Annotated in this window: 54 protein-coding genes (2 of these 54 running past the window's edge); 23 read left to right on the forward strand and 31 right to left on the reverse strand. The window is 68.3% G+C overall.

What is annotated here, in order from left to right; all coding sequences use genetic code 11:
* A protein-coding gene (locus tag G369_RS0130485) for a substrate-binding domain-containing protein (RefSeq protein WP_019657865.1) crosses the window boundary here: on the forward strand, positions 1 to 121 show its final stretch. The gene continues 890 nt to the left of window position 1, outside the view; the window shows 121 of its 1,011 coding nt (coding positions 891–1,011); its start codon lies beyond the left edge, outside the window; the stop codon is at positions 119 to 121.
* A gap of 9 nt (positions 122 to 130) precedes the next feature.
* Here the strand turns inward: G369_RS0130485 and G369_RS0130490 are convergent, their stop codons facing one another.
* Complete coding sequence (locus G369_RS0130490; RefSeq protein WP_051127677.1) at positions 131 to 877, reverse strand: IclR family transcriptional regulator; 747 nt, start codon at positions 875 to 877, stop codon at positions 131 to 133.
* A gap of 169 nt (positions 878 to 1,046) precedes the next feature.
* On the opposite strand from G369_RS0130490, the gene G369_RS0130495 reads away from it, so the two are divergent.
* The 9 genes from G369_RS0130495 (at position 1,047) to G369_RS0130535 (ending at position 9,759) form a co-directional block, all read left to right on the forward strand.
* Positions 1,047 to 2,033 carry a Bug family tripartite tricarboxylate transporter substrate binding protein gene (locus tag G369_RS0130495; protein ID WP_019657867.1) on the forward strand — a complete coding sequence of 329 codons (987 nt, stop codon included), beginning with the start codon at positions 1,047 to 1,049 and terminating at the stop codon, positions 2,031 to 2,033.
* A gap of 5 nt (positions 2,034 to 2,038) precedes the next feature.
* Positions 2,039 to 2,971, forward strand: coding sequence for an amidohydrolase family protein (locus G369_RS0130500; RefSeq protein ID WP_019657868.1), 933 nt, complete (start codon positions 2,039 to 2,041; stop codon positions 2,969 to 2,971).
* Positions 2,968 to 3,954 carry a Bug family tripartite tricarboxylate transporter substrate binding protein gene (locus G369_RS0130505; RefSeq protein ID WP_019657869.1) on the forward strand — a complete coding sequence of 329 codons (987 nt, stop codon included), beginning with the start codon at positions 2,968 to 2,970 and terminating at the stop codon, positions 3,952 to 3,954. The genes G369_RS0130500 and G369_RS0130505 overlap by 4 nt, the downstream gene beginning before the upstream one ends.
* A 50-nt stretch (positions 3,955 to 4,004) precedes the next feature.
* Positions 4,005 to 4,694: an RraA family protein gene (locus G369_RS0130510; RefSeq protein WP_019657870.1), complete on the forward strand. Its 690-nt coding sequence runs from the start codon at positions 4,005 to 4,007 to the stop codon at positions 4,692 to 4,694.
* Complete coding sequence (locus tag G369_RS0130515) at positions 4,691 to 5,620, forward strand: NAD(P)-dependent oxidoreductase (protein WP_019657871.1); 930 nt, start codon at positions 4,691 to 4,693, stop codon at positions 5,618 to 5,620. Before G369_RS0130510 ends, G369_RS0130515 begins: the two co-directional genes overlap by 4 nt.
* A gap of 42 nt (positions 5,621 to 5,662) precedes the next feature.
* Entirely contained in the window at positions 5,663 to 6,655 is a 993-nt protein-coding gene (locus tag G369_RS0130520; RefSeq protein ID WP_019657872.1) for a Bug family tripartite tricarboxylate transporter substrate binding protein, read from the forward strand.
* 20 nt (positions 6,656 to 6,675) lie between these two features.
* Positions 6,676 to 7,638, forward strand: coding sequence for a tripartite tricarboxylate transporter substrate binding protein (locus G369_RS0130525; protein ID WP_026346766.1), 963 nt, complete (start codon positions 6,676 to 6,678; stop codon positions 7,636 to 7,638).
* Between the two features lie 13 nt (positions 7,639 to 7,651).
* Entirely contained in the window at positions 7,652 to 8,539 is an 888-nt protein-coding gene (locus G369_RS0130530) for an amidohydrolase family protein (RefSeq protein WP_019657874.1), read from the forward strand.
* A 290-nt stretch (positions 8,540 to 8,829) separates the two neighbouring features.
* Entirely contained in the window at positions 8,830 to 9,759 is a 930-nt protein-coding gene (locus G369_RS0130535) for an SMP-30/gluconolactonase/LRE family protein (protein WP_019657875.1), read from the forward strand.
* Positions 9,760 to 9,838: 79 nt separating this feature from the next.
* On the opposite strand, the gene ydiJ is transcribed toward G369_RS0130535, so the two are convergent.
* The 3 genes from ydiJ to G369_RS0130550 form a co-directional block, all read right to left on the reverse strand.
* Complete coding sequence (gene ydiJ, locus G369_RS0130540; RefSeq protein ID WP_418151395.1) at positions 9,839 to 12,919, reverse strand: D-2-hydroxyglutarate dehydrogenase YdiJ; 3,081 nt, start codon at positions 12,917 to 12,919, stop codon at positions 9,839 to 9,841.
* Positions 12,920 to 13,088: 169 nt separating this feature from the next.
* Positions 13,089 to 14,078: a Bug family tripartite tricarboxylate transporter substrate binding protein gene (locus G369_RS0130545; protein WP_019657877.1), complete on the reverse strand. Its 990-nt coding sequence runs from the start codon at positions 14,076 to 14,078 to the stop codon at positions 13,089 to 13,091.
* A 21-nt stretch (positions 14,079 to 14,099) separates the two neighbouring features.
* Positions 14,100 to 14,975, reverse strand: coding sequence for an amidohydrolase family protein (locus G369_RS0130550; protein ID WP_019657878.1), 876 nt, complete (start codon positions 14,973 to 14,975; stop codon positions 14,100 to 14,102).
* Between the two features lie 86 nt (positions 14,976 to 15,061).
* On the opposite strand from G369_RS0130550, the gene G369_RS0130555 reads away from it, so the two are divergent.
* Positions 15,062 to 16,027 (forward strand): LysR family transcriptional regulator, encoded by a 966-nt coding sequence (locus tag G369_RS0130555; protein WP_026346768.1) that lies wholly within the window; start codon positions 15,062 to 15,064, stop codon positions 16,025 to 16,027.
* A 65-nt stretch (positions 16,028 to 16,092) separates the two neighbouring features.
* Here G369_RS0130555 and G369_RS0130560 read toward each other — a convergent pair whose 3' ends face one another.
* Both G369_RS0130560 and G369_RS0130565 read right to left on the reverse strand, forming a co-directional pair.
* Complete coding sequence (locus tag G369_RS0130560; protein WP_020723372.1) at positions 16,093 to 17,169, reverse strand: L-idonate 5-dehydrogenase; 1,077 nt, start codon at positions 17,167 to 17,169, stop codon at positions 16,093 to 16,095.
* A gap of 36 nt (positions 17,170 to 17,205) precedes the next feature.
* The gene (locus G369_RS0130565; RefSeq protein WP_019657881.1) at positions 17,206 to 18,159 is read right to left on the reverse strand and encodes a 2-hydroxyacid dehydrogenase; all 954 of its coding nucleotides are present in this window, start codon (positions 18,157 to 18,159) and stop codon (positions 17,206 to 17,208) included.
* A gap of 141 nt (positions 18,160 to 18,300) precedes the next feature.
* Between G369_RS0130565 and G369_RS0130570 the strand changes: the two genes are divergently transcribed.
* Genes G369_RS0130570 through G369_RS0130580 form a run of 3 tightly spaced genes read left to right on the forward strand, consistent with a single transcriptional unit; the run spans position 18,301 to position 20,406 of the window.
* Complete coding sequence (locus G369_RS0130570; protein WP_019657882.1) at positions 18,301 to 19,062, forward strand: SDR family oxidoreductase; 762 nt, start codon at positions 18,301 to 18,303, stop codon at positions 19,060 to 19,062.
* 44 nt (positions 19,063 to 19,106) lie between these two features.
* Complete coding sequence (locus G369_RS0130575; RefSeq protein ID WP_019657883.1) at positions 19,107 to 20,012, forward strand: NAD(P)-dependent oxidoreductase; 906 nt, start codon at positions 19,107 to 19,109, stop codon at positions 20,010 to 20,012.
* A 52-nt stretch (positions 20,013 to 20,064) separates the two neighbouring features.
* Positions 20,065 to 20,406 (forward strand): putative antibiotic biosynthesis monooxygenase, encoded by a 342-nt coding sequence (locus tag G369_RS0130580; protein WP_019657884.1) that lies wholly within the window; start codon positions 20,065 to 20,067, stop codon positions 20,404 to 20,406.
* Here the strand turns inward: G369_RS0130580 and G369_RS0130585 are convergent.
* The 25 genes from G369_RS0130585 to fliE all read right to left on the reverse strand — a co-directional run bounded on the left by G369_RS0130585 (position 20,369) and on the right by fliE (position 47,088).
* The gene (locus G369_RS0130585) at positions 20,369 to 22,351 is read right to left on the reverse strand and encodes a glycoside hydrolase family 15 protein (protein ID WP_019657885.1); all 1,983 of its coding nucleotides are present in this window, start codon (positions 22,349 to 22,351) and stop codon (positions 20,369 to 20,371) included. The two genes, G369_RS0130580 and G369_RS0130585, sit on opposite strands and share 38 nt — an antisense overlap.
* Positions 22,352 to 22,468: 117 nt before the next feature.
* Positions 22,469 to 23,203 carry an RNA polymerase sigma factor FliA gene (locus G369_RS0130590; RefSeq protein ID WP_026346769.1) on the reverse strand — a complete coding sequence of 245 codons (735 nt, stop codon included), beginning with the start codon at positions 23,201 to 23,203 and terminating at the stop codon, positions 22,469 to 22,471.
* 43 nt (positions 23,204 to 23,246) lie between these two features.
* Positions 23,247 to 24,068, reverse strand: coding sequence for a MinD/ParA family ATP-binding protein (locus tag G369_RS0130595; protein ID WP_019657887.1), 822 nt, complete (start codon positions 24,066 to 24,068; stop codon positions 23,247 to 23,249).
* 10 nt (positions 24,069 to 24,078) lie between these two features.
* Entirely contained in the window at positions 24,079 to 26,646 is a 2,568-nt protein-coding gene (flhF, locus tag G369_RS0130600) for a flagellar biosynthesis GTPase FlhF (RefSeq protein WP_019657888.1), read from the reverse strand.
* Entirely contained in the window at positions 26,643 to 28,745 is a 2,103-nt protein-coding gene (gene flhA / locus G369_RS0130605; RefSeq protein ID WP_019657889.1) for a flagellar biosynthesis protein FlhA, read from the reverse strand. Before flhA ends, flhF begins: the two co-directional genes overlap by 4 nt.
* Positions 28,742 to 29,899 (reverse strand): flagellar biosynthesis protein FlhB, encoded by a 1,158-nt coding sequence (flhB, locus tag G369_RS0130610; RefSeq protein WP_019657890.1) that lies wholly within the window; start codon positions 29,897 to 29,899, stop codon positions 28,742 to 28,744. The genes flhA and flhB overlap by 4 nt, the downstream gene beginning before the upstream one ends.
* 198 nt (positions 29,900 to 30,097) lie before the next feature.
* A complete protein-coding gene (cheZ, locus tag G369_RS0130615; RefSeq protein ID WP_019657891.1) occupies positions 30,098 to 30,742 on the reverse strand; it encodes a protein phosphatase CheZ in 645 nt (214 codons plus the stop codon).
* Between the two features lies 1 nt (position 30,743).
* Positions 30,744 to 31,142: a chemotaxis response regulator CheY gene (cheY, locus tag G369_RS0130620; protein WP_019657892.1), complete on the reverse strand. Its 399-nt coding sequence runs from the start codon at positions 31,140 to 31,142 to the stop codon at positions 30,744 to 30,746.
* A 34-nt stretch (positions 31,143 to 31,176) separates the two neighbouring features.
* Complete coding sequence (locus G369_RS0130625) at positions 31,177 to 32,262, reverse strand: protein-glutamate methylesterase/protein-glutamine glutaminase (protein ID WP_019657893.1); 1,086 nt, start codon at positions 32,260 to 32,262, stop codon at positions 31,177 to 31,179.
* The gene (cheD, locus tag G369_RS0130630) at positions 32,259 to 32,909 is read right to left on the reverse strand and encodes a chemoreceptor glutamine deamidase CheD (protein ID WP_019657894.1); all 651 of its coding nucleotides are present in this window, start codon (positions 32,907 to 32,909) and stop codon (positions 32,259 to 32,261) included. Before cheD ends, G369_RS0130625 begins: the two co-directional genes overlap by 4 nt.
* Positions 32,906 to 33,775, reverse strand: a complete 870-nt coding sequence (locus G369_RS0130635) for a CheR family methyltransferase (protein ID WP_019657895.1) — start codon at positions 33,773 to 33,775, stop codon at positions 32,906 to 32,908. The genes cheD and G369_RS0130635 overlap by 4 nt, the downstream gene beginning before the upstream one ends.
* A 66-nt stretch (positions 33,776 to 33,841) precedes the next feature.
* Positions 33,842 to 35,164 (reverse strand): EAL and HDOD domain-containing protein, encoded by a 1,323-nt coding sequence (locus G369_RS0130640; RefSeq protein ID WP_019657896.1) that lies wholly within the window; start codon positions 35,162 to 35,164, stop codon positions 33,842 to 33,844.
* 20 nt (positions 35,165 to 35,184) lie between these two features.
* A complete protein-coding gene (gene cheA, locus G369_RS0130645) occupies positions 35,185 to 37,293 on the reverse strand; it encodes a chemotaxis protein CheA (protein ID WP_019657897.1) in 2,109 nt (702 codons plus the stop codon).
* A gap of 54 nt (positions 37,294 to 37,347) precedes the next feature.
* Complete coding sequence (gene motB / locus G369_RS36570) at positions 37,348 to 38,226, reverse strand: flagellar motor protein MotB (RefSeq protein WP_019657898.1); 879 nt, start codon at positions 38,224 to 38,226, stop codon at positions 37,348 to 37,350.
* 33 nt (positions 38,227 to 38,259) lie between these two features.
* Entirely contained in the window at positions 38,260 to 39,120 is an 861-nt protein-coding gene (gene motA, locus G369_RS0130655; protein ID WP_019657899.1) for a flagellar motor stator protein MotA, read from the reverse strand.
* Positions 39,121 to 39,194: 74 nt separating this feature from the next.
* Positions 39,195 to 39,782 carry a flagellar transcriptional regulator FlhC gene (flhC, locus tag G369_RS0130660; protein WP_019657900.1) on the reverse strand — a complete coding sequence of 196 codons (588 nt, stop codon included), beginning with the start codon at positions 39,780 to 39,782 and terminating at the stop codon, positions 39,195 to 39,197.
* The gene (flhD, locus tag G369_RS0130665; RefSeq protein WP_019657901.1) at positions 39,779 to 40,141 is read right to left on the reverse strand and encodes a flagellar transcriptional regulator FlhD; all 363 of its coding nucleotides are present in this window, start codon (positions 40,139 to 40,141) and stop codon (positions 39,779 to 39,781) included. Before flhD ends, flhC begins: the two co-directional genes overlap by 4 nt.
* Positions 40,142 to 40,478: 337 nt before the next feature.
* Positions 40,479 to 40,754, reverse strand: a complete 276-nt coding sequence (locus tag G369_RS0130670) for an EscU/YscU/HrcU family type III secretion system export apparatus switch protein (RefSeq protein ID WP_019657902.1) — start codon at positions 40,752 to 40,754, stop codon at positions 40,479 to 40,481.
* The gene (gene fliK, locus G369_RS39750; protein ID WP_019657903.1) at positions 40,751 to 42,034 is read right to left on the reverse strand and encodes a flagellar hook-length control protein FliK; all 1,284 of its coding nucleotides are present in this window, start codon (positions 42,032 to 42,034) and stop codon (positions 40,751 to 40,753) included. The genes G369_RS0130670 and fliK overlap by 4 nt, the downstream gene beginning before the upstream one ends.
* A gap of 57 nt (positions 42,035 to 42,091) precedes the next feature.
* Positions 42,092 to 42,424, reverse strand: coding sequence for a flagellar protein FliT (locus G369_RS0130680; RefSeq protein WP_019657904.1), 333 nt, complete (start codon positions 42,422 to 42,424; stop codon positions 42,092 to 42,094).
* Positions 42,425 to 42,452: 28 nt separating this feature from the next.
* A complete protein-coding gene (gene fliS, locus G369_RS0130685) occupies positions 42,453 to 42,872 on the reverse strand; it encodes a flagellar export chaperone FliS (RefSeq protein WP_019657905.1) in 420 nt (139 codons plus the stop codon).
* Positions 42,873 to 42,906: 34 nt separating this feature from the next.
* Positions 42,907 to 44,349, reverse strand: coding sequence for a flagellar filament capping protein FliD (gene fliD / locus G369_RS0130690; RefSeq protein ID WP_019657906.1), 1,443 nt, complete (start codon positions 44,347 to 44,349; stop codon positions 42,907 to 42,909).
* Positions 44,350 to 44,407: 58 nt separating this feature from the next.
* Entirely contained in the window at positions 44,408 to 44,764 is a 357-nt protein-coding gene (locus G369_RS36575; RefSeq protein WP_019657907.1) for a flagellar protein FlaG, read from the reverse strand.
* Between the two features lie 163 nt (positions 44,765 to 44,927).
* Positions 44,928 to 46,592: a flagellin gene (locus G369_RS0130700; RefSeq protein ID WP_019657908.1), complete on the reverse strand. Its 1,665-nt coding sequence runs from the start codon at positions 46,590 to 46,592 to the stop codon at positions 44,928 to 44,930.
* 178 nt (positions 46,593 to 46,770) lie between these two features.
* Positions 46,771 to 47,088, reverse strand: coding sequence for a flagellar hook-basal body complex protein FliE (gene fliE / locus G369_RS0130705; protein ID WP_019657909.1), 318 nt, complete (start codon positions 47,086 to 47,088; stop codon positions 46,771 to 46,773).
* Between the two features lie 299 nt (positions 47,089 to 47,387).
* On the opposite strand from fliE, the gene fliF reads away from it, so the two are divergent.
* The 9 genes from fliF to fliN form a co-directional block, all read left to right on the forward strand.
* On the forward strand, positions 47,388 to 49,133 hold the full coding sequence (gene fliF, locus G369_RS0130710) for a flagellar basal-body MS-ring/collar protein FliF (RefSeq protein WP_019657910.1): 1,746 nt from the start codon (positions 47,388 to 47,390) through the stop codon (positions 49,131 to 49,133).
* Positions 49,126 to 50,124 (forward strand): flagellar motor switch protein FliG, encoded by a 999-nt coding sequence (gene fliG, locus G369_RS0130715; RefSeq protein ID WP_019657911.1) that lies wholly within the window; start codon positions 49,126 to 49,128, stop codon positions 50,122 to 50,124. The genes fliF and fliG overlap by 8 nt, the downstream gene beginning before the upstream one ends.
* Positions 50,111 to 50,956, forward strand: a complete 846-nt coding sequence (fliH, locus tag G369_RS36580; protein ID WP_019657912.1) for a flagellar assembly protein FliH — start codon at positions 50,111 to 50,113, stop codon at positions 50,954 to 50,956. The genes fliG and fliH overlap by 14 nt, the downstream gene beginning before the upstream one ends.
* An 8-nt stretch (positions 50,957 to 50,964) precedes the next feature.
* On the forward strand, positions 50,965 to 52,422 hold the full coding sequence (gene fliI, locus G369_RS0130725; protein ID WP_038116407.1) for a flagellar protein export ATPase FliI: 1,458 nt from the start codon (positions 50,965 to 50,967) through the stop codon (positions 52,420 to 52,422).
* The gene (gene fliJ / locus G369_RS0130730; RefSeq protein ID WP_019657914.1) at positions 52,419 to 52,874 is read left to right on the forward strand and encodes a flagellar export protein FliJ; all 456 of its coding nucleotides are present in this window, start codon (positions 52,419 to 52,421) and stop codon (positions 52,872 to 52,874) included. The genes fliI and fliJ overlap by 4 nt, the downstream gene beginning before the upstream one ends.
* A gap of 28 nt (positions 52,875 to 52,902) precedes the next feature.
* Entirely contained in the window at positions 52,903 to 54,366 is a 1,464-nt protein-coding gene (locus G369_RS0130735) for a flagellar hook-length control protein FliK (RefSeq protein WP_020723374.1), read from the forward strand.
* A gap of 165 nt (positions 54,367 to 54,531) precedes the next feature.
* A complete protein-coding gene (fliL, locus tag G369_RS0130740; RefSeq protein WP_019657916.1) occupies positions 54,532 to 55,044 on the forward strand; it encodes a flagellar basal body-associated protein FliL in 513 nt (170 codons plus the stop codon).
* A gap of 36 nt (positions 55,045 to 55,080) precedes the next feature.
* A complete protein-coding gene (gene fliM, locus G369_RS0130745; protein WP_019657917.1) occupies positions 55,081 to 56,079 on the forward strand; it encodes a flagellar motor switch protein FliM in 999 nt (332 codons plus the stop codon).
* A protein-coding gene (gene fliN, locus G369_RS0130750) for a flagellar motor switch protein FliN (RefSeq protein WP_019657918.1) crosses the window boundary here: on the forward strand, positions 56,072 to 56,231 show its beginning. It continues 287 nt past the right edge of the window; 160 of the gene's 447 nt are visible here — the first part of the coding sequence; its start codon is at positions 56,072 to 56,074; its stop codon lies beyond the right edge, outside the window. The genes fliM and fliN overlap by 8 nt, the downstream gene beginning before the upstream one ends.

A 56,231-nucleotide genomic window follows, 5' to 3' on the forward strand; every position in this document is an offset into this window, starting at 1 on the left:
CATCGGCAAGGCGGCGGGAGAACTGCTGCTGCGCGTGATCGACGGCACGCGCGAAGGGCACCGGCCGCCTGCGGAGACTGTGCTGATTCCGTTCCACATCGAGCAGCGCGAGAGTTCCTGAGCCCTCCCTTCAGGGATGCCAGGTCGACACCACCGCGGGCGTCTGCGCCGTGGGCCGGCCCGCGAGCGCGTAGGAGAGCTCGTTCGCAGCCTTCATGATGGTCTTGGCATGGCCGATCAGCTTGGGCTTGGGCAGCCGGTCCGCCGGTCCCGAGATGCACACCGAGCCCAGCAGCGCCCAGCGCAGCCCGAAGACCGGCGCCGACACCGTCGCAACGTTCTTCTCGCGCTCGCCGATGGAGTAGTGGTAGCCCTTCTTGCGGATGTCCTCGTAGAGCTTTCCGGGCTCGCCCGAGAACGCGAGGATCACGCGCCCCGGTGAGCCCAGATCCAGCGGGAGCATCGCACCCATGCGCGCGTGATGCCTGATGGGCTGCGGCCCTTCGACGCGCGCAAGGCAGGTCCTGGAATTTCCTTCGCGCACGTAGAAGGCGGCGCTCTCGCCCGTTGCCTGCGACAGCGCGAGCAGCATCGGCTCGACCACGCCGTTGGCATCGAAGCTGGCCTGGTAGCGGGCGCCGAGCCAGCCGGCCGCGGGGCCGAGCCGCCAGCCGCCGTCCTCGCGCTGAACCACGTAGCCGGCGAGCGCCAGCGTGCGCAGCAGGCGCAGCGCGGTCGTCTTGTGCATCTGGCTGCGACGCGTGAGTTCCGCGAGCGAGAGGTGCTCGTCCTGCATGCCGAAGGTGTCGAGCAACTGCAGCGCACGGATGACGGCGGTGACTCCGCCCGAGGCCTCGGCATCCGCCTCGCGGGGCATCTCGATCACTTCCTTGCGCACGGATGCGGCTTTCGAATTCTGTTTCACACAGTGGTCCAAGGTCCGTTCAGTGGACCACCATTGTATGGAATGGAACGCAAACCTAAAGTCGCTCCACGCCTCGCAGCACGGCCTGCAGGTGGGCAACGAACGATAAGGAGACACACCCATGCGTACCTCGAGCCTCGGCTCCATTCCCCGCCGCGCGGCCCTCGGCCTCGCCCTTCTTCTCGCCTCGGGCATTGCGGCGGCGCAGGCCTATCCGGCGCGCCCGATCAAGCTCATCGTGCCGTTCCCGCCGGGCGGCGGCACGGACATCATCGCCCGCGAGGTGGCAAACAAGGTCGCGACCTCCGAAGGCTGGACCATCGTGATCGACAACAAGCCCGGCTCGGGCGGGAACATCGGTGTCGACGCGGCAGCCAAGGCCAGCCCCGACGGCTACACGCTGGTGCTGGGCCAGACCAGCAACCTCGCGATCAATCCGTCGCTCTACACCAAGCTGCCCTACGACCCGGTGAAGGATCTCGCGGCAGTCGGCCTGGTCGCATCGGCGCCGCTGGTGGTGGTCGTGTCCTCCGCCTCGCCCTACAAGAAGCTGGCCGACGTGGTCGCCGCAGCGAAGGCCAAGCCCACCGCGCTCAACTACGCGAGCTCGGGCAACGGCACCGTCGCCCATCTCGCGACCGAGCAGTTCCAGAAGATCGCAGGCATCCAGCTCACGCACGTGCCGTACAAGGGCGCGTCGCAGGGCATGACCGACCTGGTCGGCGGGCAGATCCAGCTGTACGTGTCATCGGTGCCGACGCTCATCGCGCAGATCAAGAGCGGACAGCTGCGCGCGCTGGCCGTGACCTCGCTGCAGCGCAACCGCGACCTGCCCGACGTGCCCACCATGGTCGAGGCCGGCTACAAGGACTTCGAGGCCGTCACATGGTTCGGCGTGGCGGGCCCCGCGGCCATGCCGAAGGACGCGATCGCGAAGCTCAACGCGGCCTTCAACAAGGCCCTCGCCACGCCCGACGTGCAGAAGAAGCTCGCGGCGCAGGGCGCGGAGGTGCTGTCCGGCCCGCCGGAGAAGTTCGCCTCGCTGATCCGCACCGACGGCGTGCGCTGGGGCGCGATCGTGAAGGCCTCGGGCGTCCGACTGGACTGATCCCGATGTCCGGCTCCGTCGTCGCGGGCACCGGTTCGCCCGCCATGCCCACCGCGCCCTTCTCTGCCGGGCACGGACGCGCGCCGGTCGAGGTGCCGCCGGGCGCCTGCGACTGCCATGTGCACCTGTACGACTCGCGCTATCCGCCGGCACCGGGCGCGAAGCTGACGCCGCCGGACGCCACCGCGCACGACTACCGCCAACTGCAGCAGCGCACCGGCACCGAGCGCGTGGTGTTCGTGACGCCCTCCACCTACGGCACCGACAACCGCCCCCTGCGCGATGCGCTCGCCGCCTTCGGCGCACGGGCGCGCGGCGTGGCGGTCATCGACGAGAACACCGGCGACGACGAACTGCGCTCGCTGCACGACTGCGGCGTGCGCGGCATCCGGCTCAATCTCTCGCTCGGCGTCGCGAATACCGCCGCGCAGATCGCACCGCTGGCAAGGCGCATCGCGCCGCTGGGCTGGCACCTGCAGCTACTCGCGCCAGCACCCCTGCTGGCGCAGCTCGCCGATGTGCTGAAGGACCTGCCCGTGCCCATCGTGTTCGACCACTTCGGGCGGCTCGCGCCGTCGATGGCCGGCAGGCACGCGGCGCATGCGCTGGTGCTGCGCCTGCTCGCATCGGGCCGCGCGTGGATCAAGCTCTCGGGCGGTTACATCGTGAGCGAGGAAGGCCCGCCGCACTTCGCGGACGTGGCACCGCTGGCAAGGAGCTTCCTGCAGGCCGCGCCGCAGCGCGTGCTGTGGGGCAGCGACTGGCCGCACGCCAGCGCCAGTGCCGGCCACCAGGCCATGCCCGACGACGCGCAGCAGATGGCATTGCTCGCCGGCTGGACCGCAACGGCGGACGCCCTGCGCCGCGTGCTGGTCGACAACCCGGCCGCGCTCTACGGCTTCGACGAACAGAACGATTCTTCCACGGAGACAACATGACCCGCATGCACAGGCGCCGCTTCGGCGCATTGGGCCTGGCCGCGCTCGCCGCGGCGTCGATGCCCGCACTCGCACAGGGCCAGTGGCCCACAGGCAGGCCCATCACCTGGGTCGTGCCCTACCCGCCGGGCGGCACCACCGACATCCTGGGCCGCGCCATCGCGCAGCGCCTGGGCGCATCGCTGGGCACGACGGTGATCGTCGACAACAAGGCCGGCGCTACCGGCACCATCGGCTCCGGGTTCGTCGCACGGTCGGCACCCGACGGCTACACGCTGCTGGGCACCTCGATCGGCCCGCAGGCCATCGTGCCGAACCTGCTGCAGAAGATGCAGTACGACCCCGTCGGCGCCTTCGCACCTGTGACCCTGATCGGGACCATTCCGCATGTGCTGGTCGTCGGCGCCGCGCAGCCGATGCGCACCGTGGCAGACCTCGTCGCGCAGGCGAAGGCGCGGCCCGAGGAGCTGTCGTTCGCGTCCGGCGGCAGCGGCACCATCCTGCAGATGCAGGGCGAATTGCTGCGCCTGCAGACCGGCACGCGCATGACGCACGTGCCGTACAAGGGCGACACGCCGGCCATCCAGGACGTGCTGGCCGGCCACACCAGCTTCATGTTCGCGCCGGTGGCCGCGGCGCTGCCGCACATCCAGGGCGGCCAGCTGAGGGCGCTGGCCGTCACCTCGGCCGCGCGCCTGAAGGCACTGCCCGATGTGCCCACCATGGGCCAGGCCGGCTTCAAGGATTTCGTGGTCGAGCAGTGGCAGGCGCTCTACGCGCCGGCGGGCACGCCCGCCGCCGTGGTCCAGAAGCTCAACGCCGAGGTGGTGCGCCATCTGAAGGACCCCGAGATCGCCGCGATGGCCGACAAGCTCGGCGTCACCCTCGTGGGCAGCACGCCGCAGCAGCTCGCCGACACCCAGAAAGCGGACCTGGCCAAGTGGGCCAAGGTCATCAAGGACGCGGGCATCAAGCCCGAATGAGCCTCGCCTTTTCCATCTACTCCCAATCCACCACCCAAGAAGGTTTCCCCATGTCATCTCCTCTTCCCGACGTCATTCGCGACTTCGAGCGCGTGCCCGCGAACATCGTGGCGCAGGCGGCCGAGTTCCAGCCCGCCATCCTGGCCGACGTGGCCGGCCGCCGCGGCGCGCTGGACGGCCGCATCAAGGCGCTGCGCCCCCGCATGAAGCTCGCGGGCACCGCGATCACCGTGGAAGTGCGCCCTGGCGACAACCTGATGATCCACGCCGCCATCGCCATGGCGAAGCCCGGCGACGTGCTCGTCATCGACGGCAAGGGCGATCTCAGCTCCGCGCTCATGGGCACGATCATGATGACCGCCTGCCGCCAGCTCGGCATCGCCGGCGTGGTGATGGACGGCGCCTGCCGCGACAGCATCGAGATCGACGAGATGGACTTCCCGGTCTTCTGCACGGGCACCAATCCGAACGGCCCGACCAAGAGCGTCGGCGGGCGCATCGGGCATCCGGTGTCGCTCGGCGGCGTGACGGTGCGTCCGGGCGACTTCGTCATCGGCGACGCCGACGGCGTGGTGGTGGTGGAGCGCGAGAAGATCGAGTCGCTGCTGCCGCTGGCCGCGAAGAAGGTGAAGGACGAAGCCGCACGCATCGCCGCCATCAAGCAAGGCGACACGGCCGCCAAGTGGCTCGATTCCGCACTGCGTGCGGCCGGCGTACTGAAGGAAGGCGAAACGCTGTGACGGCCATTCTGGTGACGGGCGCCGACCTGGCGCCGCAGGCGGTGAAGCTGCTCGAAGGCCACGAGCTCGTCTATGCGGGCAAGACGCCGACCGAGGACGACCTCGTCGCGCTGTGCCGCGCGCACGACCCGGTGGCCATCATCGTGCGCTACGGCAAGGTGGGCGCGGCCGTCATGGACGCCGCGCCTTCCCTGAAGGTGATCTCCAAGCACGGCAGCGGCACGGACACCATCGACAAGGTGGCGGCGCAGGCGCGCGGCATCGAGGTGGTGGCGGCCGTGGGCGCGAACGCGGCGGCGGTGGCCGAGCAGGCGCTCGCGCTGCTGCTGGCCTGCGCGAAGTCGGTGGTGCCGCTGGATGCGCGCATGCACGCGGGCCACTGGGACAAGGCGACGCACAAGAGCCTCGAACTCGGCGGCCGCACCATCGGCCTGATCGGGCTCGGCGCCATCGGGCTGCGCTTCGCGCGCATGGTCGACGCGCTGGGCATGCGCGTGCTCGGATTCGACCCGTACGCGAAGAACCTGCCGGCCCATGTACAGGCCGCGGACCTTGCGACCATCTGGGCCGAGTCAGACGTCGTCTCGCTGCACTGCCCGTTGACCGACGAGAACCGGGGATTGCTGAACGCGGACACGCTGGCGCGCTGCAAGCGCGGCGTGATCGTGGTCAACACCGCGCGCGGCGGGCTGATCGACGAAGAGGCCCTGCTGGCGGCCGTGCGCTCGGGCCAGGTCTTCATGGCCGGGCTGGACAGCTTCGCGGTGGAGCCGATGACCGCGGGCCACCCCTTCCAGGGCGAAAAGAACATCGTGCTGAGCCCGCACATCGGCGGCGTGACCAGCGACGCCTACGTCAACATGGGCGTGGGCGCCGCGAAGAACCTGCTGCAGGTGCTCGAGCGACAGACGGCGGCGAGCAGCTGAAGGCATAGCCGCCATCCAGCCCCATAACAAGGAGACAAGACAATGAAGAGCGGCAAGAAGGCCCGCCGGGCCGCGCTCACGCTCGCGCTCGGCCTGCCGGTCGCACTGGCGGTCCACGTGCAGGCGCATGCCCAGGCCTGGCCGGCCAGGCCGGTGCGCGTGCTCGTCGGCTTCTCCGCGGGCGGCCCCACCGACGTGGTGGCGCGCGCATTCGCAGACCACGCATCGCGTGCGCTGGGCCAGCCATTCGTCGTGGACAACAAGCCCGGCGCCAACACGATCCTCGCGGCCGAGGCGGTCGCCGCGGCGCCGGCTGACGGCTACACGCTGCTGCTGGGCGCGACGAACCACACGATGATCCCGGCGCTCTACAGCCAGCGCGTGAAGTTCGATGCGGTGCGCTCCTTCGCGCCGGTGTGCTCGCTGGCCGTGAGCCCTACGGTGCTGGTGGTGGGGCCGTCGATGCCGGTGAAGACCTTCGGCGCCTTCCTGCAGGCCGTGAAGGCCGATCCGGGCAAGCGCACCTATGCCACGCCGGGAGCCGGCAGCTCGGGCCACTTCGCGAGCGCGCAGTTCACGCAGCTCACGGGCACCTCGATGAACCACATCCCCTACAAGGGCGCGGCGCAGGCCGTGACCGATCTCATCGGCGGGCAGGTCGACAGCTCCTTCGCCACGCTGGGCTCGGTGCTCGCGCAGGTGCACAGCGGCAAGCTGACCGCACTGGCGGTGGCCGCGCCGAAGCGCTCGGCGCTGCTGCCCGGCGTGCCGACCTTCGAGGAGGCCGGCGTCAAGGGCTACACGGCCGACGCCTGGTACGGCCTGCTCGCGCCGGCGAAGACACCGCCCGATGTGCTGGCCACGCTGCGCCGCGTGGCGACCGAGTTCTCCCAGGCGCCGGCCACGCAGGAAAAGCTGCGCTCGCTCGGCATGGAGTCCCGCAACACCTGCGGCGATGCATTCGGTGCGCAGCTCGCGGGCGAGGTCAGGCTGTACGGCGATCTGGCCCGATCGCTCGACCTCAAGACGGAATGAACGCATACAGGAGGAACATCATGAAATCCATCCGACGCATGCTCGCCGCATGCATCCTCATCGCTGCAGCAGCGACTTCCGCGCAGGCCGCCTATCCGGAGCGCCCCATCACGCTGGTCGTGCCCTATGCACCCGGCGGCTCGGCGGATGCGCTCGCGCGCGTGCTGGCCGTGCGCGTGGGCGTGAAGCTGGGCACCAGCGTGATCGTCGACAACCGGCCCGGCGCCAGCGGCACCATCGGCGCGGGCTTCGCGGCCAAGGCCGCGCCCGACGGCTACACCGTGCTCTACGACGCCACGCCCTACTCGATCAACCCGCATCTCTTCGCGCGCATGCCCTATGCCGCCAATGCGCTGCAGCCGCTCGCGCTCGTCGCGCTGGCGCCGAACATCGTGATCGTGCGCGCCGAATCGCCATTGAAGGGCATCAAGGATCTCGCGGACAAGGCGAAGGCCGAGCCGGGAAAGATCAACTTCGCATCGGGCGGCAGCGGCACCGTGCAGCGGCTCGCGGCGGAACTGCTGCGCCAGCGGCTCGGGCTCGACATGGTGCATGTGGGCTACAAGAGCGGCGGCCCCGCCATCACCGACGTGATGGGCGGGCAGGTCGACTTCATGTTCAGCACCATCGCCGCCTCGTATCCGCTCGTGTCCTCCGGCAAGCTGCGCGCGCTGGCGGTGTCGTCCCCGCAGCGTTCGCCGCGCCTGCCCGAGGTGCCGACCATCGCCGAGACCGTGGTGCCCGGCTACGAGGCCTACGAATGGAACGGCGTCTTCCTGCCGGCCGGCACGCCGGCACCCATCGCGGAGAAGCTGCACAAGGCCATGGTCGAGGCGCTGAAGGAAGAGGAAGTGAAGAAGCGCTTCGTCGACGTCGGCGTGCAGCCGGTCGGCTCCACCCCTGCGGAGTTCGCCGATTTCCTGAAGAAGGAAGATGCGAAGTGGGCGGACGTGATCCGCAAGGGCAACATCAAGCTCGACTGAAGACATCGCACGAATGAACGCCACCTCCATCGCGCAGCCGGTTCCCCACTCGGTGGGCCTGGACCGCCCCGCGCCCGCACTGCCCGCGGGCGCGTGCGACAGCCACATGCACATCTTCGACCCGCGCTTCCCCGCCTCGCCGCACTGGAAGCGCCAGCCGCCGCACGCCGAGGTGGCGGCCTATCGACTGCTGCAGCAAAGGCTGGGCACCTCGCGCACGGTGGTCGTCAACCCTTCGACCTACGGCACCGACAACGCCTGCACCCTCGATGCGCTCGCGCAGCTGGGCGAACAGGCGCGCGGCGTCGCGGTCGTCGCCGAGGACGTGGCCGACAATGAACTCGACCGCCTCGCGGCGCAGCGCGTGTGCGGCCTGCGCGTGAACTTCGTGACGCCGCAATCCTGGGGCACCACCACGCCGCAGATGCTGACGACGCTGGCGCGCAAGGTGGCGCGGCTGGGCTGGCACATCCAGATATTCGTGCATCCGGAGCAGCTGGTGGAACTCGAGCCGGTGCTCGCCGCGCTGCCGGTGCCGCTGGTCATCGACCACATGGCGCGCATCGATCCGGCCGAAGGTGCAGACGCGGCGGCATTCGCCGTGGCGCGCCGGCTGCTCGACGGCGGCAACACATGGATGAAGCTCTCCGGCGTCTACATGCGCTCGCGCGACGGCGCGCCCGCCTACCGCGATGCCTTCGCGCTGGGCAGGGCACTGGTCGAGGCCGCGCCCGAGCGGCTGGTGTGGGGCAGCGACTGGCCGCACACGACCGAGACGCCGGGAACGGTGGACGACGCCGCGCTCGCCGACGTGCTCGCAGCCTGGTGCGGCGACGAGGCCGTGCGCAGGCGCATCCTCGTCGACAACCCGGCGAAACTCTATGGATTCGCGGCCGCCTGATCCGCGCCGACCAGGGTCTGTCCACACCATTTCCGGGGTCGCGAAGGGCAGCCAGTGCGGGCCAATCAAGGCGCGCGACGACGCGTGTGCATGCGCACACGCTAGAAGTGCAACGCCGAGTGGCCCGCCCTGGCTGCCCTTCCCGCAGGGTTGGTGCTCCAAGGGGCCGTCTGCGGCGTTGCCCGCACTTGCAAGGCGAAAGCCTTGCTGCGCGCGGGCGCCTTGCATCCAGCCCCTTGGAGCACCAACGCGACCCCGAAAATAGTGTGAACAGACCCTAGGACCCCTATATGTACTTCCTGCAAGCGCCCCAGGTGCTGGAGCTCCAGACCTTCACCAGCATGCCCGAGCATTTCCGGCGCCGCGAGCCGAGCGTGTGGGCCGAGGCCAACCGCGGCGGCCAGCCGACCGACTCCTTCCTCGAAGGGCCGGTGTTCGACGACGCCGGCAACCTCTATGTCTCGGACATTCCCTTCGGCCGCATCTTCCGCATCGACGCCTCGGGCGAATGGACGCTGGTCGCCGAGTACGACGGCGAACCGAACGGCATGAAGTTCATCGACGCGAACACGCTGCTCGTCACCGACTACAAGAACGGCCTGATGCGCGTGGACGTGCGCACCGGCAGCGTCGCGCCGCATCTGCGGCGGCGCAACACCGAGAGCTTCAAGGGCGTGAACGACCTGGTGCTGGATGCGCGGGGCAACGTCTACTTCACCGACCAGGGCCAGAGCGGGCTGCACGACCCGTCGGGACGCCTGTATCGCCTGCGGCCCGACGGACAGCTCGAACTGCTGCTGTCGAACGTGCCCAGCCCCAACGGCGTGGCGCTCTCGCCCGACGGCAAGGTGCTCTACCTCGCCGTGACCCGCGGCAACTGCATCTGGCGCGTGCCGCTGCTCGCGGACGGCAGCGTCGCCAAGGTGGGCCAGTTCTTCACCTCCTACGGCCCGAGCGGCCCAGACGGCCTCGCGGTCGACGCGCTGGGGCGTCTGCTGATCGCCAACCCGGGCCTCGGCGTCGTCTGGGTGCTCAATGCGCGCGCGGAACCGGTCGTGGTGGTGCGCGGCCCGGCCGGAGCCTCGACGACCAACATCGCCTTCGGCGGGCCGGACCGCTCCACGCTGTTCGTCACCGATTCGACGCACGGCAACGTGCTGACGGCCGAGCTCGACGCGCCGGGCGTGGAGCTGCATCGATTGAACGACGAGAGTGCATGAGCTTTGCTTGGCGGCTCGAGCATGGCACGAGTACTCGCGAAGGCAGTTGCCGAGTCAGTTCCTCATCGCTTACCACAGGTCATTGCCGCTGCCCTGTCGCAGGTGACGCAGTCTGGGTATAGAACTGGAGCAATACCTCCACAGGATGCCGGAGATGCCGGCCCTCCATTCGCTTGGCTTGGCTGCGGCAGGAGTAGCCCGTCGCGAGGAACTCCGTCTTCTGCGTCTCCCCGTCCTTCAGTATCGGCGCCCAAGACAGCGAATAGATATGGCGGGAAGTCTCGACGTTCACGCTCTCATGGCCATAGGTCCCCGACATGCCGCAACAGCCGCTGGCTTGCTGCTGGAGCTTCAATCCGGCGCGGGCGAATACATCGGGCCACAGGGCTGCGGCCGCAGGCGCGTTCGTCCTTTCGGTGCAGTGGCCCAGAAGCCGGAAGTCCCCCGCTGCGGGTTGCGGCTTTATCGGAGGCAGAGCATCCAGCAGCCACTCCTGCGGAAGCTGCACGGCGGGAGGCATTTCCAGCGAGGCAAGCTTCGCGTATTCCTGTCGATACACGAGTGTCATGGCGGGGTCGAGGCCGACGAGGGGAACGCCGCATGACCCCAGTTCGTCGAGCATTGCCACGTTCTTGAGCGCCGCACGGCCGAACCCCTGCAGAAAGCCGAGCACATGAAGCGGCTTGCCGTTGGGCATGAAAGGCGCCAGCCACACCGTGTAGCCGAGTCGTGAGGCAAGTTCGATGAATGCGGAGAAAACGTGCGTATCGAAATAGCGCGTAAAGGCATCTTGAACGAGAACGACGGACCGGGCCCGCTGCGCATCCGTCAGAGCCATCAGTGAGCGCGTAGTGGCAGTGCGTACGCCCCAGCGACGCAGCGTGGCCTGGAAGTCGAAGCGGCTGAGCAACGGACTATCGACCATGCCCGCATGTCGCTCGAGCATGCGGCGCAAGAGGTTGGAGGACATTGCGGCGTTGTAGAGCCACGGAACTCGCGCGAAGAACGGCACGCTGTATTCGAGCGAGCCGATCAGATAGTCCTTGATGGGCCGCGAGTAGCGGGAGTGATACAGCTCCAGGAAGCGCGAGCGAAAATCCGGGACATTGACCTTGACAGGGCACTGCCCCGCGCACGACTTGCAGGCGAGGCAACCGCTCATCGCTTCGTAGACTTCATGGGAAAAGTCATCGGAACCACCGTTGCCGGCCGCCACGCGACGACGGCCGGTCTTCCAGCGCCTGACGAATCCGACGACGAACGAAGGCTGCTGCGCCGCCACCCCGAGTACGTCGACCCCAGCGTTGCCCTGCAGGCGCAGCCACTCTCGCATCAGAGCGGCGCGGCCCTTAGGGGAATGCCTGCGTTCACGCGTGGCCTTCCATGAGGGGCACATCGCATCGTCAGGGTCGAAGTTGTAGCAGGCGCCGTTGCCGTTGCAGCGAACCGCACTTGCATGGCTTTGCCAGACACGCTCGTCGATCTGGCGATCGGCGTCGGCGCGCAAAGGGACTTCGTCGATACGCAGCAACTCTGCAGGCTGGCCCGCGGGAGTGGCGATCTTTCCCGGATTCAGCTGGTTGTATGGGTCGAACGCAGCCTTGAGTTCCTGCAGTGCCGGAAACAACGGACCGAAGAACTTGGGCGCGTACTCGGATCGAACGCCCTTCCCGTGCTCGCCCCACAGCACGCCGCCGTACTTCAGCGTCAAGCTGGCGACCTCATCGGAGATCGTGCGGATCAAAGCCGCGTGGCCTGCGTTTCTCAGATCCAGCGCCGGCCGGACATGAAGCACGCCCGCATCCACATGGCCGAACATGCCATAGCGCAGCCCGTGGCCATCGAGCAGCGCCCTGAATTCCTCGATGTACTCGGCGAGCTTCTCGGGCGGCACTGCAGTGTCTTCGACGAAAGGCTGGGGCCGGGCCTCGCCCGGCACGTTGCCCAGCAATCCGACAGCGCGCTTGCGCATGGCGTAGACCTTGTCCACGCAAGCCTTCCCCCAGGCGACCGTGTGGCCGATGCGAGCCGCAGTTGCATCGTCATCGAGATGACCGACGAAGGCCGCCAAACGCTCGCGCAGCTCCTCCTGCGAGTCTGCGCAGAATTCGATCAGGTTGATGCCGCGAGTCGGCAGCCTGTCGGCATCGACGGGGAAATACTCGGCCACGTCTTGCCAGACGATGTCGCCCATCGCCAGGTTCAATACCTGCGAATCGACCGTCTCGATCGACAGCGGGCGATGCTGCATCAGGAATCGTGCGTCCCGCAGAGCATCCATGAAGCTGGCGTACCGAACATTGACCAGCACCGAATATCGGGGAATGGGCAGCAGCCCGATCTCGGCCTCGACCACGAATCCCAGCGAACCCTCGGCACCGCACAGGACGCTGTTGAGATTGAAGCGATCGCCGGGTTCCCTGAGGTGCGCCAGGTCGTAGCCGGTGAGGCAGCGATTCAGCGGAGGAAAACGCGCGGCGATCAGGTCGGCGTGCTGGGTGGCGATCCGGTGTGCGCAGCGCCACACGGCGCCCACCGGCCCGTCTTCCTGCAGCAGCACCCGTAGTTCATCGGCATCGACAGACCTGCTCGAGAAGCGATTGCCGCCCAGCATGACCATGTCCAGTTCCAGCACATGGTCGCGCGTCTTGCCGTAGGTGCAGCTTCCCTGGCCGCTCGCGTCCGTGTTGATCATCCCGCCGATCGTGGCGCGGTTGGAGGTCGACAGCTCCGGGGCGAAGAAGAGTCCGTGCTCTTGCAGCGCAGTGTTCAGTTGGTCCTTGACCACGCCCGCCTGCACCCTGGCCACCCGCCGGATCGGATCGATCCAGAGGATCCGATTGAGATGCCGGGACAGGTCGACCGCGATGCCGTCCGTCAGCGACTGCCCGTTGGTGCCCGTCCCCCCGCCTCGCGCAGAGACAACCACTTGCCGATGCTCCGGCGCCCCGAGCAGCCCTGCGAGTATCTCGACGTCGGCCGCATCCAGCGGAAAGACCACGGCCTGGGGCAGGCGCTGATAGATCGAATTGTCCGTGGAGAGGACGGTGCGGTCGGCGTATCGCGGCGAGATCTCGCCCCGAAAGCCGGCGGCGGCCAATGCATGTAGAAAACGCCGGTAGCCGCTTTGCAGCGCGACAGGGGCTGGAATGATCTCGATCAATTTCGGGGTTCCACTATTGCAAGGAGCAGTCGACCTGCCTGCCGTGGCTGCAAGCGCGTGGGCGGGAGAGCCTGTAGCGCTTCCCCCAACAGACAGCGCCTGCACAGCCGCGCCTTCAGAGAAGCCACGCGCATCGCGATCCTCTCGCCACGCGTTTCGAATCCGATCAATCGGACTTCAGACGCCCCTGCTTGACCATCTGCGCAGCCAACGCTGCCTCGGCGTTGACCAGCTTCTGGAGCGCGGCGCCGGTGCCTCCCACGGGCTCGCTGCCCAAATCTCTTATCACGTTGGAAAACTCCGGCTGGGCCACGGCCTTGGTGGCCCAATCCTGCAGGCTGGCAACGCTGGCAGCAGGCGCGCCCCGGGGCACGAACAATCCGACGAAGGTGGTCGCATCGAACGAAGGCAAGCCCAGTTGAGCAAGTGTCGGCACGTTCGCAAGAAGCCCGCCGGCCTGAGGGCCCAGCACGACGAGAGCACGCAACGCGCCACTCTTGATGTGCGGGGTGGAGCTCGTGATCTGGTCGACCACGGCGTCGATCTGGCCGCCCATCAGATCGACCAGGGCGGGACCCGATCCCTTGTAGGGCACGGCATTGACCTGGGCCTTGGCGGAGTCCTCAAACTGGAGCAGCGCCAGGTGGTTGGGAGACCCGGGTCCTGCATGGCCGACCGTCACGCTCTGGCTGGCAGCCTTGGCGGCCTTGAGGAAGTCCGCCGCGGTCTTGAATCGCGCGTCGTTGGCGCGCACGACCACGACGACCGGCGTACGGCTGAGCACTGCAACGGGCGTCAGGCTGTCGGCCTTGTAGGGCAGTTTGATGATCTCCGGGAGGGTTCCCAATTGTCCGGGGGTCGCTACCAACAAGGTATGCCCGTCGGGCTCGGCCCTCGCAACCGTGCCTGTTCCTACGGCGCCGCCGCCGCCAGCTCGGTTGTCGATGACCACGGACTGCCCCACCAGCTTGGTCAGCGGCACGCTCAGCGAGCGCGCGACGATGTCCACGTTCCCTCCCGGTGCGAAAGGAACCACCAGGGTGATCGGCTTCGAAGGAAAGCGGCCCTGCGCATTGGCGGGCTGAAATGCGGCGCAGGCAGCGAGCGATGCGGCACCTTGCAGGAAAATTCTGCGGCTGCTTTTATGAGTGAACATGAACGTCCCTTTTTGAAAAATTCAGTCGTTCCAATAAAGCCGGGTCGGGTTGTCTACCAGGGCCTTGCGCCTGATTTCCTCGGGAAACCAGTGGGTGATGAGGTTTGCCAACTCGATGCTGGCGGTCGACGTCGCTTCGATGCCGGGATGGGGCCAGTCCGAGCCCCAGACGATGCGATCAGGATTCGCTCGCGCCAGGCTGTGCGCGAGCGGCAGCACGGAGGGATCGACCCCCGAGCCAGTCGCGGATATCCGGTACGCGCCCGAGAACTTGACCCAGGCGCATCCCTCTTGAAGCAGGCTTCGAAGGCCCCCGACGCCCCTGCTGTCGAGGTCACCGCAGTTCGATGGATGGCCGAAGTGGTCCACCACGACGCTCATGCCCTTTTCGGTCATGCGCTGGACGAGGTCGAAATCAGAATCGATGTTCACGAGCAGTTGGATATGCCATCCAAGGCCCTTCACTCGATCCGCAATGGATTGCAGGCCGGCGGCGGAAACACCTCCGCTGAACAGCGCATTGCATCTGGCGCCCCTGACTCCGATTCGATGGAGTTCCTCTATCTCAGCATCCGGCGTGTCTTCGAAGATCACGGCCACGCCGCGCATGCTGCCGGGAACAGCCTCGACCAGTGTGCGTTTCAGCAGCGAGTGATCGCGGCCATACACGCTCGGCTGGACGAGAACGCAGCGATCCATGCCCAAGGGCGCATAGGCAGACCAATACTGTTCGATGGTGGCCGGCGGCGGGGTATACGAGCGCTCCGCGATGAACGGGAATTCCTCCGAAGATCCGAAAACATGCAGGTGCGTGTCGCATGCGCCCTCGGGAAAGATTCTTTGCTTTTCACCAGGAAGCGCTTGGGGGGCTGCGCCTTGGCGGCCTGTGATTGCCATGGATTCCGTACTGTCTGGTTGAGATGCAGGCCAGATTGTTTTGGCTCGACTCGCTGTCAGTCAAATTCATTACAATCAACATTGAGATGAATGAAATTCAGCCATCCGCCAACCAGGATCGCGCAGCAATCAACCTCCGCCGAGTCGACCTCAACCTTCTGGTGATGTTCGAAGCGCTCGTCGAAGAGCGAAGCGTCAGCAAGGCGGCAGCCAGGCTTAACCTGACTTCTTCGGCAGTGAGCCACGCATTGCGCCGTCTCAGGGAGCAATTCAAGGATCCCCTGATGCTGCGAACCGCGGAAGGCATGGTTCCGACCCCAGAGGCCGTTCGCCTGGCGAAGAGTTTCCGAAAGGCCTTCAGCGAAATCGAGAACGCCATAGGGGTTGCAGGTGAGTTCGACCCTGCCACCGCGAGAAGAACTTTTCTTCTGCGCGTGTCCGACTATGTCGGCATCCTCTTGCTGCCGCGCCTTTGCGTCGAACTTCGGACCGTGGCGCCGGGTGTCAGCCTCCTGGTCCAGTCTTTCGAGATGCGCCAGCCCTCAGACCGCGTCGAATACGAAGGAGTGGAGATCAGGCTCTCCGTCTCCAGGGGGCACTCCGTTCTTTCCGCCTCCAGGCGCATACTGGACGACCGATGGATGGTGTTGATGAGAAGGGGCCACCCTGCGGCATCCTCTCCACTAACCCTGGACAGGTACCTCGAACTCGGTCACCTGAAGGTCTCGGGCGTGGGCAGCAGCATCCTCGATGAACTGCTGGCCGAGCGTGGGCTGGCCCGCCAGGTCATGATCCAGGTGCCTACCTGGCAAGGCATGATGCCGGTGATCGAATCCACGGATCTGGTTGCCGCAATGCCGGCTCACTGGATGGGAAGCGTGCTCTCAGGCTCGAACTGCGTCGCCTTTCCGCTCCCGCTGCCCGAGCTGGCTCTATCCATCGATGCCGTCTGGCATCCTCGCAACGACCACGACCCCGGCCACAAATGGTTCAGGGAGCTGATCCATCAGATCTTCGAGGAAGCGCACAACCGGTCGCACGTGCAAGGCTGAGGGCGATTCGATGAGCCGGGCGGGGTCGCTCTGCCCAGCATGATCGAGGCCTTTCTCTCGACGAATCAGGCAACGGCTTCCGCCTGCGCCGCATCTCCCGCGAAGTCGATCAGCACCTTCATCGCCTTGCGCCTGTCGCTCGCCAGCTCGAAGGCCTGGCGCGCCTGCAGCATCGGGAAGGTGTGCGACACCACCGGGGAAAGGTCGACGCGCCCTTCGTTGATGAGCGTCACCGCCAGCGCGAACTCGGCATGGAAGCGGAACGACCCGCAGATGCTGAGCTCCTTCGCCACCACCATGTTCTGCGGAATGCTCACGTCGCCGCCCAGGCCGAGCTGCACGACCACGCCGCGCGGGCGCATCACCTCCAGGCCGTCGCGCAGCGCGCGTTCGTTGCCGGAGCATTCGAGCATCACGTCGAAGGTTCCCTTGTCGGCCGAGTAGCGCGAGACCCAGCCCTTGTCCTGCGCGACGTTGATCGCGTTGTCGGCGCCCATCGCGCGGGCGATGGCCAGCGGCTCGTCGACCACGTCGGTGGCCGTGATCTCGGCCGCGCCGTGCGCGCGCGCCGCCGCGATGGCAAGCACGCCGATCGGCCCGCAGCCCGACACCAGCACGCGCCTGCCCAGCAGCGGCCCCGCGCGAGACACGCCGTGCAGCCCCACCGAGAACGGCTCGGCCAGCGCGGCCAGCCGCAGCGGCACGTGGTCGGCCACCTTCACGCATTGCGTGGCCTCGCACAGCAGCATGTTGCGGAACGCGCCCTGCACGTGCGGCGTGCGCATCGCGCTGCCGTAGAAGCGCATGTCCAGGCACTGGTTGGGCAGGCCCTCCAGGCAGTACTTGCAGGCGCCGCAGGGGCGGCTCGGGTTGACGGCCACCTTGTCGCCGATGCGCACGCTCTCCACGCCGGGCGCCACCGCCACCACGGTGCCGGCCACCTCGTGGCCCAGCACCATCGGCTCCTTGATGCGCACGGTGCCGAAGCCGCCGTTGTGGAAGTAGTGCAGGTCGGAGCCGCAGATGCCGCCCATTGCGACCTTCACCAGCACCTGGCCGGGGCCGATCTCGCCGGCGTCCTGCTCGTCCAGGCGCAGGTCGTCGGGGGCGTGGATCACGAGGCACATGCAACGCAGGCGCATGGTTCTTCTTCCTTCTCTCTCTGTCAGTGTCAGGTGTCAGGCGACGGGGGTGATCAGGGGACGGCCCGCGAAGTGGGCCTCGAGGTTGCGGCGCACCAGTTCGCCCATGGCGCGGCGCGTCTGCTCGGTGCCGCTGCCATGGTGCGGCGTGAGCACCACGTTGTCGAGCGCCGCGAAGCGCGGGTCGATGCGCGGCTCGTTGAGGAACACGTCGAGCCCGGCGCCCGCGATGGCGCGCGTCTGCAGCGCCTGCAGCAGCGCGGCTTCGTCGACGGTGGTGCCGCGCGACACGTTCACCAGCCAGCCCCTGGGCCCCAGCGCGCGCAGCACCCCGGCATCGACGATGCCGCGCGTCGCCTCGCCGCCGGGCAGGATGACGACGAGCACGTCGCACCATTCGGCCATCGCGGCCAGGCTGGCGAAGTGGCGGTGCGGGCTATCCGCCTTCGGCGTGCGGCTGAAGTAGCCCACTTCGACGTCGAAGCCCGAGAGCCGCCGCGCGATGGCGCTGCCGATGCGGCCGAAACCCGCGATGCCGATGCGCTGGCCGAAGACGCGCGTGGCCAGGGGCATGGCGGCATCGGCCCATGCGCCGCTTCGCACGAAGCGGTCGCCTTCCGATATGCGCCGCTGCACCGCGAGCATCAGGCCCACCGCGAGATCGGCCACGTCGCCGTTGAGCACGTCGGGCGTGTTGGTCACGCGGATGCCGCGCGCGCGGCAGGCGGCGAGGTCGATGGCGTCTGTGCCCACCCCATAGCAGGCGACCAGCTCCAGCTTCGGCAGGGCCGCGATGAGCTCGGCGCCCGCGCCCAGTTCGCCGCGTGTGGCGATCGCGCGGATGTCGGCCGCGTGTTCGGCGATGAAGGCCTGCCGGTCGGCCGCCTCCCAGAGCCGATGGATCGTGTAGGCCTCGCGCATGGGCGCCATGTCCCATTCAGGGTAGGTGCCCGGCATCAGGACGTGCGGGGATGCGGGGGTGGTGGTCAATCGCGGTCCTTCACGGTCTTCGAAGATACCGGTAACTTTAACCATGACAGAGAGCTGGGAGAACTCAGGTTTTACCCGTTGACGCAAGCAAAAGATACCGGTAACTTATCCGTGAAGTCTGTCACGCACCAGGAAACTGCCTTGAAACTGTTCGACCTCTCCGGGCGCACCGCCCTCGTCACCGGCTCCAGCAAGGGCATCGGCTTCGCGCTGGCCGGCGCGCTCGGCAATGCGGGCGCCCGCGTCGTGCTCAATGCGCGTGACGCCGCCTCGCTCGCCGCAGCGCGGGATGCGCTGCGCGCCAGGGGCATCGCGGCCGAGGCCAGGGCCTTCGACGTGACCGACGCCGAGGCCGTGGAAGCCGGCGTGGCCGGCATCGAGGCCGAGGTCGGGCCGATCGACATCCTCGTCAACAACGCCGGCATGCAGCATCGCGGGCCCTTCGCCGAGTTTCCGGTGGATGCATGGCACAAGATCACCACCACCAACATCGACAGCGTGTTCCTGGTAGGACGCGCGGTCGCGCAGCGCATGATCGAACGCAGGCGCGGCAAGATCATCAACGTGTGCTCGGTGCAGAGCGAGCTGGGCCGCCCGGGCATCGCGCCCTACGCCGCCACCAAGGGCGCGGTGAAGATGCTCACCAAGGGCATGGCGATCGACCTCGGCAAGCACGGCATCCAGGTCAACGGCCTGGGACCGGGCTACTTCAAGACCGAACTCACGCAGGCGCTGGTGGCCGACGAGGCATTCACCGCATGGCTCTCGGGCCGCACGCCCGCAGGCCGCTGGGGCGACGTGGAAGAGCTGGGCGGAGCGGCCATCTTCCTCGCCTCCGACGCATCGAGCTTCGTCAACGGCCACATCCTGTACGTGGATGGCGGCATCACCGCGAGCCTGTAGCACCGTGCCGCGTACGCGCACCGGCCAGCCATGAAAGCCTTCGCATGACGAAGACCTCCGCCCCGGCGACGCGCGTGGCCGTGATCGGCGTCGGCATCATGGGCTCGGCCATCTCGCGCCGGCTCCTCGAATGCGGTCATCGCGTGAGCGTGTTCGACCTCGAAGCCGCCAAGGTCGCGGCGCTCGCCGAGCACGGCGCGGCGGCGGCGGCCACGGCACGCGAGGCAGCGGCCGCGAGCGACTTCGTCATCACCAGCCTCAACTCGGCCGCGGTGGTGGAGCGCGCCATCTTCGGCGACGACGGCATCGCCGCCGCCACGCCTGCGGACCCGCAGCGGCTGCTGATCGACATGTCGTCCATCGACCCGACTTCCACGCGACGGCTCGCGCAGTCGCTGCGCGAGCGCACGGGCATGGGCTTCGTCGATGCGCCGCTTTCCGGCGGCGCGCCCAAGGCGCTGCTCGGCCAGCTCACGGTGATGGCCGGCGGCAGCGCCGAAGACGTGCAGCGCGCACGCGCGGTGATGGACAGCCTGTGCGCCAACTACACGCACATGGGCGCGAGCGGCGCAGGCCAGACGACCAAGCTGGTCAACCAGCTGCTGTGCGCCATCGGCTTCCAGGCCGTGGCGGAAGCGGTGCGGCTGGCCGAGGCTGGCGGCGTCGATGCGTCGAAGCTGCCCGCCGCGCTGGCCGGCGGGCGCGCCGACAGCCAGATCCTGCGCGAGTTCGGTCCAAGGATGGCCGCGCGCGACTACACGCCCACCGGCCGCATCGACAACATGCTCAAGGATCTGGAGGCGGTGCAGGCCTTCTCGCAGGGCCAGCGCCTGCCGCTGCCGCTGGCGGGCGCCGTCTCGGAACTGCACCGCACCTTCGTCGCGGCCGGACTCGGCGCGCGGGACACGGCCGAGATGATGCGGCAGTTCAGCGGCTACGAGCGCGGCTGAATCGCCGTCGCCTCGCCATCACACCGACACGACACAGGAAGGAAGAGAAGCCATGTTCATCCGCTGCGCGTTCTTCAGGGGCCGGGTCAAGGCCGGCATGGAAGAAGCCTTCGACCGCCACGTGCACGACATGCTGGTGCCGCTGTGGACCCGCTTTCCCGGCGCGCTCGAAGTGCGCGTGCTTCGTCAGCTCGAAAGCGACGTGAGCGACCCCGAGCTCGCGATGGTGCTGTCGATCCGCTACGCAAGCCGCGAGGACATCGCCCGCGCGCTCGAATCGCCGGTGCGCCACGAAAGCCGCGAGGTCTCGAAGAAGCTCTTCGAGATGTTCGACGGCACGGTCTTCCACACCGTGTTCAGCGCGCAGGAGTTCGCGCTCGCGAACGCTTCCTGACGGGGGCCTTCTCTTCGGGCTCAGGTCCGGGCCCGCCTTCGGCCTTCCCTGCGCGCTTCGGCGCCGTCTTCCTTTTCTTCTTCACCACTGACGCCTTGCCGTCGAGGTCCGCCAGCTCCCACACGCCGCCGGCGGCCGACGCCAGCGCGTGCGCGCTGTTGATCAGCCCGATGTGCGAGAAGGCCTGCGGAAAGTTGCCCAGCTGCCGCTGCGCGACCGGGTCGTATTCCTCGGCGAAGAGGCCCAGGTCGTTGCCCAGCGCGAGCAGGCGCCGAAAGAGCGCGCGCGCCTTGCGCACCTTGCCCATGGCCACGTAGACGTTCGCCAGCCAGAAGCTGCACGCCAGGAACGCGCCCTCGCCGCCGCCGAGGCCATCGACGCCCGTCTCGGTGCGATAGCGGTACACCAGCCCGTGGAAGACAAGCTCCTTCTCCACGCGCGCGACCGTACCCTGCACGCGCTCGTCGTGGATCGGCAGGAAGCCGATCAGCGGCATCCACAGAAGCGCTGCGTCCACGGTGTCGGCGCCGTAGAACTGCACGAAGGAATTGCTCGCCGCGTCGTAGCCGCGCGCGCAGACCTCGGCATGGATCTCGTCGCGCGCCGCGCGCCAGAGGTCGATGGGGCCTTCGAGCCCGAACTCCGTCGCGCTCGCGATCACGCGGTCGAAGGCCAGCCAGCACATGATCTTGGAATGCACGAAGTGCCGCGGCTCGCCGCGCACCTCCCACAGGCTGCAGTCGGGCTCGCGCCAGAGCTCCAGCAGCTGCTTCGCGATCGCACGTTCCAGTGGCCAGAGCTTGTCCATGTCGGCCAGCCCCGCCTTGCGCGCCGCGTGGAAGGCCGCGATGACCGATCCGTAGACGTCGAGCTGGCGCTGGTCGTGCGCGCCGTTGCCGATGCGCACCGGGCGGCTGTCCTCGTAGCCGCGCAGCCAGCCCAGCTCCAGCTCTGTGAGCGAGCGTTCGCCGTGCAGGCCGTACATCACCTGCAGTTCCTCGGGCGAGCCGCCCACCGCGCGCATCAGCCACCAGCGCCATGCGCTGGCCTCCTCCACGTAGCCGGAGCCGATCAGCGCGTACAGCGTGAGCGCCGCATCGCGCAGCCAGCAGAAGCGGTAGTCCCAGTTGCGCTCGCCGCCGGGCAGCTCGGGCAGCGACGTGGTCGGCGCCGCGACGATGCCGCCGGTGGGTTCGTAGGTCAGCGCCTTGAGGGTGAGCAGCGAGCGCATCACCGGTTCGCGGAACTCGCCGAAGTAGCCGCAGCGCTCGGTCCAGGCGCTCCATTCGGCGACCGTGCGCGCCAGCAGCGCATTGGCGTCGCGCGTCACAGGCGGCTTCAGGTGCGAGGGAAACCAGTCGAGGCTGAACGCGATGGACTGTCCCGCCGACACATCGAAGTCGGCGAAGCTCGCGAAGTTCTCGTTGACCAGCGGCACGCCGGAACTGATGCGCACCGAGTCCGGGCCGGCAGTGGCGAACACCGCGCCGTCGCGCCGCTCCATCCACGGGCACCATTCGCCGTAGTTGAAACGGATGCGGAACTCGGTATGCATGCCGACCGTGCCGCGCAGGCCGCGCACGATGCGCACCACCTCGTGGGTGCCGTCGATCGCAGGCCTGGGCATGAAGTCGGTGACGAGCGCAACGCCGGTGGCGGTGCGTATCGTGGTCTCCAGCACCACGGTGCCGGGCAGATAGCGCCGCGAGATCCGCGCCTTGCGGTCGCGTGCGCGCATGCTCCAGTGGCCGTTGCGCTCATCGCCCAGCAGGCTGGCGAACATCGCTGCCGAGTCGAAGCGCGGCAGGCACAGCCATTCGATGTCGCCGCCGCGGTGCACCAGCGCGGAACTGTGGGTCGAGCCGATGAGCGCGTACTCGCCGATGGGGCGGCTCGCCTGCAGCCTGGAGGTGGATCGAGAGTGTTGCTTGCGGTTCTTTGCCAAGCCTGCGAGAGTGCCCGCCCGCGCGAGCGGCTCCCGCCAGATGATGGCGCGCCTTGCTGACGGACAAAACCTGATCGCGGGCGCCGACGCCCCGGCACGGGGTGGGTGCGGCAGGCCCTAGAGCACGTCCTTGAGCTTCGCGCGCAGCCTGCTGATCGCCTGGCTGTGCAGTTGGCACACGCGGGACTGGCTCACCTCGAGAATGGCGCCGATCTCGCGCAGGTTCAGCTCCTCCTCGTAGTAGAGGTTCAGCAGCAGCTGGTCGCGCTCGGGCAGCGCCGCGATGGCGTCCACCAGCTGGTGGCGAAAGCCGCTTTCGAGCAGCTGCTCCAGCGGGTCGTCGCTGCTGCGGCGGTCCTTGCGCGCGTCCTGCGAGTGGCTGTCGAGGAAGCCGTTGTCGGCGTCGTCCTTGGAGAAGTCCTCGACGTACAGCAGCTGGCAGCCCTGGATCTCCTGCAGCAGCGACTGGTAGGCCTCGATGTCCATCTTCAGCTCCTTGGCGATCTCCCCCTCGGTGGGAGCTCGCCCGAGCTTGTGGCCCAGCGCCTGCATCGCCTTCTCGATGCCGCGCGCCGACTGGCGCAGGCCGCGCGAGCCCCAGTCGGCGGCGCGCAGCTCGTCGAGCATGGCGCCGCGTATGCGCTGGCTGACGAAAGTCTCGAACTGCGCGCCCCGGTTGTCCTGGTAGCGCGCCGATGCGTCCAGCAGGCCGAGCATGCCGGCCTGGATCAGGTCGTCCAGCTCCACGCTGGCCGGCAGCTTCGCCATCATCTGCAGCGCGATGCGGCGCACCAGCGGCTGGTGCTGCGCGAGCAGGTGCGATTTCTCGATGGTTCCTTGTGCGGTGTACATGGCCGTGCGTGCGTCCTTCATTCCTCGGTGGGGCGCGGGCGGCTCATGCCGCGGCCTGCAGCGGTGCCGGCTCGGGCCACGGCCACCGGTCCATCTCGCCGGCGGCGCGGCGGAAGTCGACCGCCGCATCGCTCGCGGGAAAGGCCTCGGCGATGGTCTTCTTCAGCCGCCATGCGTCCGCCACGAGCGGGTCGAAACGCACCGAGCCCGCAGGCTGCAGCGACAACGCCAGGTAACGGCTGCCCGCCTGGGCGAGGTTGTTCATGATCTGGCGAGCGGCCTGCGCGTCCACCACGTTGTTGAGCAGGAAGCGCATCTGTTGCAGGCCGTGGGTGTGGTGCAGGCGCTTGATGCCTGCGTAGGCCGAGGTGACCGAGGCGGGGTGCGGCTGCAGCACCAGCAGCAGGTCGTCGGCGCCGAGCGCGAGCGGCGACAGCCGGCCTTCGGCATCGAAGGCGGCGTCGATGACGACCACGCCGTCGTGCCAGAACCTGCGCGGATCGATCGCGCTGCCGCCGGCCTCATTCGCCGCTTCATGCGACGCGCTGCGCACCGCCGTCAGCACGTGCACGCCGCAGGCCACGCGCACCTCGGCGCCGTCCAGCGCCAGACGCCCGCGCGCCACGTCGGCCAGGCTGCCGGGCGGATCGATGTCCCACACCTCGCAGGCCGAACCGTCGGCGCGGCGATGCTCGTCCAGCAGCAGGACGTTGCGGCCCTGCCCTGCGAGCGCCACCGCGAAGTTCATCGCAGCGGTGGTGCCGCCGGCACCGGGGCCCATGCCGGCCACCGCGACCACGCGCGCCTGCGTCGGCGCAAGCAGGCGCCGGAGGCCGTCCGCCTGATCCGCAACCAGCTTGTTCATCGCTGCACCCTCAATCCTGCCGCTCCAGCTTCTGCGGCTGCTCCAGCGCGCGGGGCGGCTGCACCGGCGCGGTCGATTCGGTGCCGAGCGCGTCCAGCAGCAGGAAGAGCTTGCCCATGCCCGCGCTGAGCGCACTGCCGCTCATGGCGCGGCCGTTGCGCGCCGGGCGGCCGGTGAGCTGGCCCATGAGCGCGCGCGCACGCTCGGCCCATTCGCCTTCGGCCTGGAGCAGGCGCCACACGGTGGTGGTCATCTGGCCGGCGATCAGCAGCCGCTTCATGATGTCGGGGTCGCCGAGCTCGCCGATGCCGCCCACCAGCTGCACGCCGTCGCGCAGCAGGCGGAAGCAGGGCTCGGCGTCCAGCGCCCAGCCCATCCATCGGGCCAGCTGCTGCGCGGGGACCTCCGTGCCGATGTTCGAGAGCGCATGGCTCAGCGCCAGCAGGTTGCCGCTGCGCGCATCGACGATCCGCGTGGCGACGCAGCGCAGCGCCGGCATCTCGTCGCGCGCGATGCCCGCGGCCATGGCCGCGGCGTTGAAGCGCAGCACCACGTCGGCCTGCGCTTCTGCGAGCAGTGCGGCCTTGCCGCGGAAGTGCACGGGCCGGCCCTCGCCGAACTCGAAGTCCATGCGCGCGAGCGTGTCGGGCGAGCCGGTGCGCGAGTCGATCACGGCCGTGGAGCCCGGCGCGCGCGCCAGCCAGCGCTGGCCCGCGGCCTGCCACTGCACCATGGCCTCGATGCCGGGCAGCCGCGTCAGCAGATGGACCATCGGGCGATGGCCCAAGTCCTGCTGGCGCAGCCAGGGCACCTGGCGTGCGCCGGGCTTGCGCGCGGCATCCTTCGCGCCGCGCGTGGCCGCCGTCGAGAGCCACTGGTTGGGCGCCGCCATCGGCAGACCGGTGCGGTCCGACAGCAGCAGGCTGCCGTGGCATTCGTAGGCATCTCCGCCTTCATTCGAGCGCAGGCCCACCTGCCCGCACAGCGCGAGCACGTAGTTCTCGCAGCCGGCGGCCACCTCGCTGCGCGCGTGTACCAGCAGGTCTTGCAGCACCACCTTCTGGCCCGCCTCCTCGTCGGTGGCCTGGCGCCACAGGGAACGCGCGCGCTCGAAGCCGATCTGCGCGCCGGCAAGGGCACTCGCGGTGGTGGCGAGCTCCTGCGCGTCGTGCGCCATCGCGCGGATCAGGTTCTGGTACTTCAGGCGCAGCAGGTCGGTCTCTCCCTGGGCCTTCTGCACCGCGTGCTGCGAGGCGGCGCCCGAGGCGGCTTCTTCCTGCAGGTCGCTCTCGGCGGGCACGAAAAGCGGGCTGTGCTGGCGCGGCTGGAAGACGCTGTCCACCAGCTGCGCGCGGTCGGCCTGCATCAGGTTCTCGGGCACCTTCTGGCCGCTGGAGATGTAGTGCACCGGCAGGCGGTGGCGGATCACGGTGTCGATCAGCGCGCCCGGGTGCGTGGCCTCGTCCACCTTGGTGAAGATGCAGCCGGCGAGTTCGTTGCCGTGGCGGTAGGCGTGCACCACCTCGTTGAGCGTGTCGCCGTGGCTGGTGGCATTGAGCAGCAGCAGCTTCTTCACCGGCCGCGGGCTCTGGCCCAGCATGGCGATCTGCTCGGGCACGGCGCGGTCGCGCTGGCTCATGCCGACGGTGTCGATCAGCACCATGTGCTTCTCGCGCAGGTCGCGCAGCACGAGGTGCAGGTCCGCGGCGTCCTTCACCGCGTACACCGGCACATTGAGGATCTGGCCGTAGATGCGCAGCTGCTCGTAGGCGCCGATCCGGTAGCTGTCGGTGGTCACCAGCGCGAGCTTGTCGGCACCGAAGCGCATCACGCAGCGCGCGGCCAGCTTGGCGGTGGTGGTGGTCTTGCCCACGCCGGTGGGGCCCATCAGCGCATAGACGCCGCCCTCGGCGAACAGGGCGTCCTCGTCCTCATGCACGGGCACCGCGCGGATGAGTTCCGATCGCACGTAGGCCATGCCTTCGGCATAGGTGCGGCCGGTGGGCAGCTTCTCGAGCATGGCCTTCGACAGGCGCGCGCTGAAGCCCGCGCCCAGCAGCGTGCGCAGCAGGCGGCCGCGCACCGGGTCGCGGCGCTGCCTGTCGTTCCACACCACGCTGGCGAGCTGCTCCTCGATCATGCCGCGCATGGAGTGCAGCTCTTCGAGCACCGTGTCGGCAGGTGCCGCAGCGGGTGCTGCGGCTGCCGTGATGGGAGGGACCGGTGCGACCGGAACGGCGGATGCAACGGGTGCCGGCGCCGAAGGCATCGGCATCGCACGCGCGACCGGTGTCAGCGCCGGTGGCTGTACCGAGACTGGTGCAGCAACCGGTGCCACAGGCGCCGCGGCGACCGGCGCCGCCACGGGCTGCGCAGGCGCACTGCCCTGCTGCACCACGCCCTGCACCTCGCCCTCGACCATCGCGACGATCTCCACGCCTTGCGCCGTGACGCGGTGAGAGAGCACGATGGCGTCGGCGCCCAGCGCCTCCCTCACCAGTCGCAGGGTTTCGCGGCTGGTGGCCGCGACGAATTTGCGCGCAGTGGTGCGCACGTCTGTCTGTTGGTGGGAATTCAACCTCGTCCTCCGATGGCGGTGGTGACCTTGATGGTTCGGGAATCAGGGATCTCTGCGTGCGAAAGCACCTTGAGCTGCGGCAGGCTGCGCCGCAGGAAGCGCGACAGCAGCACCCGCAGCGAGTGCTGCACGACCAGCACGGGCGCGAGGCCCATCTGCTCCTGGCGGGTGATGGCGGCCTGTGCCTGGCGCAGCAGGTTGTCGGCGATGCCGGGCTCGATGCCGCTGCTGTTGGTCAGTGCCTGCTGGAGCACGGCGTCGAGCGAGCCGTCCAGGCCGATGACCTGCATCTCGCTGTCGCCGGGGAAGAGCTGCTGCGTGATCGCACGGCCCAGCGCCAGGCGCGTGAGCGTGGTGAGTTCGGTGGGGTCCTTGACGGTCGGCGCGTGCTCGGCCATCACGTCGAGGATGGTGCGCATGTCGCGGATCGGCACTTCCTCGTCGAGCAGGTTCTGCAGCACCTTGTGCAGCGTGCTGAGCGACAGCACCTTCGGCACCAGGTCTTCGGTGAGCTTGGGCGCGGTCTTGGCGATCTGGTCGAGCAGCTGCTGCACCTCCTGGCGGCCCAGCAGCTCCGCGGCGTGGGTCTGGATGAGGTGGTTCAGGTGCGTGGCCATCACGGTGCAGGCATCGACCACCGTGTAGCCGTAAACCTGCGCCTGCTGCCGCAGGCTCGCGTCGATCCAGGTCGCGGGAAGGCCGAAGGCCGGATCGCGCGTGGGCGTGCCGGGCAGCGTGCCGCTGACCTGCCCCGGGTTGATGGCCATCCACTGGTTGGGGTAGGCCTCGCCGCGGCCGATCTCCACGTCCTTCAGCGTGATGACGTAGGTGTTGGGCTTGATCTCCAGGTTGTCGCGGATGTGCACCACCGGCACCAGGAAGCCCACTTCCTGCGCGATCTTCTTGCGGATGCTCTTGATGCGGCCCAGCAGCTCGCCCTGCTGCGACTGGTCCACCAGCGGGATGAGCCGGTAGCCGACCTGCATGCCCAGCGGGTCGACCATTGCCACGTCGTCCCACGTCGCCTCGGCCGTCTCGGCGGAAGACGCGGCGATGTTCGCGGCCTGAGCGGCTGCGGCTTCCTGCGCGGCCTGCTGCTTCGGCTTGCGCTGCAGCAGCCCGCGGCCCAGCCACACCAGGCCGCCCGCGATCAGCAGGAAGGCCAGGTTCGGCATGCCAGGGATCATGCCCAGCAGGCCGACGATGCCGGCCGTGAGGAACAGCACCTGCGGGTTGGAGAAGAGCTGGCCCGTGAGCTGGCTGCCCACGTCCTCGTCGGTGGTCACGCGCGAGACGATCACGCCGGCTGCGGTGGAGATCACCAGCGCCGGGATCTGCGCGACCAGGCCGTCGCCGATGGCCAGCAGCGTGTAGGTCTTGCCCGCGGTGGAGAAGTCCAGCCCGTGCTGCACCATGCCCACCACCAGGCCGCCGATGATGTTGATCACCATGATCAGCAGGCCCGCGATGGCGTCGCCGCGCACGAACTTGCTGGCACCGTCCATCGAGCCGTAGAAGTCGGCCTCCTGCGCCACTTCCTGGCGGCGCTTGCGGGCGACGTCCTCGCCGATCAGGCCTGCGTTGAGGTCGGCGTCGATGGCCATCTGCTTGCCCGGCATCGCGTCGAGCATGAAGCGCGCGCCCACCTCGGCGATGCGCCCCGCGCCCTTGGTGATCACCATGAAGTTGATGAGCACGAGGATGATGAACACCATCACGCCGACCGCGAAGTTGCCGCCCACGAGGAAGTGCCCGAAGGCCTCGATCACCTTGCCCGCCGCGTCGGCGCCGGTGTGGCCGTTCATCAGCACCACGCGCGTGGAGGCCACGTTCAGCGACAGGCGCAGCAGCGTGGAGAACAGCAGCACCGCCGGGAAGGCCGCGAAGTCCAGCGCCTTCATCGTGTACATGCTCACCAGCAGAACCATCACCGACATGGCGATGTTGAAGGTGAACAGCAGGTCGAGCAGGAATGGCGGCAGCGGCAGCACCATCATGCTCAGGATCATGATGATGAGGATCGGCCCGGCCAGCCCCTTGAGCTGCGAGCCCGGGAAGAAGCGCGCGGGCAAGCGCATCAGGTTTGTCATCGCGTTCATGCGGCTTGCTCAGCCGCATCGGCGGCGCTGTATTGAAGGTCTGCGGGAACCGGGAGATCGGTGGGCGTGCGCGGCGCTTCGCCGCCTTCGGCCTTCCAGCGCCGAAGCTGGTAGACCCAGGCCAGCACTTCGGCCACGGCGGTGTAGAGGCCGGCGGGAATCTCGTCGCCCAGCTTCGTGTGCCTGTAGAGCGAGCGAGCGAGCGGCGGCGCCTCGAGGATCGCCACCTTGTGCTCCTTGGCCAGCTCGCGGATGCGTGCGGCCACGAGTTCCGTGCCCTTGGCCACCACGCGCGGCGCGCGCATGCCGCCTTCCTGGTACTTGAGTGCGACGGCGAAGTGCGTCGGATTGGTCAGCACGATGTCCGCCTTGGGCACCTCGGACATCATCCGGCGGCGCGCCATCTGCTGCTGCTGGCGGCGGATCGCGGCCTTGATGTGCGGATCGCCTTCGCTTTCCTTGTGCTCCTGGCGCACGTCCTCGCGCGACATCCGCAGCTTGCGGTAGTAGCTCCAGAGCTGGAAGGGCACGTCGATCAGCGCCACCAGGAAGAGCGTGGCCGCGATCAGCACGCAGTGCTTGGCCACCAGCACCAGCGCATGCGGCAGCGCGTACTCGGCGGGTTGCGCCATCAGGGCCATCAGCGTGCCGATGTCGCGCGACACCACCCACCAGGCCACGCCGCCGATGAGCGTCGACTTGGCCAGCGCCTTGAGCAGCTCGGCGAGCGACTGCGAGGAGAACATGCGGCCGATACCGGCCAGCGGATTGAGCTTGCCGAAGTTCGGCGCCACCGACTTGGTGGAGAAGAGCCAGCCGCCGAGCATCATCGGCGCGACCACGGCGGCGACGATCATCATCGCGAACATCGGGCCGATGGCGCCCAGCGCCTGCATGGACATCAGCCCGGTGCGGGCCAGCATGTAGTGGGGATCGAAGGCGCTGGCGCGATCGAACTGCAGGCCCATTCGCAGCGCGCCGTTCATGCTCGTGCCGAGCGACTCCGACGCGAGCCACAGGCCGGCGCAGGCCGTGCCCAGCATCACGAAGGTGGTGAGTTCGCGCGAACGGGCTACGTTGCCTTCCTCGCGGGCCTTTTCGAGGCGCCGCTCGGAGGCGGGTTCCGTTTTTTCGAGATCGCTTTCCTCAGCCATTCATGCTCCGAACCAGCACTGGCGAAGTACGCCTTGCTCATGGCCAAATTATTGGATTCGGCCCCCCGGAACAATCTGTCGATCAGGACCCTGATAGCCCTGCAGTTCGGACAATAGAACTAAGGAGGAAAGGAAAGGAGGAAGGGAGAGGGATGGGAACGAGGCAGAGGGCCCGACGGGCCCTCCCCGGTCGCGGGATCAGAAGCCGAGGCTCTCCAGCAGGTCGTCGACCTGTGCCTGGTTGGTCACGGCATCGGGGTTGCCGGGCTTGATCTGCGGGCCGTTCTGCAGGCTCTGCGTGGCCTCGTGGCGCTTCTCGGGCGCGGAGTTGTCGATCAGCACCTGCAGCAGCTGCGTCTCGACGTCGTTGACCACTTCCATCATCTTCTTGATGACCTGGCCGGTGAGGTCCTGGAAGTCCTGCGCCATCAGGATCTCCATGAGCTGCGTGTTGATCGCGCTCGCGCGCTCGGGCACGCCGTCGAGGTAGCCGCGGGTGTCGAGCACGAGCTCACGCGCATGGTCGAGCTCGATGGGGTTCTTGAACCACTCGTCCCAGCGCTTGCTCAGGCCCTTGGCGTCGGTGGCCAGCGCCTCCTGCAGCGGCTGCGCCACGTCGATCGCGTTGAGCGCGCGGTGCGCCGCGCGCTCGGTGGTCTCGGCCACGTAGCTCAGGCGGTCGCGCGCATCCGGAATGGCCTGCGCGGCCCTGGCCACCTGCTTGTCGAGGCCCAGCTCGCGCAGGCCTTCGCGCAGCTGGCGCGTGAGCTGGCCGATGCGGCCCAGGATCTCTTCGGTGGTGTTGTTGACCGGCTCTGCGGCCAAAGAAGTGTTCTGGCTCATGTCACGCCGCTTCCTTTGCGAGCTTTTCGAAGATCTTGGTGATCTTTTCCTCGAGCGTGGCGGCGGTGAAGGGCTTGACCACGTAGCCGTTTGCGCCGGCCTGCGCCGCCGCGACGATGTTCTCCTTCTTGGCCTCGGCCGTGACCATCAGCACCGGCAGCTTCTTGAGCTCGGGGTCGGCGCGGATGGTCTGCAGCATGGTCAGGCCGTCCATGTTGGGCATGTTCCAGTCCGAAACCACGAAGCCGAAGTTGCCTCCGCGCAGCTTCTCGATGCCGGCGGCGCCGTCCTCGGCCTCGTCCACGTTGTGGAACTCCAGCTCCTTCAGCAGGTTGCGCACGATGCGGCGCATGGTCGGGAAGTCGTCCACAACCAGGATTTTGATGCTCTTGTCGATCACGATATTTCCAACTCCAAGGTCGTTTTCTTTTCTCTCAAACTCGGTTCGTACGTTCACCGAACGTGCGAAGGTGCGCCAGCACGCGGCGGCTGACTTCCGGCAGGGGCGACACGTCGTCCACCGCGCCCAGCGCGATGGCCTCGCGCGGCATGCCGAAGACCACGCAGCTGGCTTCGTCCTGCGCCAGCGTGTGGGCGCCGGCGCGACGCATGCGAAGCAGGCCCTCGGCGCCGTCCTTGCCCATGCCGGTGAGGATGATCCCGATGGCGTTCTTGCCCGCGTGCTTCGCGGCCGAATCGAACAGCACGTCGATGGACGGACGGTGGCGGTTCACCGGCGGCTCCTGGTCGAGGTGCGCCACGTAGTTGGCACCGCTGCGCGCGAGCGACAGGTGGAAGCCGCCCGGCGCGATGTAGGCATAGCCCGGCAGCACGCGTTCGCCGTGCTCGGCTTCCTTCACGTTGATGCGGCACAGGCCGTCCAGGCGCTGCGCGAACGAGCGCGTGAAGCCCGCGGGCATGTGCTGCGCGATCATCACGGCGGGCGAATCGGGCGGCAGCGGCTGCAGCACCTCGCGGATGGCCTCGGTGCCGCCGGTGGAGGCGCCGATGATGATGAGCTTCTCGGTACTCAGCAGCGGGCTGCGCAGCAGCGACTCCTGCGGCGCCTCGCCGCCCGGCCGCGCCGCGGCGGCGCTCCTCGCGGGCAGCAGGCGCGCGCTGGCGGCGGTGCGGATCTTGCCGGTGATCAGCTCGGTGTAGTTGAGCAGGCCGTCGCGCACGCCCAGGCGCGGCTTGGTCACGAAGTCGATGGCGCCCAGCTCGAGCGCACGCAGCGCGATCTCGGAGCCGCGCTCGGTCAGGGACGACACCATGACCACCGGCATGGGCCGAAGCCGCATGAGTTTTTCGAGGAACTCCAGCCCGTCCATGCGCGGCATTTCCACGTCGAGCGTGAGCACGTCGGGGTTGGTGACCTTGATGAGGTCGCGCGCCACCAGCGGATCGGCGGCCGTGCCCACCACCGTCATGTCGGACTGGCTGTTGATGATCTCCGTCATCACGCTGCGAATGAGCGCCGAGTCGTCGACGCACAGCACCTTGATTTTCTTGCTGCTCACTGTTTGCCCTTGTTGTTGTATTCGGGGGCGTGCACGGTGCGCTGGCCGGAGAGCCTGCGCAGCAGCTCGCCCTCCTCGCGCTGCACCTGACTGACCTCGGTCTGCGCGCGCAGCTTGCGCACGATGGCCTTTCCTGTCGCCGGCACGAAGCAAACGCGGCGCGCATGCGGCCCGCGCAGGTCCTGCGCGGCGACCTCGATGCGCTCGTTGCCCAGGTAGCGCAGCACGAAGTCGGCATTGCGGTCGCCGATGTTGAGCGTGGTCATGTTGGCCAGCACCGCGCCGCCGCCGAACACCTTGGCCTTGAGCCGGTCGCGGCGCGCGCCGGCGCGCACCAGCTCCCGGATCAGCACGTCCATGGCGTAGGTGCCGTAGCGCATCGACTCGGTCACATCGCGCGTGCCGGCGGCAGCGCCCGCCTCGCCATCGTCAGGCAGCATGAAGTGGTTCATGCCGGCCACGCCGGCCTCGCGGTCGTGCAGGCATGCGGCCACGCACGAGCCCAGGACCGTGCTGAGCGCGGTGTTGCTCGAAGTCACGTAGTACTCCGAGGGCAGCAGCTTCACGGCCATCATCCCGACGTCGCGGTCGAAGTAGTGATGGCTGGCCACCGAACCCGGGGCCGCCGCGCTGGAGGCCGCGCTCATGAGGAAGCACCCGCCGCGCGCGGGCGCGCCAGTTCGTACACGGTCTGCCCCAGCGGCCGGAAGGCCTGGTTGACGAGCGAAGCGTTCTCCGAATGTCCGGCGAACAGCAGCCCGTCGGGCTTGAGCAGCGGCGCGAAGCGGTCGAGCACCTTCTTCTGCGTCGGCTTGTCGAAATAGATCATCACGTTGCGGCAGAAGATCGCGTCCACAGGCTCCTTCACCGACCAGGCGCTGTCGAGCAGGTTCAGCCGCGAGAACTTCACGATCGCCGCCACTTCGGGGCGCACGCGCACCTTGCCCGCGTTCGAGCCGGTGCCCTTGTTGAAGAAGCGCCGCAGCCGCTCGGGCGCAAGCCTTCGCACCTGCTCGGTGGTGAAGACGCCGGTGGCGGCCTTGGCCAGCACCGCGGTGTCGATGTCGGTGGCGATCACGCGCGAGGCGGCCGCCTTGTCGCCCAGGGCCTCCATCAGCGTGATGGCGATCGAATAGGGCTCCTCGCCCGTCGATGCCGCCGCGCACCACACGGTGACGGGCTGCTTCGCCTTGCGCACGTGCTCGGCCAGCGTCGGGAAGTGGTGCGCCTCGCGGAAGAACGAGGTGAGGTTGGTCGTCAGCGAATTGATGAAGAGCTGCCACTCGTCGCCGTCCTGGCGCTGTTCGAGCCAGTCGAGGTACGAGGCGAAGTCGGTCACCTGCAGTTCCCTCAGCCGGCGCGAGAGCCGGCTGTAGACCATCTGCCGCTTCTGTTCGCCCAGCGCGATGCCCGCGCGACGGTGGATCAGCGTCCGTATGCGCGAGAAATCGTGGTCGGTGAAATGGAACTCGGTCGTCACGGCCAGCCTGGAAGCTTGGCTTTCAATGTACATAGCGCCCACCGTTTCCAATGGGTCGATCAGACGCGCGAATGCCCCGCACTTCGGGCCGCCTTTGCGTCATGGTCCAGCCGCGGCCGGGCTCGCCTCCTGCGCCCACACGAGCGCGGAGAGCTGGGCGGCATTGACCTGCGCCGGGCTCAGGAACAACGCCTCCGACAGGCGCGCAGCCTGCCCGTCGTCGAGCTCGCAGCTCTCGGCCAGCGCCACGAAGGGGCCGTACAGCCCCCCACGCGACAGAATGGCCTGCTGCACCGCCTCGGTGAGCTGCACCTTGCGCAGCACGCCTTCCATAGAGACGCCCAGCAACTGGTCGAGCAGCGAGAACATGCCGGCCACGAACAGGTTATCGGCCTCGCTGGCCGGCAGCATGCCCTGCCCCACCAGTTCGACGAAGCGGCCGCGCAGGATCGCCTTCTTCATCATGTAGGGCGAACCTGCCTTGTTGCTGGTGGCCAGCAGCAGCGAGAGCCATCGGTACAGCGGCGAGTAGCCGAGCATGGCCACCGCGTGGCGCAGGGAATGGATCTCCACCGCCATGCCCACCGCGGGCGAGTTGATGTAGCGCAGCAGCCGGTAGGTGAGCGCGGCGTCGTGCTTGAGGGCGGCCTCGATGACGCGCAGGTCTTCGTTGCGCTGGAGCATCTGCATCAGCTGCACGATCAGCAGCGATTCGGGCTGCAGCGCGTCTTCGGTCTCGAGCACCGGCGGGTTGCGGAAGGCGCCGTCGACGAACACGTTCACGCGCAGCGCGGCGCAGGCGTCGAACTGCTTCCAGTCCTCGACGCGCGAGGCGACGAGCTCGACCGGCCGATGGCCCAGCTGCTCGTCGCGGCGCAGCCGCGCGACGGTGTCGGCGGCGTTGGCGCCGACCTCGAGGTGCGTGACGATGGAGCGCAACTCCGGGTCCTCGGGCAGCTCGGTGCCGCCGCACTGCATGAATCCGAAGCCCTGCTCGCGCAGGAACAGCAGGATGGAGCGCAGATCGGCATCCATCAGCTCTTCGGCGCGCATGCACAGCACGACCTGCTGCGGCGGTAGCGACTGCAGCTCGCCCTGGAAGAGCGCATCGACCGTCACGTCGACGAAGAGCAGCTGCGAACCCAGCAGCCAGCCTTCTCCCTCGGGATTGAGGTGCATGGCGAGCGTGTCCATGAGCGCCTTGACGCCCGCGGCACCGGACGCGCCGGACACAGCCGATTCGGCAGGCGCAGCGCCCGCGGCGCGCCAGGCCATGCGATAGCCGATCACGCGACGCTGCGCGTCGAGCAGCATCGAATAGGTCAGGTGGCCTTCGCAGCCGGCTTCCGGCTGCGCGGAAGCGCCCGCATCGGCGCCGGCTCCTTCCCCTTCGGAAGAACGACGGAAGAAATCAAAGCGCATTCAGCTGTCTCCCTCGGGTGTCACAGCGCAATGGCGTCCGTCCTTCGGGCCGCGCCCGCGAGCGCGGCCGCGCTCGCGGCCTGCGCGCGCTGGATGCGCGGCATGGCGCCCACGTCGATGATGAAGGCCACGCTGCCGTCGCCGAGGATGGTCGCGGCGGAGATGCCGGGTACCTTGCGATAGTTGGTCTCGAGGTTCTTCACCACCACCTGGTGCTGGCCGAGCAGCTCGTCCACCAGCAGCGCGAAGCGGCTGTCGTCGGCCTGCACGATCACCAGGATGCCCTGCGTGGGATGCGTCTGCGCACCCGCCACGTCGAACACGCGGTGCAGCTCGATCAGCGGCAGGTATTCGCCGCGCACGCGGATCACGTGGCCGTCGGCGGTGATGGAATGCAGGTGCTCGGGCAGCGGCTGCAGCGACTCGATGACATAGCTCAGCGGCAGGATGTAGGCCTCGCTGCCCACCTTGACCGACATGCCGTTCAGGATGGCCAGCGTCAGCGGCAGCACGATGCGGGTGGTGGTGCCCTGCCCGCCGCGCGAGTGGATCTCCACGTGGCCGCCCATCTCCTGGATGTTGCGCTTGACCACGTCCATGCCCACGCCGCGGCCCGAGATGTCGGTGACCTGCTCCGCGGTGGAGAAACCCGGCGCGAAGATGAGCTGCCACACCTCCTCGTCGGGCATCGATTCGCTCACCGGCAGCCCCTGCTGCATGGCCTTGGCCAGGATGCGCTCGCGGTTGAGGCCCGCGCCGTCGTCGCTCACCTCGATCACGATGTTGCCGCCGTGGTGCTGCGCCGACAGCAGCAGCTGGCCGGTGGCGTCCTTGCCCTTGGCGGTGCGCACGTCGGGCGTCTCGATGCCATGGTCCAGGCTATTGCGCACCAGGTGCGTGAGCGGATCGACGATGCGCTCGATCAGGCCCTTGTCGAGTTCGGTTTCCTTGCCGTAGGTGTCCAGGCGCACCTGCTTGCCCAGCTTGGCGCTCACGTCGCGGATGACGCGCGGGAAGCGGCTGAACACGTAGTCCATCGGCATCATGCGGATGGACATGACCGACTCCTGCAGGTCGCGCGCATTGCGTTCAAGGTGGCCCAGGCCGCTGAGAAAGCGCTCGTAGGCCACCGGGTCGAGCATGGTCGCGGCCTGCGTGAGCATCGACTGGGTGATGACGAGCTCGCCCACGAGGTTGATGAGCTGGTCGACCTTCTCGACGTCGACGCGGATGGAGCTCGATTCCTTGCCCGCGGCAGAGGAAGCGGCGGCCGCGGAAGGTGCAGCGGGCGCGGCGGGTGCCGCGGCGGGAGAAGGCGCGGCCTGCGGCCTGGAGGCTTCGGCGGTCGGGGCGGCAACGGCTGCGGGTGCAGCAGCCGGCGCCGGAGCGTCGACGGCAGCCGCGGAGACGGCTTCCTGCGTGATGTCGATCTGCGATTCGTCGATGACGAAGCAGCAGACCGCCACGATGTCGTCGGGCGCGCATGTGGTTTCGAGCAGCACGGTGAGCTGGTCGTTGCTGCGGGTGCGCGACAGCACCTTGCCGAGGTTGGCCAGCTCGCCTGTCAGGAGTTCGCATTCGCTCTCCGACAGCCGGGCGAAGCGTACGCGCAGCGCACCGCTGCCGGCTGCGGCATCGGCTGGGGCCGCTGCCGGCTCGGGAGCGGCCACCGGTGCGGGCGCAGGGGCCACGGCAACAGGGGCCGGGGCCGGCGCAGGGGTCGGGGCCGCGGCGCTTGCGTCACCGCTTTCGAGCGCGAGTTGCTGAAGCACGCCGCAGATGTGCGCGACCATGTCGGGATCAGGCTCATTGCCGGCCTGGTAGGCGGTGAGTTGTTCTTGCAAGGCGTCCTTCGTTTCCAGGAATGCATCGATCATCCGGCCCGTCAGACGCAGCTGCCCATGGCGGGCGCGGTCCAGCAGCGACTCGAGTACGTGCGTGGTGTTGGTCAGGGCGGTGAAACCGAAAGTCGCTGCGCCGCCCTTGATGGAATGCGCCGCGCGGAATATGGCGTTGAGCTGCTCGCTGTCGGGTGTGTCGACGTCGAGCTCGAGCAGCAGCTGCTCCATCTCGGCAAGCAGTTCGATGGCTTCGACGAAGAAGGCTTGGGTGAATTGACTGAGGTCCATCGCTTGTCTTGAGGGTGTTTCTTGTTGTTGTGCGGTCCGCCGCCGTGCGCGCGCTCAGCCCGCCTTCGCGGTCGGCTTGCCGATGCGCAGCCCGCCGACGGGCTCCGCGCTGTTCTCGCGCTCGATGCGTTCCTGGGTGCGGTGGTTCAGCAGGATGATGCTGATGCGCCGGTTGATCGGGTTGCGCGGATCGGCCTTGTCCAGGTGCATGCTGTCGGCCAGGCCGATCACGCGCAGCACCTTGCCCTCGGTCATGCCGCCGGCCACGAGCTCGCGCCGCGATGCGTTGGCGCGGTCGGAAGACAGCTCCCAGTTGCCGTAGGAGCGGTCGTTGGTGTAGACGATCGCGTCGGTGTGGCCAGACAGCGTGATCTTGTTGGGCAGGCCGTTCAGCGCGGGAGCGAGCTCGCGCAGGATGGCGCGCATGTGCGGCACCACGCGCGCGCTGGCCAGCTCGAACATGGGGCGGTTCTCGGTGTCGACGATCTGCAGCCGCAGGCCCTCGGTGGTGATGTCGATGAGGATCTGCGAGCGGAACTGCTGGAAGACCGGACTCTTCTCGAGCAGCGCATCGAGCTTCTTCTTCATCTCGACCAGGCGGCTCGCATCGGCCTCGTCCTCGCTCGATGTCTCGGTGAGCCTGACCTCGCCCTCGGCGTGGACCGGATCGGCGCCCCCGCCGGGGATCATGCTGGTGCTGAGGCTGGACTTGTCGCCGCCGGTCAGCGCCACGCGCAGCGGCATGCGGAAGTGCTCGGCGATGCCTTCGCGCTGCTTGGTGCTGGAGATCGAGAGCAGCCACATCACGAGGAAGAAAGCCATCATGGCCGTCATGAAGTCGGCGTAGGCGATCTTCCAGCCGCCGCCATGGGCACCGCCGTGCTTGCCCTTGTGGACGTGCTTGAAGATGACCCTGGGCTTGTCGTCGCTCATGATGATCGATCGCTGCTTCCTGCGGCGCCCGCCTCAGCGGGCCTTGACCTCGCGGACGTGGTCGTCCAGCTCGGTGAAGGAGGGGCGCTCGGTCGAGAACAGCACCTTGCGGCCGAACTCGACCGCGAGCTGCGGCGCGTAGCCGTTGAGGTTGGCCAGCAGCGTGACCTTGGCGCACTGGTAGATCTTCATGCCCTCTTCCACCTTCTGCTCGATCAGCGAGGCCAGCGGCGAGACGAAGCCGTAGGCCAGCAGCACGCCGAGGAAGGTGCCCACCATCGCGTGCGCGATCAGCGCGCCCATCTCCGAGGGCGGCAGGTCGGCAGAGCCGAGGGCGTGCACCACGCCCATCACGGCGGCGACGATGCCCAGCGCGGGCAGCGCATCGCTCACGCGCGAGAGGCTGTGGCCGGGCACTTCGGCCTCGTGGCGGATGGTCTCGATCTCGTGGTCCATCAGCGCCTCGATCTCGTGGGCGTCGGTGTTGCCGCTGATGACCAGGCGCAGGTAGTCGCAGAGGAAGACGGTGATGCCCTCGTGCGCCAGGATGCCCGGATAGCGCATGAAGACCTCGCTCTGGGACGGGTCCTCGACGTCGGTCTCCAGCTTCATCATGCCTTCCTTGCGGGCCTTGGCGAGCAGCTCGTAAAGCAGCGCGAGCAGGTCCATGTAGAGCTGGCGGTTGTGCTTGGAGGTGCGCAGCAGGAGGGGCAGTTCCTTGATGGTGGCCCGGATGGTCTTGCCGTTGTTGCCGGCGATGAAGGCGCCCAGGGCGGAGCCGCCGATCATGAGCAGTTCGACCGGCTGGAACAGGACGCCGAAGTGCCCGCCCATGAGGCCGTAGCCACCGAAGACGGCACCGATCACCACGATGTATCCAACCAGAACCAGCACGCGCTTCCCCTCTCGCCCTCGGGCGTCGAATCAACAAAGCCCCCGGCGGCCGTGGCCGCGCGCGGGCACTTTTCCTAGACGGCGCCGCCGATGTCCATCACGGGCCCCACCGCGACCAGGCCGCCGCGCCGGCGCTCCGTCGCCTTGGGCTTGCGTGCCTTGCCCGCCCGCGAAGGCGGCCTGCACAGCACGCACACGTACCCGTTCTTGTTGTCGTGCGCATGGGCCACGAAATGCCCTCCGCAGCGGCAGCAGGTGCTCAGCTGCAGCATGTCGCTGTCGAAGAAGCGCACCATGGTCTCGGCGCGGGTGAAGTCGAGCACCACCTCGCCACCGTTGGCCTCGACCTGCTGCGCATAGAGGCGATACGCCTTGATGAGCGCGGGCAGTTCGTTCTCGTCCGCCTCGTCGAGCATGAAGCGGTAGATGTTGTAGAACATCGACGAGTGGATGTTGGCCAGCCACGTCATGTACCAGTCGGTGGAGAACGGCAGCAGGCCCTTGGGCGGAGACACGCCCTTGAGCTCCTTGTAGAGGCGGATCAGCCGCTCGCGGCTGAGCGTGACCGCGGCCTCCAGGAACTGCAGGCGCGCACCGAGGCCGATCAGCTCGATCGCGAGCTGGACCTGCCGGACCTCGCCGAGGACGCTCTTGCTGGTCACGCTGCGCCCGCTCCGCGCATCGGCGCTTCGGACTGGCCCTGCGCCTGGCGCGCGGCCATCAGTATCGACATGTGCGCCTGCTGCAGCGCGGGCTCCTTGCCCTCGCCGACCACCGCGAACATCGGGCGGTCATCCAGCCGGAAGCTGCACAGCAGGAAGTTGGACGCGGCCAGCTTCACGATCTGGCTGAGCGACATGTTCGCCAGCAGATCGGCCAGTTCACGGCCCACGCCGAGGCGGAACATGGCCTCGGCCCGGTCCTGCTTCACCAGCTTCTGCGCCAGCAGCATGTAGGCCAGATTTATCTCGCCGATTTCCCTCGAAATCACGCCGTTGGCGGTGATGTTGACGTTTTCCATGTCTGATCCCATTTCCGATTCAAAGCTCACTTCGTGCTCCTAACAATCGTGTATACATTATATACACAAAGTTTTACATGTTGAAGTGTTTTGTATGACAGCAGGACAAAAAAGGTAGGAAGGGTCTGACAAGAACGCCCTCGCTCTCCAATGGAGGTGGCAGGTTTACAAGTGTCAAACCTTTCGGTAACAAATGTTGCAAGAAGAACGAAAAAATGCCCGAAGTTATTCTTGAACAAGAATGAATTGATAAATCCTATGGATTTATTTCGAGCCGACGGAAGGGTTTTTTCCTGAATTCCGAGGCTCATGATTTCACATTGGTCCATCTGGTCAATTAGTCGCCTGCGCGACCCTCCAGCTGGTGGATCCAGGCCATCACCTCGGCCACCGCGAGGTACAGCTGCGGCGGGATCTGCCGGTCCAGGTCGACCTGCATCAGCAACTTCACCAGGTCGGCAGACGAGTGCACGTAGAGGCCGTGCTCGCGCGCCTCGCGCATGATCGATTCGGCGACCACGCCGTACCCCTTGGCGACGACCACCGGCGCACGCGTCTTGTCGGCGTAAGACAGCGCGACCGCGCTGCTGCGGTTGTCGAGCACTTCGCTCATGCGGCCTCCTTCTCGGCGACCAGCACCTGCTGCAGCTGCAGCCCCGCAGCGTCGAAGCGCTTCGCGAGCCGGGCGGTGTCTCCGCGCAGGCGCGCCACGGTGGACGCCTCGCGCGCGAAAAGTTGCGCCTGCACCGCCGGGCCGTCGAGGCTCAGCCTCAGGTCGACTTCGCCGAGCTTCGGAAATGCGAGCGACACGGTTGTCGACCAGCGGCGCGCGCCCTCTTCTTCTGCCGCCGAGCCCTCGCGTGCGTCGGACCGTGCCTGCTGTTCTTCCTCGACGCTCCAGCTCATCGGCACGTCGGGCCAGGCATGGCCATTCCAGCGGAAGACGGAACTGGCCAGCAGGTCGAGCTGCTGGTGCACCAGTGAGACGGCCTGCGGATGGATCACTTCGGCTGCGCGCGATGCGGGCTGCACCGCGGTGGCGTCGGCATGCCGTGCGGATTCGCTCGCGCGGTGCGCGGGCATCGAATCGAGCACGCCGCCGGTCGTGGCGCTCTCGAGTTGGCGGTACGCCGCCTGCACCCGCGCCGCGTCGCTCGCGGCAGGCTGCCATTCCAGAGCCTGCGGTTTGCCTTGATGGCTGGCGCCATCGGCGTGCTGTTGCTGCGCTTCGACGGACGACGCCTGAGGCGCGGTCACCTGCGCCGTGGGAGCTTCGTCGCCCTGCGGCACAGGCACCTGCACCTGCACCTGCGCAACGAGGGAAGGCAGCGCGTCAGGCAGATCCGCGATCGCCGCCGGCAGCGACACCGCCGCATTCGCCGGTGCCTTCACCGCAACGGGCGTCGCCCACTGGGCCTGCGGCTCCTGCTTCATCTGCGCGAGCGTGCGCGTTCCCGCCGCGAACGAAGCCAAGTGCGATTCATAGAAGAGGCCGCTGTCCGACACCGTCTGCGCCAGCGTGCCTGCCAGCGCGGCGGCGTTCACCGGCTGCGCGCGCGCGGGCAGCAGGGGCGCGGCACCGCGCACCGGTCCCGGCTGCGCCTGCAGATCGGCCAGCACGGCGCCGATGACCCGCGCGGCCACCGACAGCCGCGTCGCCATCGAGGGCTGCGCACCCGTTCCTGCGTGCAGGGTGCCGCCTGCTGCCGCACCCGGGATCTGCCTGTCGAGCGCCGCATTGGAAGGCAGCCGGACGTCGTTCTCGACCTTGCCCACCGCCACCGCCGGCCCGGGCGCACCGATGGTGGCCTCGGGCTTGATGCCGAGCACGTCCAGCCGCGGCGCGAGCCTTGCGGCGAGCAGCGCGTCGAGCAGTCCGGCGAGTGCAGTCATGGTCGGGCTTGTTCAGCGGGTGGAGTTCGATCGATCGGTCGGTGGCCGGCGACGCGCTCAGTGCGGCGGTCCGTAGGCCCTGCCGAGGTTCTTCTGCTGCGTGAGGTGCCCCATGCGGCTCATCAGCTCTTCGAGCTGCGGCTTGATGAGGCCCGACACCTCCGCCTGGTCGCTGCGGATGCGCTCCAGCAGGCGCAGAACGTGCTCCACCTGCGTCGCATCGAGCAGCTCGTGCGGCTCGATGGCCCGCAGGCGCTCCACCATCGCCGAGCAGCGCTCTTCGAGCGCCGGGAGCTGGCCCCACTCCTTGGCTCGCGCCAGCACCAGCATCGAGGCGATGCCGTTGGCCAGCTCTTCGTAGCAATGAACGACCTCACTCCGGAATGCCATGTTGTCCTGTTTCTCTTGTGGTTGCATTTCAGCCACGAGCCCGGTCGTCGATCTCCCGCCAGGCGGAAGCGATGTTCTCGAGGAGCCGGTCGGCCTCGTCCAGGGCCCGCACGTCGTTGTGCAGGTTGGCGCGGAACAGCTGCTGCACGACGTAGTCGTACAGCGCCGACAGGTTGCCCACCAGCTCGGCCCCGGCCTCGCCGGCCGCATCGGCGTCGAGCGCGGCCTTCAGGCCGTTGTCCACGATGCCGATGGCCTTGGAGATCGCATTGCCCTTGGCTTGCGTCTCGCCGGCTGCCATGTGGTGGCGCGCCATGCCGATCGCCGTCTTCGCGCCGTCGAACAGCATCGTGATGAGCTGGTGCGGCGACGCGCTCATCACGCTGGTTTCCACGCCGAGGCGTGCATAGGCGCCGGCACCGGTGCGCATGTTGTGAGGGGTGTACATCGGCTGCTACTCCAGGTTCTGCGTGTCGTGCGTCCTACTTGGACTGCTTCGACATCGCGTCGAACTGCTGCGTGAGGTATGTCTTGGTGTTGTTCAGTGTGTTGATCAGCACGTCGAGCTGGTTGAACTGCTTGCGATAGCGGTCGACCGTGGCGTCCACGCGCACCTGCATCGCGTCGTACTGCGTGTCGAGCTCCTTGATGGTGGCGGTCACGCCGTCGCTGGCCACCTTCAGGGCGCCCTTGGTCACGTCGTCCACCAACGCGTCGATCTGCTTGCCGTAGCCGGCCGTGCTGCCGGTGGCGCTGGAGAAGAGGTTCGCCACGCCCTTCAGGTTGTTGGCGAGCGCCTTGTCGAGCTTGTCGGAATCCACGGCCAGGGTGCCGTCCCTCTGGAAGGACACGCCGATCTCGGTGAGCACCTTCATGTCGTTCGCTCCGCCGGCCTGCGGCGTGATGATCGCCTGGCGGATGCGCGTCTGCACGGTACGCAGCGTGTTGTCCCCCACCAGCGCGGCGGCGGTCTTGGTGTCGGCGTCGTAGGCAGTCAGCGTCTTGGCGGTGCTCTGCAGGCTGTTGTAGGCCTTCACGAAATCGTTGATCGCCGTCTTCGCGCTGGCCGTGTTCTCCTTCATCGACAGGCCCGTCTTGCCGGTACTCACCAGCGTCAGCGTGGCGCCCTGGATGGCTTCCTTCACGGTGTTGGTGGCGCTCGTGATGTCGATGCCGTTCACGTTGAGCTTCGCGTTCTGCGCCGCCGCCGTCTGCTTCAGGTTCTGCGTGCCCGCCGGATCGTTGTTCAACAGGTTCTGCAGCGACGCGTCGCCATCGACCGAGATCCGCATGCTCGACTTCTCGCCGGTCTGCGTGGAAGTCAGCACCAGGCGATTGGGCGTGCCGCTGCCGTCGTTCACGATGCTGGCCGTGACGCCCGCGTTCGCTCCATTGATCGCGTTGCGGATGCCTTCCAGCGTATTGTTGGTCGGGTCGATGGTGATCGACTTGGTGGGCTGGCTCGCATCCGCGGTGAAGGTGGAGCCGCTGTACTTGCCCGTCGCGGCGTCGAAGGTTCCGCCCGTGACGGCGCCGAAGTCGATGGTGATCTTGCCGTTGCCGATAGCCGTCTTTGAATCGACCTGGCCTGCGCTGACAACCGTCTGCGCCTGCGCGAGCTGCGACACGTCGATGGTGTAGTTGCCGGCCGCGCTGGCGTCGGTGGCGGACGCGGAAAGTATGCCGCTGACCGTGGGCGTGCCGGTCACGCTCTGGAACAGCGTCGGGTCGCCCAGCTTCTTGGCGGCGGCCTGCAGCGTCGCGAGCGCGCTCTGGATCGTGCCGTACGCCGACAGTTTGCTCGTGTAGCTCTTGGCCTTGTTCTGCAGCGCCACCAGGGGCTGGCTCTCGGCGTCCTGGAGCTTCGAGAGCAGGTCCGCGAGGTTCAGGTTGGAGCCGACGCCCAGGCTGCTGATCGTTGCCATTTCTATGCCTTCTTGAATTCGTATCGATGTGGTTGCTGGATTCGAGCCCGATGCGGCCTCAGGCCGCGTGGTCCACGAGCAGTCCGTGGCCGCCGTTCATCAGCTTCGCGATGCGAACGACTTCCTCGTTGGGAATCTGGCGGATGACCTCGCCGCTGGCGCGGTCCACCACCTTGACGATGACCATGTCGGTCTCCTTGTCGACCTCGAACTGCAGGCCCACCTCGCGCAGCGCGAGCGACTCGTTCACCTGGCGCACCGCCTGCTCGACCTGAACCGGCGTCGCGGCCTCCTTCGCGTCGTCCTTCTCGGCCGTGGCGGCGACGGCAGAGGCCGCGCCCGCGGCGCCGCCGACGAGAAGCTGCGTCCACTGGTTGTCCTTCACGGGGTTCGCCGACACGGGGTTCAACATCATTTCCACCTTGCTGTGCTGGTTTCGCTGTTCTCTGCGGCCTCGCCCGCACGGGCATGGCCGCAGGGAGCAGCGCAGGCTCCCGGCTCGCGCCGGGGCCTGCGTTGGCCGGACCCCGCCCCAGGGGAGGGGCCCGGCTTTTCTCCGTCTGCTCAGTTCCTTTCGATCAACGCAGGAGCGACAGAACGCCTTGCGTGGTCTGGTTGGCCTGCGACAGCACCGAGGTACCGGCTTGCTGCAGGATCTGGGCGCGCGTCATGTTCGACACTTCGACCGCGTAGTCGGCGTCCTGGATGCGCGAGCGCGACGAGGACAGGTTGGTCACCGTGGTGCCGAGGTTGGCGATCACCGAGTCGAAACGGTTCTGCACCGCACCCAGCGAGCTGCGCAGCTTGTCGACCTTCGACAGTGCGGCGTCCAGCGCCTTCAGGGGATCGACCGTCGACTTGGCGTCGCTCACGGCGTTGGTCGTCAGCTTGCCGGGCTTGGTGGAGTCGGCGTAGACGGTGCTGCCTTGCGAATCGGTCACGACGCCGTTGGAGTTCAGTCGCACCGTTTCCAGAGCCGTGGTCGTCAGGCCGCTCGCACCCATGTATGCGCCGGTCACGGCACCGCCGGCGGCTGCCACTGCGTAGGCAACGGTCGCGCCAGCGCCGTCGATGTCGATGGAACCCGCACCCGCGTTGATCTTGGCGGCAACGGCGTCGGCCGAAGCTGCTTCGTTGGCCACCGTGAAGGCGTTGGCACCAGCAGCAGCGCCGGTGGCGTTGACGGTGTACTTGGCACCGGTCGAGGCGATCGTGATCGAGTCGCCGGCGGTCGTCATGCCGTTCGTCGAGTCGAGCAGGTTCGTCAGCGTGGCGGCGACCGTCGTGCCCGAGCCGGTCTTGGTCAGGTTGTTGCTGCTGTCCAGGAACAGCGCCGAGCCGTCAGCAGCGTCGGTCAGGGTGCCGTTGCTGTCGATCTTGACGGTCGTCGAACGCGAACCCAGCTGAACCGTGGCGGTCACGCTGGTGCCGGCGGCCGGGGTCAGCGAGGCGAGCGTGTTGGCTTGCGTGCGGGCGGCTTCGGCAGCGGTGTAGCTCTTCGTCGCGGCGCTGTACGTGTAGGTCGCGGCGCCGGTGATGGAGACGGTGCCGCCATCCTGCATCTTGGCCAGCACGTCGTTGGCCGTTGCGCCGTTGGCGGCAGCGGTCAGCGTGCGGGTGTAGGTCGTGCTGCCGTTGGTGGTCGCGCCTGCGGCGAAACCGGCGATCAGCAGGTCGGAAGCCGTGGCGGTCTTGTTCTTGGAGCCGGCGTTGTTGATGTTGAAGCCGTCCAGACCCAGGGTCTTGGCGCTGATTTCCTGCAGGTCGATGTCGATGGTTTCGCCATCGTTCGCGCCGACTTGCACGGTCAGCTTGCCGGCATCGGCCGACAGGACCTTCACGCCGTTGAACTGGGTCTGCTCCGACACGCGGTTGATTTCGTCCAGGCGCTGGCCGATTTCAGCCTGGATCGAGTCCAGGTCGCTGGCCGAGTTCGTGCCCGTGGCGGCCTGCACCGACAGTTCGCGGATGCGCTGCAGGTTGTTGTTGACTTCGGTCAGGGCGCCTTCCGTCGTCTGGGCGATCGAGATGCCGTCGTTGGCGTTGCGGGTGGCTTGCGTCAGGCCCTTGATGTTGGCCGTGAAGCGGTTGGCGATGGCCTGGCCGGCGGCATCGTCCTTGGCGCTGTTGATGCGCATGCCCGAAGACAGTCGCTCGATGGCGCTGTTCAGCGCCGACTGCGACTTGTTCAGGTTGTTCTGCGTGAGCAGGGAGAGGCTGTTCGTATTGATGACTTGCGCCATGTTCGACTCCTGATTGATGAAAAAAGGTTGTGGACTCCGGCTTTCGGCCGTAACGCTGGACCCGCTTCCACTTAGAGACTCAAGCCATCGTTGACTTGGTTATCGGCGGACCCCCGAGAACCTTTAGGGGCATGCACGAAAAAGTTGCATGGCCCCCGCCACATCACCCTTTCATCGATCAAGCCTGCAGGTTCATCACTTCCTGGTAGGCGGTCACGAGCCGGTTGCGCACCTGCAGACCGGTCTGGAAAGCGACGTTCGCCTTCTGCATGTCGACCATCACGTCGTTCAGCGCGACGCCGGGCTTGCCGAGCTCGAACGACTCGGCCTGGGCATAGGCCTGCTGCTGGGCGCCGCTGATGTTCGCGAGCGAGCGCTTGAGTTCGGCGGCGAAGCCGCCGGCCTCGGCTGGGGCGCTCGCGGCCGGCGCGATGCCGGTCTGGATCGCGGTCGCGCGCATCTGCTGCAGGACGGACTCGATGGCACTGATAGACATGGGATTCCCTCTTCCTGGATCTGTCTCTGCCCGGGCTTGGCCCGAACACTTACGGTTGACTTGACATGGAGGGTGCAAGGCCCTCCGGCTGGCTCGCAGCGTATCAAGGGAAGACCCCGATTCAAGCGCGCAACTGAGGGCAAAAACCCCGGCTGTTCGGCCATTCGAATTCCGGGTGACTGCTGACAATCGTCCGCGAAACGAACAGGCCGCGGACGACATCACCGGCCACCCGGAATGAAATCTCTAAACCGAAATTCCTCTCTCACCATGGCGATGGCCGCGACGAGGGTGCATCCATGAGCACGGCTGCGCCCGCGGGTGCGCTGCCCCAGGCCGGCGACGGCCAGCCGCCCCTGCTCGAACGCCTTCGCGCACAGCCGAGGCTGCCGCTGATCATCGGCGGCGCGGCCCTGGTGGCCGCCGCGGCGGCCTTCATGCTGTGGAGCCGCGGCCCCGAATACAAGGTGCTCTACACCAACGTGTCGGACCGCGACGGCGGCGCGATCATCGCGTCGCTGCAGCAGATGAACGTGCCCTACAAGTTCGCAGACGGCGGCGGCGCGATCCTGATCGCGGGGGACAAGGTGGCCGAGACGCGCCTGAAGCTCGCGGCCCAGGGCCTGCCCAAGGCCGGCGGCGTGGGCTTCGAACTGATGGATAACCAGAAGTTCGGCACCAGCCAGTTCGCCGAGCAGGTCAACTACCAGCGCGGGCTCGAGGGCGAGCTGGCGCGCTCCATCGAATCCATCGGCGCCATCGAGTCGGCCCGGGTTCACCTGGCGCTGCCCAAGCCCTCTCTCTTCGTGCGCGACCAGAAGAAGCCCTCGGCCTCGGTGGTGCTCGCGCTGGCGCGCGGGCGCAGCATCGACGAAGGCCAGGTCAGCGCCATCGTCCACATGGTCTCCAGCAGCGTGCCCGACCTCGACGCCAAGAGCGTGACCGTGGTCGACCAGCGCGGCAACCTGCTTTCCTCCGCGCGCGGCACCGACCGCGGGCTGGACGTGAGCCAGCTCAAGTACGCGCAGGAGATCGAACAGGGCTACATCCGCCGCATCGAGGCGATCCTGCAGCCGATCGTGGGCGCGAACAACGTGCGCGCGCAGGTGGCGGCGGACATCGACTTCTCGGTGGTCGAGCACACCGACGAGAAATTCAAGCCCAACCAGGACCCCTCGCAGGCCGCCGTGCGCAGCCAGCAGAGCAGCGAGTCGGCCCAGAACGGCGGCGGGCAGCCCGGCGGCGTGCCCGGCGCGCTGTCGAACCAGCCGCCGGTGAACCCGACCGCGCCGATCACCGGCCCCAGGGCGCCCAACGCCCCCGGCACGCCGCCGGCGCCGGGAACGCCCGGCGCACCGGGAGCCCCAGGCACGTCCACCGCCTCGACCGCCTCGACGGCCTCCACCGGCCCGAGCAGCACGCGCAAGGACACCACCACCAACTACGAGCTCGACCGCACCATCCGCCACGTGCAGCAGGCTGCCGGCGGCGTGAAGCGGCTGTCGGTCGCCGTCGTGGTGAACAACCGCGACGCCGTCGACGCGGGCGGCAAGGCGACGAGCCGCGCACTGACGCCGGCCGAGCTGGAGCAGATCCGCAACCTCGCGAAGGAAGCGATGGGCTTCAGCCAGGACCGCGGCGACTCGCTCAACGTGGTGAACAGCGCCTTCGCCCGCGACGCCGACAGCGCCCCCGCGCCCGAGGTGCCGTACTGGCGCGACCGCGAGAACATCGAGCTCGCCAAGACCGCCGGCCAGTACCTGCTGTACGCGCTGCTCGCACTCTTCGCCTGGTTCGCGGTGCTGCGTCCGCTGATGCGCAAGCACCTGGCGCCTGCGCCGGCACCCATCCCCGTCGCGCCGCTGGCCGATGCCCCGGTGGCCGCGGCAGAGCCGAACGAGAGCGCCGCGGCCGCCGAGGAGAGCCTGCGCGAACGCGAGGCCAACCGCCGCAAGGCCGACATGGAATACGCCCACCAGATCGCCGACAAGGACCCGAAGGTGGTCGCGGCGCTGATCCAGCACTGGATGAACAACGATGAGTAGCGAACAGGGAATCCGCAAGAGCGCCATCCTGCTGATGGCGCTGGGCGAGGACCGCGCCGCGGCCGCGCTGCACCAGCTGCCCACCTCCGAGGTGCAGGCGCTCGGCCTCGCGATGTCGAAGCTCACCTCCGTCTCCAAGGAGGAGCTGGCCGAGGTGCTGTCCGAGTTCCGCCAGGAGACCGAGCAGCTCTCGGCGCTGCACCTGGGCTCGACCAGCTACATCCGCGCGGTGCTGCGCAAGGCGCTGGGCGAGGACCGTGCCAGCAACCTGCTCGAGGACATCCTGCAGCCCGACGAGCCGCGCGGCGGCATCGAGCGCCTCAACGAGCTCGAGGCCGGCGAGGTGGCCGAGCTCATCCGCGACGAGCACCCGCAGATCCTCGCGACGCTGCTGGTGCACCTGGACCGCATGAAGGCCTCCGAGGTGCTCGAGAAGCTGCCCGCGCGCCTGCGCCACGACGTGATCATGCGCGTGGCCACCTTCGGCGGCGTGCAGCCCTCGGCGCTCAACGAGCTGACCGACGTGCTCACCGAGATGCTCGCCGGCCAGGGCCTGCGCCGCAGCCGCCTGGGCGGCGTGCGCACCGCGGCCGAGATCGTCAACCTCATGAGTACCAGCGTGGAGGAAGAAGCCATCGCCCACGTGCGAGAGCAGGACGAGGCGCTGGCGCAGCGCATCGTCGACGAGATGTTCGTGTTCGAGAACCTGCTGGGCCTGGAAGACCGCAGCATCCAGCGCCTGCTCAAGGACATCGAGAGCGACTCGCTCATCATCGCGCTCAAGGGCGCGCCGATGGAGCTGCGCGACAAGTTCCTCAACAACATGTCGCAGCGCGCCGCCGAGACGCTGCGCGAGGACATGGAGCTGCGCGGACCTGTGCGCGTGTCGCAGGTCGAGACCGAGCAGAAGGCCATCCTGCAGGTCGCCCGCCGCCTGGCGGAGGCCGGCGAAATCGTGATCGCGACGCCTGGCACCGATGAGTTCGTCTGATTCCAACGGCAATTTCGGCGGCTCCGGCGAGTTCGGCGACTCGCGCGAGCGGCTCGCCGCCATCCACGCCGCCGCGCGCCAGGCAGCCGGCGGGCCGCGCACCGGGCGCACGCCTGCGGCTCCGCCCGCGCTGTCGGCGTGGGAGCGCTGGGAGATGGGCACCATCGACGGCAGCCCGCGTGCCTCCATGTCGACGCCCGCGGCCCGCAGGAACGCCGAGCGCCGCAACACCGCGCCGCCACCGTCGCCGCCGCCCGCCCCCAAGGTCGACCTGGCCGACCTCGCGCGCATCCGCAGGGAAGCGCGCATGGACGGCGAGGCCGAGGGCCGCGCCGCTGGTCTTGCCGAAGGCCGCAAGGTGGGCCACACCGAAGGCCTGGCCACGGGTCTCGCGGCTGCGACTGCACATGCCGAGCGCCTGCGCGCGCTGGCCCGGTCGCTGCCCGATGCGCTGCGCCGCGCGGAAGAGGAGCTTTCGCAGACGGTGCTCGCGCTTGCGCTCGACGTGGCGCGCCAAGTGGTACACCGCACCCTCAAGGCCGAGCCCGAATGGGTGCTGCCCGTTGTGCGCGACCTGCTCAACACCGAGCCGGCCCTGCGCGGCGAGCCACGCCTTCTGCTGCACCCCGACGACGTGGCGCTGGTCAGAAGCAGCCTCGGCGAAGAGATCGAGGCCGCCGGCTGGCAGATGCGCGCGGACGACACCATCACCCGCGGCGGCTGCCGTGTGCAATCGGCCACCGGTGAGCTCGACGGCACGCTCGAGACGCGCTGGAAGCGCGTAGCGGCAGCCCTCGACGGCGAAGCCGACGGCAGGCCCGAAGTCCGGTGAACGCCGCCATGCAGGCCGCCGCCCCCAACCCCCACCTGCAGTCGGTGCGCGCCGCGCTCGAGAAGGCGCGCGCCAAGGTCGCCGGCTGCGAGACCACCATCGCCTCGGGCCGGCTCACGCGCGCCGTGGGCCTGGTGCTCGAGGCCGTGGGCCTGCAGCTGCCCGTGGGCAGCGACTGCCTGATCGAGCTGCCGCCGGGCCATCCGCAGCGCCATGCCGAAGCCGAAGTGGTCGGCTTCGCGGGCGACCGGCTCTTCCTCATGTCCCAGACCGAAGTGGCGGGCCTGCTGCCCGGTGCGCGCGTCTACGCGCGGCCCGGCGCGCCCGAGCCCGATGCGGCCGGAACCGTCGGCGGCGGCAACGTCCACACCAAGCGCCTGCCCGTCGGCGAGGGCATGCTCGGCCGCGTGGTCGATGCAGCCGGCCGGCCGCTCGACGGGCTGGGCCCGCTCGACATGGCCCGCAAGGTGCCGCTGAGCTCGCCGCCCGTGAACCCGCTGACGCGCGCGCCCATCGACTCGGTGCTCGACGTGGGCGTGCGCGCCATCAACGGCATGCTCACCGTGGGCCGCGGCCAGCGCATGGGCCTGTTCGCCGGATCGGGCGTGGGCAAGAGCGTGCTGCTGGGCATGATGGCGCGCTACACGAGCGCGGAGGTCATCGTGGTCGGCCTGATCGGCGAGCGCGGCCGCGAGGTGAAGGACTTCATCGAGAACACGCTGGGCGAAGAGGGCCTGGCTCGTGCGGTGGTGGTGGCGGCGCCGGCCGACAACTCGCCGCTGCTGCGCCTGCAGGGCGCGGCCTACGCGACCTGCCTGGCCGAGTACTTCCGCGACCGCGGCAAGGACGTGCTGCTCATCATGGACTCGCTCACCCGCTACGCGATGGCGCAGCGCGAGATCGCGCTGGCCGTGGGCGAGCCGCCCGCCACCAAAGGCTATCCGCCCTCGGTGTTCGCCAAGCTGCCGGCGCTGGTGGAGCGCGCGGGCAACGGCGCGCGCGACGCGAACGGGCGCGGCGGCTCCATCACCGCCTTCTACACCGTGCTCTCCGAGGGCGACGACCAGCAGGACCCGATCGCCGACTCGGCGCGCGCGATCCTCGACGGCCACGTGGTGCTCTCGCGCACGCTGGCCGAGGCCGGGCACTACCCCGCCATCGACATCGAGGCCTCGATCAGCCGAGCGATGACGGCGCTGATCCCCTCGTCGCAGTTCGACACCGTGCGCCGCTTCAAGCAGATGCTCTCGCGCTACCAGCGCAACCGCGACCTCATCAGCGTGGGCGCCTACGCGCCGGGCCACGACCTGCAGCTGGATCAGGCGATCGCGATGTACCCGCGCATCGAAGGCTTCCTGCAGCAGTCGATGGACGAGCGCACGGACTACGCCGAATCCATCGCCCGCCTGGAAAGCCTCTTCGAGGGCGAGCCGCGCACAACCACTCCGCAAAGAAGCACAAGATGACACGCAAGCTCCCTCTCGGCATGCTGATCGACCTGGCGCACACGCAGACCGACGACGCCGCGCGGCGCCTCGGCGCGCTGCAGAACGCGCACCTCGACGCCAGCCAGAAGCTCGACCTGCTGCTGCAGTACCGGCAGGACTACCACGAGCAGCTCGACGCCCTGATGCGCGACGGCCTGCCCTCCTCGCAGTGGCGCAACTACCGCAACTTCCTCGGCACGCTGGACAACGCCATCGAGCAGCAGCGCGCCATCGCCGCCCAGACCGGCACCCGGCTGGACCACGGCCGCGACGACTGGCAGCAGCAGCGCCGCCGCCTGAGCTCCTTCGACACGCTGGCCGAGCGCGTGCGCATGCAGGAAATGATGGCGGAGGCCAAGCGCGAGCAGCGCGACAGCGACGAACGCGCGGCGCGCAAGTTCTTCGACCGCGCCTCGCACCCGACCCTTTGAGAAAAACAGCCCGCACGCAGGAACCGACATGCCTTCCATGATCATGCCCCCCGTCACGACGAATGCCGCCGCACAGCCGGCAGCCGCGCCGGCCGCCTCGCGCGGTCGCGGCACCGACGATGCGCAGGGACTCAGCTTCGGCGCGGCGCTGGAGCGCTCGCGCTCGAACGGCGAAACCCGTGCCGACGCGGCCGCGAAGGACGGCTCCACGGCCGTGGCCGCCGCCGATCGCAAGGCGGGGCGCAAACCCGGCGCGGACGACGACACGAAGAAGGAAGACGCCACGCTCGCCGACCCGAACCTTGCCTTCCTCGGCCAGCCGAATTCGCCGCTGCACGCGCTGACGCTGGCGGGCCGCTCGGCGGCGCAGGCTGCAGGCGACGGTCCGGCGGACGGGCTCGCGAAGACAGCTGCAGCCGACGCCGCCGCGGTCGATGTCGCGCTGGACCCGGCCTTGCAGGCGCTTTCGGCCAAGGCCGGAGCGACCACGGCCGCCACCGCCACTGCCGCCGATGCACAGGACCCCGCCGACGCAGCTGCGGCAGCGGCATCCAAGGCCGCGAAGGAAGCCGCGGCACAGAAGCCTTCCGCAGCTGCCGCGCAGGCTGCTGCGCCGATGCCGGCGGACGCCGAGCCCGCCGCATCCCTGCACGAGACCGCCCGCGCCGCCATCGCCGCGCAGACGATGTCGGTCGGGTTCGCGAAGCCGGTTTCCGCTCCCGCGGGACCGCCGGTGGGCACCGCCGCGGCCGGCCGCGCCGCCGCATCGCGCGCCCCGGCGGGTTCCGCCACCGCCGAGCAGTTGGCCGCAGCGGCCCAGCCCTCGGCAGCAGCCGGTGCGCAGGCCGCCCAGTCCGCCGTCGCCGCAAGCCCGTCGGCCGCGCCGGTCGATGGCGTGGACACCCAGGCTGCCGTCGATCCGGTCGCGTTGCAGCAGCCGGTTGCGCAGGCAGCCGCCTACTCATCGGAGCGCGCGGGCGACGCCGCGGCAGCCGCACGCCCCCCGACCCACACCATCGCACCCGAAGTCGGCAGCGACAAATGGGCGCCGGCCCTGGGCCAGCAGCTGCTGCGCATGAGCGCCAGCGGGCACCACACGGCCGAGCTCAACCTGAACCCGGCCGGCCTCGGCCCGCTGAAGGTCACGCTGTCGATGGGCGACAACCAGGCGCAGGCGATGTTCGTCTCGGCGCATGAAAGCGTGCGCAAGGCCGTGGAGGCCGCGCTGCCGCAGCTGCGCAATTCGCTGTCGGAGCAGGGCATCACGCTCGGCCAGGCTTCGGTGGGTGCGGAGGCGCGCCAGCCCAACGGCAACGACGCCGCCTTCGCGCAGCAGCAGCAAGGCCAGCAGCAGAACGCGGCGCGGCAGCAGGCCGGCTCCACCTACCCCGGCGCCGGCCGCCCTGCAGCCGATGCGCAGGCCGCCCCCATCGCCGCCGCGCGCGCCACCGCCGCTGCCGCCTCACGCTCCGGCGTGGACACCTTCGCCTGAGGCAGCAAGGCACGCAGCAACACATCTACGCCCCGCCCGGCGATGCCGCCGCCTCGAACGGCACATCGCAATGAACGGATATGAAACGCCTTTGTGCGCTTGTTCGGCCGTTCGTCAGCGAGGGACTTCGAAAAGAATAGACCGGACAAGAAAAACCGTTTCACCATGGCTCCCCCAACATCTGTCGCAAATGCCGCACCGGCCACCGCCACGCTGCCGGCGCCGCGCCGCTCGTCGAAGCTGCTGATCGGACTCGTGCTGGCCGTCGGCGTTCTCGCAGCGGCCGGCGCCGCCGCGTATTTCCTGCTGCCACGCTTCACCGGCGCCGCCGCCACGGAAACGGCCAAGCCGCCGGTTCCCGAGAAACCCATCTTCGTCATGCTGGACCCGCTGACGGTGAACCTGCAGTCCGAGGGCCGCAGCCGCTTCCTGCAGATCGGGATGGCGCTGCGCGTGCGCGACGAGCAGGCGAAGGCGCGGATCGTCGAGTTCATGCCCGAGCTGCGCAGCCGGCTGCTGGTGCAGCTGTCGAACCGCGCGCCCGAGTCGCTGGTCACCCCGGAGCAGAAAGCCAAGCTGGCGGAGGAGATCCGCAGCGCGCTGAACGCCCCGCTGACGCCCCAGACGCCCGAGCTGGGCGTCTCCAGCGTCTCGTTCAACATCTTCGTCGTGCAGTGAGCACCACGACACCATCCTCCGGACGGCAAGCGATCCATGGCGTATGAACAGGTGCTCTCGCAGGACGAGGTCGATGCGCTTCTGCAAGGCGTCACCGGTGACGTCGACCAGGCGCCCCCTCCTCCACCGCCGAAGGACGGGCTGCCCGCCTACGACCTCGGCGCGCCCGACCGCGTGGTGCGCAACCGCATGCACACGCTGGAGGTCATCAACGACCGCTTCGCGCGCGGCCTGCGCAGCGCGCTGCTGAACTTCATGCGGCGCAGCCCCGACATCTCGGTGGGGCCGGTGCAGATCCAGCAGTTCGGCGAGTTCGTGCGGCACCTGCCGGTGCCGGCGAACATCAACATGATCCACATGAAGCCGCTGCGCGGCACGGCCCTCTTCGTGTTCGACCCGAAGCTGGTGTTCCTCGTGGTGGACAACCTCTTCGGCAGCGACGGGCGCTACCACGTGCGCGTGGAAGGCCGCGACTTCACCCGCACCGAGCAGCGCATCATCAAGCGGCTGCTCGACCTGTCGCTGCAGTGCTACGGCGACGCCTGGCAGCCGGTGTTCCCGCTGAACTTCGACTACGTGCGCGCCGAGATGCACGGCAAGCTCGCCAACATCGTCGCGCCCAACGAGGTGGTGATCAACACCACGCTGCAGATCGAGTTCGGCCCCGTGGGTGGATTCCTGCACGTGTGCCTGCCCTACTCGATGATCGAGCCGATCCGCGACCTGCTGTCCAACCCGATCCAGGACGAAGTCGAGGTCGACAAGCGCTGGGTCACGCAGATGTCGCGCCAGATGCAGGCGGCCGACGTGGAGCTGGTGGCCGACTTCGTGAGCATGCCCTCGACCATCGGCGAGGTGATGAAGCTGCGCGCCGGCGACGTGATCCCCATCGAGCTGCCGGAGACGGTCGTCGCCAAGGTGGGCGGCGTGCCGGTGATGGAGTGCGGCTACGGCATCTCCAACGAACGCTATGCACTGCGCGTGCAGAACATGATCACCCATCAAGACAGCGACCTGAAGAACGAACATGACTGACAACACCTCCTCCGCCGGCAGCGACGCGGACGACTGGGCCAGCGCGCTGGCCGAGCAGACGGCCGCCACCGCCGCAGCAGCCCCTGCCGTGGCACCCGCCGCCGCGCAGGTCTTCCAGCCGATCCAGGACGCGCCCGCCGCGGCGCCTCTCG

Origin of the sequence: Variovorax atrisoli 110B (genome assembly GCF_000382045.1) — a bacterium.
Lineage (GTDB): Bacteria > Pseudomonadota > Gammaproteobacteria > Burkholderiales > Burkholderiaceae_C > Variovorax > Variovorax atrisoli.

Coding starts and splice junctions, on each gene's coding strand:
- fliM (WP_019657917.1), top strand. CDS start 55,081: ATGGCGTATGAACAGGTGCTCTCGCAGGACGAGGTCGATGCGCTTCTG.
- G369_RS0130525 (WP_026346766.1), top strand. CDS start 6,676: ATGAAATCCATCCGACGCATGCTCGCCGCATGCATCCTCATCGCTGCA.
- G369_RS0130700 (WP_019657908.1), bottom strand. CDS start 46,592: ATGGCGCAAGTCATCAATACGAACAGCCTCTCCCTGCTCACGCAGAAC.
- flhD (WP_019657901.1), bottom strand. CDS start 40,141: ATGGAAAACGTCAACATCACCGCCAACGGCGTGATTTCGAGGGAAATC.
- G369_RS0130555 (WP_026346768.1), top strand. CDS start 15,062: ATGAATGAAATTCAGCCATCCGCCAACCAGGATCGCGCAGCAATCAAC.
- G369_RS0130490 (WP_051127677.1), bottom strand. CDS start 877: ATGCCCCGCGAGGCGGATGCCGAGGCCTCGGGCGGAGTCACCGCCGTC.
- G369_RS0130510 (WP_019657870.1), top strand. CDS start 4,005: ATGTCATCTCCTCTTCCCGACGTCATTCGCGACTTCGAGCGCGTGCCC.
- G369_RS0130640 (WP_019657896.1), bottom strand. CDS start 35,164: ATGCGCTTTGATTTCTTCCGTCGTTCTTCCGAAGGGGAAGGAGCCGGC.
- fliK (WP_019657903.1), bottom strand. CDS start 42,034: ATGACTGCACTCGCCGGACTGCTCGACGCGCTGCTCGCCGCAAGGCTC.
- G369_RS0130530 (WP_019657874.1), top strand. CDS start 7,652: ATGAACGCCACCTCCATCGCGCAGCCGGTTCCCCACTCGGTGGGCCTG.
- G369_RS0130505 (WP_019657869.1), top strand. CDS start 2,968: ATGACCCGCATGCACAGGCGCCGCTTCGGCGCATTGGGCCTGGCCGCG.
- G369_RS0130595 (WP_019657887.1), bottom strand. CDS start 24,068: ATGAACAAGCTGGTTGCGGATCAGGCGGACGGCCTCCGGCGCCTGCTT.
- motB (WP_019657898.1), bottom strand. CDS start 38,226: ATGAGCGACGACAAGCCCAGGGTCATCTTCAAGCACGTCCACAAGGGC.
- fliD (WP_019657906.1), bottom strand. CDS start 44,349: ATGGCAACGATCAGCAGCCTGGGCGTCGGCTCCAACCTGAACCTCGCG.
- fliJ (WP_019657914.1), top strand. CDS start 52,419: ATGACACGCAAGCTCCCTCTCGGCATGCTGATCGACCTGGCGCACACG.
- G369_RS0130520 (WP_019657872.1), top strand. CDS start 5,663: ATGAAGAGCGGCAAGAAGGCCCGCCGGGCCGCGCTCACGCTCGCGCTC.
- G369_RS36575 (WP_019657907.1), bottom strand. CDS start 44,764: ATGATGTTGAACCCCGTGTCGGCGAACCCCGTGAAGGACAACCAGTGG.
- G369_RS0130545 (WP_019657877.1), bottom strand. CDS start 14,078: ATGTTCACTCATAAAAGCAGCCGCAGAATTTTCCTGCAAGGTGCCGCA.
- G369_RS0130550 (WP_019657878.1), bottom strand. CDS start 14,975: ATGGCAATCACAGGCCGCCAAGGCGCAGCCCCCCAAGCGCTTCCTGGT.
- fliL (WP_019657916.1), top strand. CDS start 54,532: ATGGCTCCCCCAACATCTGTCGCAAATGCCGCACCGGCCACCGCCACG.
- G369_RS0130735 (WP_020723374.1), top strand. CDS start 52,903: ATGCCTTCCATGATCATGCCCCCCGTCACGACGAATGCCGCCGCACAG.
- G369_RS0130560 (WP_020723372.1), bottom strand. CDS start 17,169: ATGCGCCTGCGTTGCATGTGCCTCGTGATCCACGCCCCCGACGACCTG.
- G369_RS0130670 (WP_019657902.1), bottom strand. CDS start 40,754: ATGAGCGAAGTGCTCGACAACCGCAGCAGCGCGGTCGCGCTGTCTTAC.
- fliS (WP_019657905.1), bottom strand. CDS start 42,872: ATGTACACCCCTCACAACATGCGCACCGGTGCCGGCGCCTATGCACGC.
- cheD (WP_019657894.1), bottom strand. CDS start 32,909: ATGAGCGCGGCCTCCAGCGCGGCGGCCCCGGGTTCGGTGGCCAGCCAT.
- flhB (WP_019657890.1), bottom strand. CDS start 29,899: ATGGCTGAGGAAAGCGATCTCGAAAAAACGGAACCCGCCTCCGAGCGG.
- fliF (WP_019657910.1), top strand. CDS start 47,388: ATGAGCACGGCTGCGCCCGCGGGTGCGCTGCCCCAGGCCGGCGACGGC.
- cheZ (WP_019657891.1), bottom strand. CDS start 30,742: ATGAGCCAGAACACTTCTTTGGCCGCAGAGCCGGTCAACAACACCACC.
- G369_RS0130680 (WP_019657904.1), bottom strand. CDS start 42,424: ATGGCATTCCGGAGTGAGGTCGTTCATTGCTACGAAGAGCTGGCCAAC.
- fliG (WP_019657911.1), top strand. CDS start 49,126: ATGAGTAGCGAACAGGGAATCCGCAAGAGCGCCATCCTGCTGATGGCG.
- fliI (WP_038116407.1), top strand. CDS start 50,965: ATGCAGGCCGCCGCCCCCAACCCCCACCTGCAGTCGGTGCGCGCCGCG.
- G369_RS0130535 (WP_019657875.1), top strand. CDS start 8,830: ATGTACTTCCTGCAAGCGCCCCAGGTGCTGGAGCTCCAGACCTTCACC.
- G369_RS0130500 (WP_019657868.1), top strand. CDS start 2,039: ATGTCCGGCTCCGTCGTCGCGGGCACCGGTTCGCCCGCCATGCCCACC.
- flhA (WP_019657889.1), bottom strand. CDS start 28,745: ATGAACGCGATGACAAACCTGATGCGCTTGCCCGCGCGCTTCTTCCCG.
- G369_RS0130635 (WP_019657895.1), bottom strand. CDS start 33,775: ATGTACATTGAAAGCCAAGCTTCCAGGCTGGCCGTGACGACCGAGTTC.
- G369_RS0130590 (WP_026346769.1), bottom strand. CDS start 23,203: ATGTACACCGCACAAGGAACCATCGAGAAATCGCACCTGCTCGCGCAG.
- fliH (WP_019657912.1), top strand. CDS start 50,111: ATGAGTTCGTCTGATTCCAACGGCAATTTCGGCGGCTCCGGCGAGTTC.
- G369_RS0130580 (WP_019657884.1), top strand. CDS start 20,065: ATGTTCATCCGCTGCGCGTTCTTCAGGGGCCGGGTCAAGGCCGGCATG.
- fliE (WP_019657909.1), bottom strand. CDS start 47,088: ATGTCTATCAGTGCCATCGAGTCCGTCCTGCAGCAGATGCGCGCGACC.
- G369_RS0130575 (WP_019657883.1), top strand. CDS start 19,107: ATGACGAAGACCTCCGCCCCGGCGACGCGCGTGGCCGTGATCGGCGTC.
- G369_RS0130495 (WP_019657867.1), top strand. CDS start 1,047: ATGCGTACCTCGAGCCTCGGCTCCATTCCCCGCCGCGCGGCCCTCGGC.
- cheA (WP_019657897.1), bottom strand. CDS start 37,293: ATGGACCTCAGTCAATTCACCCAAGCCTTCTTCGTCGAAGCCATCGAA.